Below are 55644 nucleotides of genomic sequence, written 5' to 3'. Positions count from 1 at the left end.
GGGCCTTGCGGCGGTGGGCTGTCGGACGTCGCGTTGTTGAAGGCCGGGCTTTGCGGTGGTGAGTCGTTGATCGCTGCGCCGGGAGCGGCGGGCCTTGCGGCGGTGGGCTGTCGGACGTCGCGTTGTTGAAGGCCGGGCTTTGCGGTGGTGAGTCGTTGATCGCTGCGCCGGGAGCGGCGGGCCTGCAGCGGCGAGCCGGTGGAGGCATCGTCGGGCGGCCAGAGTGTTGTCGAGGGTCGCGTCGTGGAGTGGAGGGGCGTTGAGCGCCGGGTTGCCGGGTGTCGCGTCGTTGAACGTTGCCTCGCCGGACTGTGCTGAGGCGTTCTTTGCCGGTCGGATGGTGCGGTGCGGGGTGTTGCATCACGCTGCGTCGCTCGGTGAGCTGCGGGACGTGCTCACGTCGGCCGAGTGGCCGGAGGGGCCGGTGCACCTGGACCTGATCGGGCATTCGACGCGGGGGCATCGGTTGTTGCGGCTCGGGCGTACGCCGATCGACATGCTCGACCGTGGGGTCGCGCGGTTCTTCGCCGGGCTTGCCGCGGAGGGGGTGCTGGACCGCCACAACGTGGTGGCGGTCCGGCTCCTCGGTTGTCAGACCGCGGTGACGGATCCGGGTCGCCGCACGCTGCGGATGTTGTCGCGGGCGCTGGGGGTCGCCACGTACGGCACCCTCGTTCCCCTCTTGAAGAGCCACTCCGACGCGGCGGGGTTGTCACCCCGGTTCGGGCACGTGCTCGCCTCGGGCTGGACGTCCACCGAGGAGCAGTGGCGGGCAGGGCGGGAGCGGTCAGACGGCGGCGGCCAGGGCCAGGGCGAATCTGCCCTCGCGGTCGGTCCACCAGTGGCGCAGGGCGAAGCCGGCCGATGAGAGCTCCGCGGTCAGGCCGTCCCGGTGGAACTTGGCGGAGACCTCGGTGCGCAGTTCCTCGCCGTCGGTGAAGTCGACCGTCAGGTCCAGGGCGGCGATGTGGACGCGTTGGGCGCCGGTGGCGCGCAGGCGCATCTCGATCCATTCGTTGGCCGGGTCCCAGAGGGCGACGTGGGAGAAGGCGGTGACGTCGAAGTCGGCGTCGAGGGTGCGGTTGAGGACGTGCAGGACGTTGCGGTTGAACTCGGCGGTGACGCCGGCGGTGTCGTCGTACGCGGGGACGAGGACGGAAGGGGACTTCACGAGGTCGGCGCCGAGGAGGAACCATTCGCCGGGGGAGAGGCGGGCGCGCAGCGCGGCGAGGAAGGGGGCGCGTTCGGCGGGGGTGAAGTTGCCGATCGTGCCGCCGAGGAAGGCGACCAGCCGGTCGCCGTTGTCGGGCAGGGCCTCCAGGTGGTTGACGAAGTCGGCGACGATGCCGCGGACGTGCAGGTCCGGGTACTCGTCGCGGAGGGTGGCCACGGCGTCGTGGAGGGCGGACGCGGAGACGTCGAGCGGGGCGAACGAGCCGAGCGTCCCGGCGTCGCGGAGCGCGGACAGCAGCAGGCGGGTCTTCTCCGAGGAGCCGGAGCCGAGCTCGACCAGGGTCTTCGCGCCGGTGACACGGGCGATCTGCGCGGCGCGGTCGGTGAGGATCTCGCGTTCGGCGCGGGTCGGGTAGTACTCGGGCAGGCGGGTGATCTCCTCGAACAGTTCGCTGCCGCGGGCGTCGTAGAAGTACTTCGGCGGGAGGGTCTTCGGGGTGGCGGTGAGTCCCGCCCGGGCGTCGGCGCGCAGGGCGGCGGTGAGGTCGGTGTCGAGCAGGTACACGTCGAGGTCGGGATCCTGCAGGGTCACGAGAAAACACCTTCCGATATGTGCACCGCGGACGGGTCCGCGACGAGCAGCGAATGGTCGGGGACGGACCGCCAGCCCGGGTCGTCGTCGAGCGGCTCGGACGCGACCAGGGCGGCGCCGGCGGCGGCGGACACGGACAGCGCATGGCCGTACGTGGTGGCGGCGATCGACCGGCCGTCGGTGAGCAGCAGGTTGAGCCGCGACCCGGGCGCCGCCGAGGCGACCGACGAGACGACCGAGGACAGCGCGGAGGCCGCGGATCCGCCGGTACGAAGGTGCGCCCGCACCAGCGCCCACAGCAGCGCGCTGTCCGTCGGCGCGTCCAGGGTGATCAGGTCGCGGACCGGCAACCGGGACGCGAGGGCGGTGACCGTATCGGGCCAGCCGGCGATCTTCCCGTTGTGGCTGAACAGCCAGGACCCGTCGGAGAACGGCGCGGCCGCCGACTCGGTGACCGGCATCCCGACCGTCGCGGAGCGCACGGCGGCCAGGACCGCGCCCGACGACACGGCGCCCGCCAGCGAGGGCAGCGCCGGGTCGGTCCACAGTGGACGGGCCGACCGGTACACCACCGGGCCGGGGAACCAGCCGAGCCCGAAGCCGTCCGCGTTGATGGTGCCGCCACCCCGCATGTCGCGCGGCGCCCACGACTGGTGGGACAGGCCGTGCGGCGCGTCGAACAGCAGGCGCGACAGCGGGACCGGCGGGCCGACGTACGCCAGGTGACGGCACACTACGCGGACTCCGGGAACGAGCGGGCGGTGCGGAAGCCGCTGAAGATCTGGCGGCGGATCGGGTGGTCCCAGTTGCGGAACGTGCCCCGGCACGCGGCCCGGTCGGTGCCGAACGAGCCGCCGCGCAGCATCCTGTAGTCGCCGCCGAAGAACACCTCGGAGTACTCGCGGTACGGGAACGCGCTGAAACCCGGGTAGGGCAGGAAGCCGCTGTCGACCCACTCCCACACGTCGCCGATGAGCTGGTGGACGCCGAGCGGCGACGCACCGTCCGGATAGGCGCCGACGGGTGCCGGCGCGAGGTGCCGCTGCCCCAGGTTGGCGTGGCGTGACGTCGGATCCTCGTCGCCCCAGGGGTACCGGCGGGAACGGCCCGACGCGGGATCGTGCCGCGCCGCCTTCTCCCACTCCGCCTCCGTCGGCAGCCGGCGCCCGGCCCATGCGGCGTACGCCTGCGCCTCGTGGAAGCAGACGTGCACGACCGGAGCGTCCGGCACGATCGGCGCGGTCCGGCCGAAGGTGGTGGCGGTGAAGCCGTCACCGTCGCGGGTCCAGTGCAGCGGCGCCGACAGCCCGGCCGTGACGCGGTGCTGCCGGCCCGCCGGCGTCCACCAGCGCTCGTCGTCGTAGCCGCCCGCGCGGATGAACTCGGCGTACTGCGCGTTCGTGACGGGCGCGGCGTCGATCCAGTACGCGGGGAGCTCGACGCGGTGCGTGGGCCGCTCGTTGTCGAGGGCCCACGGCTCGGTCGACGTGCCCATGTCGAACCCACCGGCGGGGACGAGCACCTCACCGCCGACCGCGACCCGCGCGGCGGGCGGCGGGTCGGCGGACAGCACCGGCGGCCCGGCCCGCAGCTGATGGGTGGCCAGCATCGTCTCGTCGTGCTGCTGCTCGTGCTGCACGATCATCCCGAACGCGAAGCCGTCCTGGACGAGCCGCCGGGCACCCGCGGGCGACGCGTCCGGCGCGGCGGCCACCGAGGACGACGGCAGCCGGTCGAGGACGTCGAGCACCTTGTCGCGCACGGTCGCCACGTACGAGCGGGCCTCGGCGGGACCGAGCAGCGGCAGCTGCGGCCGGTCCGCCCGGGGGTGCTTGAACGCGTCGTAGAGGTGGTCGATGTCCTGCCGGACGGGTTCGCGGCCGCCGACGTCACGGACCAGCCACAGCTCCTCCTGGTTGCCGATGTGCGCCAGGTCCCAGACCAGCGGCGACATCAGCGGCGAGTGCTGCCGCACCAGGTCGGTCTCGTCGACGGCGTCGGTGAGGACCTCCGAACGGCGGCGGGTCCGCTCCAGCTCCGCGGCCACCTGCTCTCTAAGACCCATTTCGGGTGCTCCCTTCGATGACGTCCCGCAGGAGTGCGGCGGGCAGGTCGAGCCGCGACAGCGCCAGGTCCCGGACCTCGGTCGCGGCCCGGGCGAGCGCCGGGTCGGTCATGCCGAGGCGGGCCGCGAGGGCCCACTGGCCGGCGACGGGCTCGCACAGCTCCCGCACCCGGTCGATGGTCGGCTCGTCGGCGAGCAGCGCGGTGAGGATCGCCGCCGGCGCGAACCAGTCGGGGCCCGCGACGGTGTCGAGGTAGCGCACCTCGAGGTAGCCGCGGGGCCGTACCGGCGGAAACAGGGTGCTCAGGTGATAGTCGAGGTCGGCGTAGGTCGGCGGGCCGTCCACGGCACCCGCGACCCAGTCCGCGAACGTGACCCCGGCCGGCACGGTCCACGGCCCGTCCGGGCGGCGGATGCAGAGCAGCTGCGCGTCGAGGGCGTACCGGGCCCACCGCGAGGCGGGGTCGGGGCCGGGCGGCACCTGCCGGGTCCGGGACGGGTCCATCGCCAGCCAGGTGCGCATCCGCGCGGACGCCCATCCGGTGTCGTGCCCCGCGTGCCGCCGCGAGTTGGCGAACAGGGCGATCAGCGGCGGCCCCAGGTCGTGCACCGCGGCCCAGCGCGACGGCGGGCCCGCATCCAGGCAGACCTGCAGGCCGGCGGTGCTGCACATCATGGTCCGGCCGGCGTCGTTGCGCCGGGCGAAGGCGGCCGCCATCGCGTCGTACCGGGGAGTGGAGAGCATCCGCCGCGGTGGGCGGTGCGGGTCGATGCCGGTGCCGCCGAGCTCGAGCCCGACGTGGGCGAGTCGCCCGGTGAGCTCCGCCAGGTCCGCGCCGACGGCCTCGTGGAGGTCCGTCAGGGACCGTTGCGGGAGGGTGGAAAGCTCCACCTGGCCACCCGGCTCGAGGGTGACGGCCGACCCTCGCCGCAGCGGCAGATGTGCCGAGCCGGCGCGCAGGGTGGGTGGTGCGTGGTCGCCGAGCGCTTGACACAGCCGATCGTGATCGACATAGGTCGCTGGATTCGCGCTGGCATGGACGGTGTATTCGAGCTCGACGCCGACCGTCTCCGGTGGTCCGGTTTTGAAGCAGATCGATGCAATGTAGCCCTCGGCCTGCTCAATCGCACAGATCACCGCATCGGGGTCGGCGGCCGTGCGGTCGATACGCAAGGTCGCCATGCGAGCCGACGCTACCCGAGGATCCGGCCGTCGGCGAATGTTCACGTTGAACAAACAGTTACCGATCCATTACGAACGCCCGTTCGAACTGGGCGTACACCTGGTGGGTCACGGACCTTCGAAATACCCGCACGAGTGAACGTCCACACCTGCGATCTCGGTGCGGCGTCAGCTCAGCGCAGCAGCCGGTACAGGCTGAGCGCCTCCCGCACGACGGGCTGGAACACCCGGAAGCGGGACATCCCGACGAGCCGGTCGATCAGCGGCGTGGACCGCTCGACCAGCAGCCGCGTCTTCGTCTGACCGGGTGAGGTGTCGTGCACCCAGTACAGCGTGATCCCCATCTGCGCGAGCCACAGCAGCTCCGGCAGCTCCGCCCGCAGCTCCGGGTCGATCTTCGTGGTGGCGCCGTCGACCACGGACCGGAACATCCGCACCGACCGCTCCCGGGTCGGCGCGGAGTCGGCGCTGAACGGGCTCACCGGCGAGCCCGGCTCGGCGGCCGTCTTGAAGAACGACCCGGCGAACCCGTGATAGGGGGCCATCGCCTCCACGCCGGTGAGCAGCGCGGCGCGCAGCCGGTCGACGAACGGCCCCGGTGTCGCGAGCGCGTGCCGGCACGCCTCGTCGTGGGCGTCCTGCACCGTGGTGTAGAACGCCTGGACCAGGTGGTTCTTCGACGGGAAGTAGTAGTAGGCGTTGCCGACCGACACGCCGGCGGCCGCGGCGATCGCGCGCATCGTGGTCTTGTCGTAGCCCTGCTCACCGAAGAGCCTGACCGCCGTGTCCACGATCAGCCGCCGGGTCTGCTCACCCTTCGCGGTGGACTCGCCGGGCTCAGAGGTCGCAGGTGCCGCCACAGTCCGAACCATATCCCCGTCCGCCGCCGACCCCGCGCACCGCCGCCGCGGCCTGCACCATCCGCCGCGCCACGGGGCGCAGGTCCGGGCGGGACAGGCGCGCCGCCAGCCCCCGATAGCCGTCCAGCGCCCACAGGCAGATGATCCACGCGCCGTCGCCGGTGTAGACGCCGCCGTCGTCGGCGACCACCGTGATGTCGGCGAGGGTCTCGGCCGGATCGAGCGCCGGATACCGGCGGCGCGCCTCGTCTGAACCCGCCGGCACGAACTCCAGCGGCACCAGCTGCGCCCGCGACGCGAGCCACGCCCGTGCCGTCCGGCACAGCCCGCAGCCCGCGTCGTAGAGCACGGTGAGTCTCGTGATCACTGCGGCGGTTCGGGTTTCGGGGGCGTTTGGGTGTACCCCTGTGGCGCGGCCGGCCGCGGCGGCATCGGGTAGGGCGGCATCGGATAGCCGGCCGGGATCATCCGGTTCGGCGGCACCGGCGGCGGCAGCTGCTCCAGGGCCCGCCGCCGGCGGAACCGGCTCAGGATGAACAGGTTGAAGAAGTGCAGCCCGCCGAGGACGAGCAGCACCAGGCCGAGCTTCAGCGCCAGCGCCTCCAGTGCCGTGCTGCCGTCGGGCAGCGCCTGCCCGATCTTCAGCGCCACCGCGACGTAGCCGAGGTTGAGCAGGTAGAAGCCGACGACCAGCAGGTGGTTGACGGACCTGGCCAGGCGCTCGTCGGCGAACGCGTCGTCGAGGAACACCTGGCCGTTCTTGAGCAGCGTCCGCGCCACCCAGACGGTGAGGACGATGCTCACCGCCAGGTAGATCAGGTACGTGCCGAACTTGATGTCCATGACCCGGCCCTTCTTGAACGTGTTCAACTACGCTCACGGTAGACCCGTTCTTGAACGCGTTCAATTGTGTGCCCGCTCTCACGTGTAGAGGACCCACGGACCGTCGGTCGTGCCCACCGCGACCGGGTGGTCGAGGTCGCCCGGGTAGTGCATGAGCACCTTCCCGTCGGGCAGCCGCGTGAGGACCGGCGCGCCGCTCATCGGCGGCGAGGGCGGTGCGGCCACGGCTCAGCCAGGAGCGGACCGTGCCCTCGGCGACGCCCTCCTGTTCGGCGATCTCGACCGCGGTCAGCTGGCCCAGGTGCCGCAGGACGAGGGCGCGGCGCTGGGCGGCCGGGAGCTTGGCGAGGGCGTCGAGCAGGACCAGGCGGTCCGGGGACGGGCCCTGCACCGGCTCCGGGGTGCGCTGGCGCTGCAGGAAGCGCAGCGCGCTCTGCAGGCGGCGCAGCCGGCTGGTCGCGAGGTTCCACGCCACGTGGCGCACCCAGGCGGCCGGGTCGGCGTAGCCGGAGATCGCCGGCCATCGTTCCAGGGCGCGGCAGAACGCCTCCTGGGCCAGGTCCTGCGCTTCGGTATGGTCGCCGAGGTACGCGTAGAGCTGCACCGCGACCCTGGTGAACTGGGCGCGGTACAGCTCCGCGAAGTCGTCCGGTGGGGCTGGCATGCCGGTATCACGCCCGGACCCCCCGGAGTGTTGCACCGGACCTACAGGCCGGCGATGAGCAGGGCCGCGACCAGCAGCGACGCCTGGTGGAGGGCCTGGTCGGCGACGTACATGCCGCAGACGGGGCTCGTCGTGTCGGCGAACTGGGGGGAGCCCGTCGCGCGCAGCACCGCGCGGACCGGCCAGCGGCGGTCGAGCAGGCCGTGCGTCACGGCGGAGAACGCGATCCCGGCGGTGACGCCCGTCGCGGACAGCGGCAGCCGCAGCGCCGCGCAGGTCAGCAGCAGCGCGGCGGTGACCATCAGGTGGTAGGTGAGCAGGTGCCCGGCGAGGGCGCGCCAGCCGGCGCCGCCGGGCGCCGACTTGTGCGCCGCCTGCCGGTCGGTCTGCGCCACGTGATCGCCGAGGGAGTGCCCGACGAGCAGGGCCGCGAGGGCCACGACGAAAACGACGGACCGGGTCAGCGTGTCATAGGACATGATGGAGGGGCTCCTCACGGGGAGCAGCGGGACGGTTCGGTCTTGGAGGATGGGACCGTCCCGCCGCATCGACATTGACGGAGCCGCCATCATGCGCACGGTTCCGCGCCGACTTCTACGTCGAACGTTGCAGAACACATGTGTCGTGGGTCGCGTGCCGCGGCTGATGCGTTCGGGGCCGCCGATGGGTAAGAACGACGCATGGTGGACGCGCAGGTCGGTAGCACCCTGGAGTTCGAGGTCCGCGAGGCGGCCGAGGTCCAGTTGATGATCGCGGTCTGCCCACGCCCGGGCGTGACCGTCGAGGAGACCCTCGACGTGCGGCTCGACGGCGACCCGGTCGCGGTCAGAGTGGTGGCCGGTGGGCACTACCTGACGGTGGCGCCGGGGCTGCTGCACGTCGACTACACCGCCGACGTCACGGTGCGACGGGGTGGGCCGGAGCGGCTCGACCTGGGCCAGCGCATCGCCGCGACGAGACCCAGCCGGTACTGCCCGTCGGACCGGCTCGCCGGGTTCGCGGCACGGGAGTTCCAGCGCTTCGCGCCGTCGCACGCGGACACCGTCGCCGGGATCGTCGACTACGTGCACCGGCACACCCGCTACGAGGCGGGCACCTCCACCGGCACCACCGACGCGACCGAGACGCTGCTGTCCGGCGCCGGGGTCTGCCGCGACTTCGCGCACCTGGTCGCGGCCCTCGCCAGGTCCGTCAACATCCCGGCCCGCACCGCCGCGGTCTACGCGCCGGGCCTGTCCCCGATGGACTTCCACGCGGTCGTCGAGGTCGCCGTCGACGACGAGTGGCGGGTCGTGGACGCGACCGGTCTCGCGCCGCGGCAGAGCCTGATCCGCATCGCGACCGGCGCCGACGCCGCCGAGACCGCGTTCGCCAGTGTCCTCACCGGCGCCGCGGACCTCACGTTCCTGCAGGTGCGTGCCGTGACCGCCGGCGACCTCCCGACCGACGACGGCCACGGCATCGTGCACCTGCCCTGATGCCCGTGGCGGGCTAGAAGCCGAGCTTGCCGGCGCCGGCGCGAGCGGTGACCAGGGCCGGGACCGCCGTGGCCGGGTCAGGGGCGGCGGCGCGCAGGGTGGGCACCCACGTCGAGGCGGGCAGGTCCGGGTCGTGCGTGGCGTTGTACTCCGCGACCAGGTTCACCTGCGACACCGGTCCCGTCCCGACCCTGGTCGCCGTGCCGAGCTCGGTGATGGCGCCCGGGGCGGTGCCGCGCCAGTCGTAGACGACCGAGGACAGCGGCAGGTCCGCGCTGCGCAGCAGGAAGTTGTTCTCCGCGTACACGGACGCGTAGACGCCGACGCCCCACGAGTAGGTGTAGGTGTCCTCGTCGGTGGCGTAGAAGTAGTTGGAGTAGACGTCGACCTGACCGAAGCGGACCCGCGGCACCCGCTGGCCCACGTTGGCGAAGCGGTTGTGGTGGATGGTGACGCGCAGCTTGCCGACGTCGGCGCCGACGGTGTTCGACGAGCCGATGAGCATCGTCTTGTCGTGGTCGAAGAAGGTGTTCCAGGAGATGGTGACGAGGTCCGCCGCGCGGATCACGTCGAGGGCGCCGTCGTGCACCTGGTACGGGCGGCCGAAGTACAGCGGCTGGGTGTCGTCGGTGTTGTTGCCGTCGCTGAAGTTGTTGTGGTCCGCCCACACGTGGGTGGCGCCGGTGACGGTCACCGTGTCGTAGAGGGAGTTCCAGTTGCCGAGCGCGCCGTCGGTCGGGTCCCAGGAGGGGAAGCAGTCGTAGGCGTCCTCGAAGCGCAGGTTGCGCAGGATGACGTTGTCGACCTTGTCGATGAGCAGGTTGGCGCCGCTGATCTTCGAGCCGCCGAGGCCGATGATCGTGGTGTTGCCGCCGACCTTGATGTTGACCAGCGCGCCCTGGTTCTTCGCCGAGCGGACCCGGGCGTCCTCCAGGGGGCCCGACGGCTTGGTGGCGCGGCCCCAGACCGCCGGGTCGTAGGCGGCCAGGAACGCGTCGAGGCTGTACGCCGGGTCGGCGTAGTCGGCGCAGGTGCGGCCGGCGTTCGCGTCGATCCCGCCGGCCACGAACACGATCTTCGGGGTGTCGCCGGCGACGGCGGCGGCGAGCTCGTCGCGGGTGCGGACGGTGAAGACGTGGTCGGCGGTGGCGGCGGAGCCGCCGGTGGTGCCGGTCGTGTCGGACGCCCAGCCGTCCCCGGCGGGCAGCGGCTGGCGGGCCAGGGCGAGGGCGGCGGACGGTAACGAGCCGGCGGACGCGTTGACGGCCACGCCCGCCAGCAGGGCCGCGCCGGCGAGGGCGGCGGCCACGACGGTGGTCTTGCGCATGCGGGACTCCCGAGAAAGGCAGAGGAAAGCGCATTCCTAGGGCGCCAACGTCCCACCTGGCGCGGAGCGGAGTCAATGCCCTGCGTTTGCAGGAAAGTTGCAGAGATCAGGACGGCTGGATGACCCAGTCAGGGTGCGCCTCGGCGAACGCGTCGAGCCGGTCCGCGCGCGCCGCCTCGAACAGCGCCGTCGAAACGGGGTCGAGCTGCTCGTACGCCGTGCCGTTGCGGTTCGCGGCGTTGAACTTCCCGCCGTTGGTCCGCAGCATCGTCACCGCGTCCGGCCGCAGCCCGCGCAGCAGGAGCAGCCAGTCGCCGACGGACCGGCCGTTGCCGTCGAACGTCAGCGACTCGCCGACCGCCGTCAGCGTCCGGTTCAGCGCCAAGGGACTGGTCAGCACGCCGGCCGACGTGACCCGGTGCGCCAGAGCCGTGATCAGCTGCTGCTGGTGCCGCTGCCGGCCGTAGTCGCCGTCCGGGAGGAGCTCCCGCTGCCGCACATAGTCCAGGGCCTCCCATCCGGCGAAGTGCCGGCAGCCCACCTCGTACACCTGCGGCCTGGCACCGGCGATGCGCTCCGGCCGGAACGTCGGGGGGATCAGCCGGAACGGCGCGGTCTGCCTGCCGGCGGCGTCCCACCCGATGTGCACGGACACGGTCTGCGTGTCGACGCACAGGTCGACGCCGCCGACCGCGTCGACGATCCGGCGCAGCCCGGCGAAGTCGATGATCGCGCCCGCGTCGAACGCGAGGCCGGTGAGGCGCCGCACGGTCGTGGCGAGCAGCGCGAACCCGCCGGCCCGCCCGCCCTCCCGCGACCCTTCGGCGAACGCGGCGTTGAGCTTGCCGGTGCCGTGCCCGGGGATCTCCACCCGCGTGTCCCGCGGCAGCGACACCAGCCAGGCCCGGTCGCCGCCCGCCGACACGTGCACCACGATGATCGAGTCGGCCCGCGCGCCGGCCTGGTCCTCGCCGGGTCGCGCGTCGATGCCGACCAGCAGGATGTTGCGCCCCGGCTGGTCCGACGCGGGGAAGGGCGACGGACGCCCGGAGCCGCCGACCCGGGGCGCCGACTCGATGGTGATCTCCCGCGGCGGCGGCCGGTCTCTCGCCGCGTCGCCGAGCAGCTCCATCTGGTCGACGGTGCCCTCGTAGTGCCGCCACGCGACGGTACCGCCGCCGCCGAGCACGACCAGGGTGGCGGCCGTGACCAGAAGCCCACGCCACGTCACGACGTCCCCATCGGCCGCGCGGCGGCGCAGATGAGGAGTCCTCAGGTGTCCTCAGGAGTCGCGGTAGCCGTACCGGTGCCGCAGCGGCACCGTGACGGCCCCGGTGAGCCGCCGGTGGCGCGGCGCCATCCCGGTCGTCCACTCGTCGTCCAGGCGCAGCCGCACCGGCCCCGACCGGAACCGGACCGGGTTGCCGGACACCTGGTGGGTGCGGTGCGCGAACAGCTCACCGCGGTCGCCGACGGGCACCGCGGCCGCCGGGACGCCGCTGAGCCGGGTGACCGCGCGCAGCGTCGCGTCCGGTGCGGCGATCAGGTCCTCGTAGCGGAACCGCAGGTACGGCAGGGCCGCCCGGCGGGCGATCCGCTCGGTCGCGAGGTTCCACGCCGACCAGTACAACGCCGTGCACGCCGGGTGCATCCGGGGCATCAGCTCGCCGTTCGGGGCGTCCGGGTCCTCCTTGTGCCGCTGCCACGAGTACGCGACGGCACGCGGGTCCCGCACGATGTGCGCCACCCGCACGTCCAGGCCGGGCGCCTGCAGCAGCGCCGTCAGGTAGGACGGGAACTTCGAGGAGTCCACGACGACGTCGGCGCCGCTGACCTTCGCCACGGCACGGTACAGGTCGGCCAGGACCGTGTAGTACCAGCGCAGCTCCCCGGCGTCGGGCGGATGCGTGGGACGCAGCAGCAGCCCCGGCAGGTGCCGGGTGCGGAAGCGGCGGGACGCCTCGTCGAGCTCGCGCAGCTCGTCGTCGTCGGGGACGCGGCCGAACGCCTCGTGCAGCACCTCGACCCAGAACTCGCAGGAGCGCAGCGGCGTGCCGCAGCTGCACCGCCGGTTCTGCAGCAGGCCGCGTTCCCACAGGAACTTGATCTCACCGACGCCGACGAGGCCCGGCACCTGGTCGAGCATCCCCTCGGCGAGGGTGCTGCCGCTGCGCCCCCACCCGGCGAGGTACAGCACGCGGGTGGGTGGCGGCGAGTCGGTGTGCACCTTCGTCCAACGTTTGGCCGCCATCGCGGGTTACGACCGGCTTCGCCCGTTTTGCCGGAACAGTGGCCGCCCGACCACGTGGTGGGACGCATCCCTGGATCCTGGAAACCGTCGCCCGTGCCGTGCTGAGGCGCGGCAGCCGGCGGGTAGCCTGGTCCGACGCGCGCTTCGAACCGTGATCACGGGGTAGTGACCACCGGTCGGCGCGAGATCGTCTTTTGACTTGAGAGGTTCAGATGTCCGACCTTGCTCAGATCGGCGTGACCGGTCTCGCGGTGATGGGACGTAACCTGGCCCGGAACCTGGCCCGCAACGGATACGCCGTCGCCGTGCACAACCGTTCCTACGAGCGCACCCGCAAGCTCGTCGACGAGTTCGGGCACGAGGGCACGTTCGTGCCGAGCGAGTCGATGGCCGACTTCGTCGCGTCCCTGGCCCGGCCCCGCGCCGTCATCATCATGGTGAAGGCCGGCGGCCCCACCGACGCCGTCATCGACGAGCTGGTCCCGCTCCTGGAGCCCGGCGACATGATCGTCGACGCGGGCAACGCCCACTTCGCCGACACCCGCCGCCGCGAGCAGGCGCTGCGCTCGCACGACCTGCACTTCGTGGGCACCGGCGTCTCCGGCGGCGAGGAGGGCGCCCTCCTCGGCCCGTCGATCATGCCGGGTGGCTCGCCGGAGTCGTACCAGACGCTCGGCCCGATGTTCGAGAAGATCGCCGCCGTCGTGGACGGGACGCCGTGCTGCGTGCACATCGGCCCCGACGGCGCCGGGCACTTCGTGAAGATGGTCCACAACGGCATCGAGTACGCCGACATGCAGCTCATCGCCGAGGCGTACGACCTGCTGCGAGCCGGCATCGGCGCCACCCCGGCGGAGATCGCCGACATCTTCCGCACCTGGAACACCGGCGACCTCGAGTCCTTCCTCATCGAGATCACCGCCGACGTCCTCGGCCACGTCGACGCCGACACCGGCAAGGCCTTCGTCGACATCGTCCTGGACCAGGCGGAGCAGAAGGGCACGGGCCGCTGGACCGTGCAGAGCGCCCTGGACCTGGGCGTGCCGATCACCGGCATCGCCGAGGCCACCTTCGCCCGGTCCCTGTCCGGCCACGCCGACCAGCGCGCCGCCGCCCGGTCGGCTTTCCCGTCCACCACCGAGAGCCTGACGGTCACCGACCGGGACCAGTTCATCGAGGACGTGCGGCTCGCCCTCTACGCGTCGAAGATCGTCGCGTACGCGCAGGGCTTCGACCACATCGAGGCCGGCAGCGCCGAGTTCGGCTGGGACATCGACCGCGGCGCGGTCTCCACGATCTGGCGCGGCGGCTGCATCATCCGCGCCCGCTTCCTCAACCGCATCCGCGAGGCCTACGACGAGAACCCGTCGCTGAAGAGCCTCATGGTCGCCCCGTACTTCGCCGACGCCGTCAACTCCGGCGTCCCCTCCTGGCGCCGGGTCGTGGTCGCCGCCGCCCAGGCGGGCATCCCGACCCCCGCGTTCTCCTCGTCCCTGGCGTACTTCGACGGCCTGCGCGCCGAACGCCTGCCCGCCGCCCTCATCCAGGGCCTGCGGGACAACTTCGGCGCCCACACGTACCGCCGGACCGACCGCGACGGCACCTTCCACACCCAGTGGGCCGGCGACAAGAAGGAACACACCGCCTGACGCCGTTCCCCGTGATCCGGAAGACTTATTGCCGCTGGAGCGACAACATCTCTTCCGGATCACGGGAGCGGCCGGCGGCGGCCACCACCGCGCCGGCCAGGGCGGCCGCCGCCGTCATCGCGAACGCGGTCGCGAACGACCCGCCGCCGCTCAGGACCAGCGTCAGCACCGCCACGGTCACGGCCCCGGCGAGGTACTGCGACGTGGTCAGCACCGACCCGGCCGCCGACTGGTGCTCGGCCGGGACGTCGCGCCCACCCAGGACGAACATCGCGGTGTAGATCATGCCGTGGGCGAAGCCGCTGAGCAGCAGCCCCGGCAGCAGCCCGGCGGCGTAGGAGCCGTCCGTGGCCAGGGCCAGCCAGCCCAGCCCGAGCGCCGCCAGGGCGAAGCCGGCCGAGAGGACCGTGGGGGAGCCCAGCCGGCGCACCGCCCGGCCGGTGACCGCGCTGCCCACCGTCACCAGGGCGGCGAGGGGCAGGAACGCCAGACCCGCGAGGAGCGGGGAGTAGCCGCGCGACGACTGCAGCAGCAGGGTCACCACGTAGAACTCGGAGCCGACGCTGGCCATGTACAGCGCCGTCGCCGCCGCGCCCACCCGCAGGCTCCCGATCCGGCGCAGCGACGGCTCGACGAGCGGCGTCCGGGACCGGCGCTCGTGCACCGCGAACCCCACCCCGAGCAGGACCGTGAGCACGACGGCCGAGACGGTGACGGGAGCGGTCCAGCCGCTGGTGCCGGCGAGGGTGAGGCCGAGGACCGCGCCCAGCGCCGCGCCGGTGCCGAGCAGCGCGCCCGGCAGGGGGATCCGGGCGCCGCCGCGCAGCGAGGACCGCAGCCAGATCGCGCCACCCACGGCGCACAGCACGGTCACCGGCACGTTGACGTAGAACGTCCAGCGCCACGACGTGCGGGTGAGGACGCCGCCCAGGACGACACCCGCGGCCAGACCTGAGGCGCCGACCGCACCCCAGACCGACAGCGCCCTCGACCGCACCGCGAACAGGGTGCCCAGCAGGCCCAGGATCGCCGGCTGCAGCAGCGCCGCCGCCGCGCCCTGCGCGAACCGGGCCGCGAGCAGCACCCCACCCGACGAGGCGAGCCCACCGGCGACCGAGGCCACCCCGAACGCGACCGTCGCCGCCACGTAGAGCCGGCCCGCGCCGACCCGGTCGGCGATCCGCCCGCCGAGGAGCAGGAACCCGGCGAACGGCACCGCGTAGGCGCTCACCACCCACTGCGCTGCCGCGAGCGAAAGGCCCAGGTCGGCCGCGATCCCCGGCAGTGCCACGTAGACGATCGAGTAGTCCAGCGCGAGGAGGAACTGGGCTGCGGACATCAAGGACAGCAGGAGCAGCGGCATGACCGGATCATCGGAGGTTCACACTGGTGTGAAGGTCAAGGAGGAGTGAGCATGCGCATAGGTGAGTTGTCCCGCCGGACGGGTACACCTGCCCGTCTGCTGCGCTACTACGAGGAGCAGGGCCTGCTCACTCCGGCGCGGCGGGACAACGGCTACCGCGACTACGCCGAGCACCTCGTCGACCGGGTGCAGCAGATCCGCGGGCTGCTGGACGCCGGGCTGCCGACCCGGGTGATCCGGGAGGTGCTGCCGTGCACCGACAACCCGTGCACGATCACGGTCTCCGACGCCAGCGAGGAGCTCATCGCCCTGCTCGCGGCCGAGCGGGACCGGATGGACGCGCGGATCGCGTGCCTGGCGCGCAACCGCGACGCCGTCGCCGCGTATCTGCGGAAGGTACAGGACAACCTTTCTCCGGACCGGCGTCGTTGACCGCCCGGGAGGGCACCTGGTGGAGGACTTCGAGACGTACGTGAGCGCGGCCTGGCCCCGGCTGCTGCGCTCGGCGTGGCTGCTGACACACGACTGGCACCGCGCGGAGGACCTCGTGCAGACGGTCCTCGCCCGGGCCTACGGGCGCTGGCCGCGGATCCGGGACGGCGCGCCGGACGCGTACCTGCGCGCGATGCTCGCCAGCACGTACCTGAGCTGGTGGCGCCGCAAGTGGCGGGGTGAACTGCCGACGGGGGACCTGCCGGAGCGCCCGTCGGGCGGGGGTGAGCTCGAGGGGGTCGAGCTGCGCCACCTGCTCGCCGGTGCCCTCGCCCGCCTACCGAGACAACAGCGGGCGGTGCTGATGCTGCGCTTCCACGGCGACTTCACCGAGGCCGACACCGCGCGGGCCCTCGGCCTGAAGCTCGGCACCGTCAAGTCGCACACGGCACGCGCCCTCGCGGCGCTGCGCCACGACCCGCAGCTGCGGGCACTACTGGTGGAGGGGGTGGTCCGATGAGCGATGACACGAAGGTGATCGATCTCCTGGAGCGGGCGGTCGCGGAGGTGCCGCCGACGCTGCTGCGGCCGCCGCACGCCGCGATCCGCCGCCTGATCCGCCGGCGCCGCGCCACCCGCCTGGGCGCCGTGGCGGTGACCGCCCTCGCCGCCCTGGCCGGGTTCGCGGCGGTGCGCCCCGGCGGGACGCCGCCGCGACCGGTGCCGGCGGCGCCGGCCGCCCTGCCGACGGTGCCGGGCGTGCCGTGGCACACCGCGCGGATCGACCGCACCGGCACGAGGATCACCGTGTACGCCATGCCGCTGCCCGGCAAGTGCGTCGAGCTGAACCCGGCCGGTGACCGCGCCGACCGGTCCGGCCGCGCCGTGTCGGTGTTCCTCGCCGGCGTCTACACCGGCTGCGCCGACGACAGCGCCGTCGCCGCGCGGACCTTCGAGCTGCCCCAGACGGTCGGCGACCGGGCCGTCCTGGACGCGCGGGACCCTGCCGGGCAGCGGGTCGTGTTCCGCGACGCGGAGCTGCCGGACCTGGCGGGCGGCTGGGCCGAGCAGCCGCCGGTCTGGCAGAGCCCGGGCGGCGCCCTGCTCGCCCTGCGCTACACCCGGCAGGGCGGGCCGGAGGTGCGGATCTACGCGTTCCACTGCGGGTGCGAGGCCCGCGACCGGCTGCCGCCCGACCGCACCCTGAGCGTCGACGGGCACACCGTGGACCTCTACGACCGCCCGGGGAGCCCCGCCGCCGGCTGGTGGTCGGAGCGCGGGCAGGTCCGCTTCCAGCTGGTGGTCGCCGGCCGGGCCGTCGAAAATTCCGAGTTCGAGCAGATCGTGCGTGGTATGACCTGGTCGTGACCACACCCCTCACCCAGCCCGCCGCCGAGCCCGTCGTCGAGGTGGCGACCCCCGCGCACCGTGCCGCGGTGGTCGCCACCGTCGTCGCGGCGTTCGCCGCCGATCCCGCGTTCCGGTTCTTCTGCCCTGACGACGCCACCTACCCCGACGAGGCGGCCGCGATCGCCGGTGGGCTGTTCGACGCCCGGGTCGGTCTCGGCACCGTCTGGGTCGCCGACGGCGGCGCGGCCGTCGCCATGTGGGACGGGCCGGACGCGCCGCCGTCGGGTCACGCGCCGACCGGGCGGTTCGCGGTGTACGAGCACGCCGTCGCCGCCGCGATGCCGAAGTATCCGCGCTGGTACCTCGGCGTTCTGGCGTCGCACCCGGAGCACCGCGGCCGGCGCCTGGCCCGCGCCGCGATGGCACCCGCGCTGGAGCGTGCCGCCGCCGACGGGTTGCCCGCGCTGCTGGAGACCTCCAATCCCGGCAACGTCGAGGTGTACCGCGGTGCCGGGTTCGACGTCGTCGAGCGCCTGACGGTCGACGACCACCTGCCGGTGTGGATCATGCGTCGCGCGTAACGCGGCGCTGACCTGGGGAGAGCGCTCCCCGTCCACGGAATATCAGGCTTTGTCACTGCTCCACGCAGCGTCGAACGCCCGTGAGCTGCTGGTAGTCGATGTTTGGAGAGCGCTCTCCCATTCCGGCGGAGGCATTGACACGATTCGAGCAAGGGTTCACAGTGACCGGATGAGAGAGCGCTCTCTCATCCCTCCGCAACACACTGGTCACCCGAGCGACATGAATGGAGCTCCCTATGCCTTGGTCGGCACCCGCCCCCGGCCATCGACGTCTCTCACGATTTACGACCGGCCGGCGCACCCTGCGCGCCGGCGCCATCGCCACCGCGGTGGCCGCGATGCTGTGCACCTACATCGTCGTGGTCGTGACCCGGGCCGACGCCGCTGAGACCCTGCTGTCGCAGGGCAAGCCCACCACCGCGTCGTCCGTGGAGAACGCCGGCACCCCCGCCACCAGCGCCACCGACGGTAACGGTGGCACCCGCTGGTCCAGCGCCGCCAGCGACCCGCAGTGGATCCAGGTAGACCTCGGCGCCACGCAGACCCTCACCCGCGTCGCCCTCAACTGGGAAGCGGCGTACGCGACGGCGTACCAGATCCAGACCTCCGCCAACGGGTCGACCTGGACGAACGTCTACAGCACCACCACCTCCACCGGCGGTAACCAGAGCCTGACCGTCAGCGGCACCGCCCGGTACGTGCGGGTCTACACCACCGCCCGCGCCACGCAGTACGGCGTCTCGCTGTGGGAGTTCCAGGTCTTCGGCGGGTCCACCACGCCCGGCCAGTGCAGCACCGCCAACGCCGCCCTCGGCAAGGCCGCCAGCGCCTCGTCGACGGAGAACGCCGGCACCCCCGCGGCGTCCGCCTTCGACGGCAACCTCGGCACCCGCTGGTCCAGCGCGGCAGGCGACCCGCAGTGGGTCCAGGTCGACCTCGGCTCCACGCAGGCCGTCTGCGGCGTCACGCTCAACTGGGAGGCGGCGTACGCGACCGCGTACACCATCCAGCTGTCCACGAACGGCACCACCTGGACGACGGTGCACACCGCGACCGGCTCGACCGGTGGCGTGCAGACGATCCCGGTCAGCGGCAGCGGCCGCTACGTGCGGATGAACGGCACCGCCCGGGCCACCCAGTGGGGCTACTCGCTGTGGGAGTTCCAGGTCCGCGTCAACGGTGTGCCGTCGACGTCCAACGACGTGCCCGGCAGCCCGAGCAACAGCCCGAGCCAGCCGAGCAGCAGCCCGAGCCAGCCGAACGGCAACAACGTCCTGCTGTCGTACAAGAAGCCGGCGTTCGCGTCGACCTCGCAGAACGACACGAACTGCAACCCGTGCACGCCGGACAAGGCGTTCGACAACGACCCGGCGAGCCGCTGGGCGACCAACCCGACGGGCGGCTGGGTCGACCCGGGCTGGATCTACGTCGACCTCGGCGCGACCGCGCAGATCAAGCAGGTCGTGCTGCAGTGGGACCCGGCGTACGCCGTGTCGTACCAGATCCAGACCTCGGCGGACGCGACCAACTGGACGCCGATCTACACCACCACGACCGGCAAGGGCTACCGCGAGACGCTGACGGTCAACGGCTCCGGCCGCTACGTGCGCATGTACGGCACGCAGCGCTCCAACGGCTACGGCTACTCGCTGTGGGAGTTCAAGGTCTTCGGCACCGGCGGCCAGCCGGTCCAGCCGCCGGCGAACCCGGCCGACCCGATCTTCCCGGCGACGAACCTGGTGTGGTCCGACGAGTTCAACACCGGCACCAACGTCGACACGTCCAAGTGGACGATCGACCCGGGCACCGGCCAGAACGGTGAGATCCAGTACTACACGAACCTGGAGAACACCTCCATCCAGGGCGGCTCGCTGGTCATCGAGGCCCGCAAGCAGACCCTCGGCGGCCGCGACTACACCTCGGGCCGGATCAACACCAGCAACAAGTTCTCCACCCAGTACGGCCGCGTCGAGGCCCGGATCAAGGTCCCGAAGGGCAACGGCCTCTGGCCCGCGTTCTGGATGATGGGCACCGACTTCCTGACCGGCCGCCCCTGGCCGTACAACGGCGAGATCGACATCATGGAGATCCTCGGCCGCAACACCAACGAGATCTACTCGACGCTGCACGCGCCGGCCTACAACGGCGGTGGCGGCTACGGCCAGAAGATCACCACGGTCGACCTGTCGCTGGACTACCACGTCTACTCGACCGAGTGGGACAGCACGAAGATGACGTTCCGCGTCGACAACCAGGTCATCCTGGTCGCCAACAAGGACACCGTCGAGACGACCCGTGGCCCGTGGGTCTACGACCACCAGTTCTACCTGATCCTCAACCTCGCGGTCGGCGGTGACTTCCCGGGCCCGATCGACGCGACCACGCCGTTCCCGTCCCGGATGTACGTCGACTACGTGCGGGTCTACAAGTGAGCGGCCAGCGGAGCGGTTGGGCCGCTCACCATGGGTGCAGTATTGGCTCAGGCCGGCGCTGGAGCGCAGCGGAGGCGACGGCATGAGCGCCCGGGTCCTGGGGAGGGGCCTGACCAGGAAGCTGCTGGTCGGGTTGGCGCTCACCGCACTGGTCGGCACGTACGCGGCCACCCGTGGCGTCGCCGACGCCGCGGAGGTCCCGATCTCGCAGGGGAAGCCGGTCACGGCCTCCTCGGCCGAGAACGGGGGGTCGTCGGCGGCCAACGCCGTCGACGGCAACCCCGGCACCCGGTGGTCGAGCGCGTTCAGCGACCCGCAGTGGCTGCAGGTCGACCTGGGCGCGCCCGCCACGATCACCCAGGTGGTCATCAACTGGGAGGCCGCGTACGCCCGCGACTTCACGATCCAGACGTCGGCCAACGGCACCTCGTGGACGACGATCAACACCACCGTCAACGGCACCGGTGGGGTGCAGACGCTCAACGTGTCCGGAACCGGGCGGTACGTGAAGCTCAACACCACCCGCCGGGCCACCCAGTACGGCGTGTCGCTGTGGGAGTTCCAGGTGTTCGGGACGGGTGGGAGCACGCCGCCCACCAGTAACCCGACCACCATCCCGCCGGGTGCGGTCCGGGTGGCGGAGTTCCTCGCCGACTGCCCGTTCAGCCACCGGCTGCCGGACGACCCGATCGTCTTCCCCGGCCTGCCCGGCGCGTCGCACATGCACAGCTTCTTCGGCAGCACCGTCACCAACGGCAACTCGACGGTCGACGACCTCGCCAACGGCCCCAGCAACTGCAACCCGGCCGTCGACAAGTCCTCGTACTGGGTGCCGACCCTGTACTGGGACAACAACCCGGTCGAGCCGGTGATCACCACGTTCTACTACCTCGGTGAAGGGGTCAGCGACGCCGTGCGCGAGCAGACCCAGTCGCTGCCCTTCGGGCTGCGGATCGTCGCCGGCAACGCCAAGGCGACCGCTCCCGACGCGACCACCATCTCCCGCTGGTCCTGCCTGCACCACAACGAGGCCGGCGCGGGGAAGGACTTCATCAACTGTCCGGCCGGCTCGATGCTGGAGTCGTACCTGGACTTCCCGCAGTGCTGGAACGGGCGCGACCTGGACTCGGCCGACCACAAGAGCCACATGGCCTACCCCGTCAACGGCGGCTGCCCGTCCACCCACCCGGTGCCGGTGCCCAAGTTGCGGCAGGTCCTGCGGTACCCGGTGAACGGTGACCCGGCGCGTATCCGGCTCAGCTCGGGCCGCGGGTTCACCATGCACGGCGACTTCTTCAACGCCTGGCCGCAGGCCGAGATGGACCGCCGCGTGTCGTACTGCATCCGCCTGAAGGTCAAGTGCGGCGCCGACGGGCGCGCGTAAGTATCTAGGAACCGGCCGTGGATGGACGTGCCTGTGCCGCCGTCCATCCACGGCTCCCTTTTCTCACCGCGCGGGGGCACGATCTACCGTGAGACTCATGACGGGCAGCGAGACGCGACCACCGACCCTCGAGCAGGTCGCCAACTATGCCGGGGTGTCCCGCGCCACGGTCTCCCGCGTGATCAACGGGGTGCAGACCGTCGACCCCGAGCTGCGGCGCACCGTCGAGCGGGCGATCGCCGCGACGGGCTACGTGCCGAACCTCGCGGCCCGCTCCCTCGTGACCCGCCGCACCGACTCCATCGCCCTCGTGGTGTCCGAGCCGGAGAACCGCGGCTACGAGACGCCGTTCCTCACGCGGACCTTCACCGACCCGTACCTGGGCCGGGTCACCGCGGGCGCGCAGGAGGTCCTCCGCCCGCTCGGCATCCACCTGGTCATCTTCCTGGCCGACCCGCCGGCCCGGGAGCACGTCATGCGGTATCTGCGCCAGGGCCACGTCGACGGCGCCCTGCTCATCTCCAGCCACGTCGACGACCCGCTCCCGGGTCAGCTCGTCGACCTCGGCGTCCCCTGCGTCCTGTCCTGCCGCCCGGGCCGGCCCGTGCACACCAGCTACGTCGACGTCGACCAGCGCGCCGGCGTCCGCATGGCCGTCGACCGCCTCGCCGCACTCGGCCGCCGCTGCATCGCCACCATCACCGGCCCGCTCGACATGCCCGCCGCCCAGGACCGCCTCGCCGGCTTCCGCGCGGCGGTCGCCGCCAACGGCCAGGCCGAGGCCCCCTACGTCGAGGGCGACTTCACCCGGGGCGGCGGCGAACGCGCGGCCCGCGCCCTGCTCGCCTCGCACCCCGAGGTGGACGGCGTCTTCGTCGCCAACGACCTGATGGCCGACGGTGCGCTGCGCGTCATCCAGGAGGCGGGCCGCACCGTCCCGGGCGACGTGGCCGTGATCGGCTTCGACGACAGCACCGCCGCCCTGGAGTGCCACCCCCAGCTGAGCACCGTCCGCCAGCCGGTCGAGGAGATGGCCGGCGAGATGGCCCAGCTCCTGCTCACCCGCATCCGCGAACCCGGCCGCTCCCCGCGCTCCGTCATCTTCAACCCGGAACTCATCCTCCGCGCCTCCGCCTGACCGCCGTCGACAGGCTGCCCGGGATGAGCTCCCCTGTCCCGGGGCTGCCGCGTGCGGGTGCACCGCGCCGGCTGCGCGCCGGCTGGGGCCGGATCGTAGCGTGGTGCGGGTCACATCGCGGGCATCCGCGCCGTGCGATAGTTCACCGGCGGAATGTTTGACTCGGCAGCTATGTTCCAGTGCCTGTCAGACCCAGGAAGCTTGGAGCGTGTGCCATGCAGTTCGGAGTGTTCACCGTCGGTGACGTCACCCAGGACCCGACGACCGGCCGGGTGCCGACGGACGCGGAGCGGGTCAAGGCGATGGTGACGATCGCGCTGAAGGCCGAGGAGGTCGGGCTGGACGTGTTCGCGCTCGGCGAGCACCACAACCCGCCGTTCGTGCCGTCGTCGCCGACCACCATGCTCGGCTGGATCGCGGCCAGGACCAGCAAACTGCAGCTGTCGACCGCGACCACGCTCATCACCACCAACGACCCGGTGAAGATCGCCGAGGACTACGCGATGCTGCAGCACCTGGCCGACGGCCGGGTGGACCTCGTGATGGGGCGCGGCAACACCGGGCCGGTGTACCCGTGGTTCGGCCAGGACATCCGCAACGGCATCGCCCTGGCTGTGGAGAACTACGCGTTGCTGCGCCGGCTGTGGCGCGAGGACGTGGTGGACTGGGAGGGCAACTTCCGCACGCCGCTGCAGGGCTTCACCGCCACCCCGCGCCCGCTGGACGGCGTGCCGCCGTTCGTGTGGCACGGGTCGATCCGCAGCCCGGAGATCGCCGAGCAGGCCGCCTTCTACGGCGACGGCTTCCTGGCCAACCACATCTTCTGGCCGAAGGAGCACACCCAGCGCATGGTCGGCCTGTACCGGCAGCGTTTCGAGCACTACGGGCACGGCTCCGCCGACCAGGCGATCGTCGGGCTCGGCGGGCAGGTGTTCATGCGCAGGAACTCGCAGGACGCCAAGCGGGAGTTCCGGCCGTACTTCGACAACGCCCCCGTCTACGGGCACGGCCCGTCGATGGAGGACTTCACCGCGCAGACCCCGCTGACCGTCGGCAGCCCGCAGGAGGTCATCGACAGGACGCTGTCCTTCCGGGAGTACGTCGGCGACTATCAGCGGCAGCTGTTCCTCCTCGACCACGCGGGCCTGCCGCTGAAGACGGTCCTGGAGCAGCTCGACATCCTCGGCGAGGAGGTCGTGCCCGTGCTGCGCAAGGAGTTCGCCGTCGGCCGCCCCGCCCATGTGCCGGACGCCCCCACGCACGCGTCCCTGAAGGCTTCTCTCGTGGAGGTTGACGCATGAAGCGCCTCGTGGTGATCACCGGCGGGATCGGTAGGCCGTCGTCGACCCGGCTCCTCGCCGACCGGCTCGCCGCCGCGACCGTCCGGGAGCTCGGCGTCGACACCGACGTGCGGGTGGTGGAGCTGCGCGACCACGCGCACGCGATCACCGACCACGTGCTGACCGGCTTCCCCGCGCCCGCGCTCAAGGACGTCATCGACGCGGTCGCGGCCGCCGACGCGGTGATCGCCGTGTCGCCGATCTTCAACGCCTCGTACAGCGGGCTGTTCAAGTCCTTCTTCGACGTCCTCGGCGACGACGTGCTCACCGACAAGCCGGTGCTGCTCGGCGCGACCGGCGGCACCGCCCGGCACTCCCTCGCGCTGGAGCACGCGCTGCGGCCGCTGTTCACGTACCTGCACGCGGTGGTGGCCCCGACCTCGGTGTTCGCCGCGACGGAGGACTGGGCCGCCGGCGGCGACGCGACCCTGCACCGGCGCATCGACCGCGCCGGGCGGGAGCTCGCGGACCTCGCCGGCCGCCGGGAGTCGCCGGTGGTGGCGGACCCGTTCGCGCTGACCACCTCGTTCGACGCGCTCCTGTCGGGCCAGGGGCGCGCGGTCACCGGCGACCTGCGCCTCTGACGCGCTCCGCACCTGGAGACCGGGACGACGGTTGATCGTCCCGGTCCGGGGAAGTCCGCCGCGAACGACCAGCCGACGGACAGGAACCAGCAGCGGATGGACACGGACGACCGGCGGACCGGCACGGCGATCGAGGAACACTGGCGCGCGTCGGAGGCGGGCGACCTCGAGGCGGAGCACGCGATCTACGCCGACGACGCGATCCTCGACTACCCCCAGTCGGGTGAACGCTTCCGCGGCCGCGCCACGATCGCCGCCCAGCGCGGCGCCCACCCCGCCGACCGGCACTTCACCGTCCTGCGCGTCAGCGGCGGCGGCGCCCTCTGGGTGAGCGAGGTCGTCATCACCTACGACGGCGCCCCGGCCCACTCGGTGAGCATCATGGAGTTCGCCGGCGGGCGGGTCACCCACGAGACCCAGTACTTCGCGTCCCCGTTCCCGGCCCCGCCGTCCCGCGCGGCGCTCGCGGAACGCATCCCGGCCTGAGCGCTAGCGCCGGCGGGCCGTGCGGCGCCGGGCGGCGGACCTGGCCTTCGCCTTCGAGGCCTTGGCCTTGCGGCGCGGGACGGTCGCCCGCCAGCGGCGCTGCCGGAGGATCTTCTCGAACCGTTCGACGAGCCGCTCCCGCTCCTTCTTCGTGCAGCCGAGGTCCTCGGGCTCCAGGTGGGCGATGCGGTCGGCGATGACGGCGGCGGTCGCGTACCGCGCCCAGGTCGGCTTCTGCCGGGCCAGGTGCCGGGCGTACGCGGCGAGGACGTAGCGGGCCGGCGGGTAGTCCGCGAGCGTCGTGCCCTGCGCCGAGCCGTCGGCCATCGCCCGCAGCAGCGCCCCCGTGTGGTCGACGAGCTCGTCGTCGGCCTCGTCGGCGATGATCGCGGCGTGCAGGTGGGCGGCGGTCGCGACCGCGCCCGCGATGACCGCGTCGAGGTCGTCGCCGGCGCACGCGTGGCGCAGCAGCCAGTCGCGGACCTCGGGCAGGACGGCGACGGTGCACAGCGCCTCGACGGCGTGGACGCGGCCCCAGCCGGTGGTGCGCGCGGCGAGCCACAGCAGCGCCTCGACGCCCGCGTCGCCACGCTGGCGCAGCGACTCGACGGCCAGGGCGCCGAACTCCGCGGACAGCAGCCCGATCGTGCGGATCAGCTCGATGTCCTTGTCGGAGACGGTCGCCTCGGTGCCGAGCAGGGCCAGGCCGACGGCCACCTCGCGCCGGTCCACGCCGAAGCGCACCAGCCAGCGGCCGGTCCGGCGGACCCGTTTGCGCCCGGCGCGCAGCGCGGCGGCGGCCACGTGCTCGTTGTCGGTCGCCGGCACGTACACCTTGTCGAACGCCCCGATGAGCGCTCTGGGCGCCGCGGCCGGCGAGGCGAAGTGCGCGTCGAGGATGGCGGCGACGTCCGCGCCGACCCGCCGCGCGTCGCGGCCGATCGGGGTGCGGGGGCGCTGGTCGTCGGGGAACGGCTCGCCACCTGCGGGCAGCGGGTCGTCCTTGCCCTGGCGGTGCAGCAGCACCGCGTGGTCGTGCAGCCGTTCACGGATCATGCCCGCAGATGGTGTCACACCGCAGGTCACATGACGAGACGCAGTTTTCTTGCGGCGACGCCGATCGTGACCCGCTGCCCCCACGACAGGTCGAGGCGGTCGGCTTCGAGGCCGTCGGCGAACACGACGAGGCCCTCGCCCTCGCTCGTCAGCTCCAGGGTGCCGGTGCCGTCGAGCCGGCCGCTGGTGAGCGTGACGCCGGTCGCCGGGGACGGCCACGCCTCACGGACGAACCAGGTCAGCGCGGACTCGCCGGGCGCCGGCGGCACCGGCGCGTCCGATCGTTGCCGGGCGATGGAGGAGCACCATCCGGTGGCGCCGGTGCCCGTGCCGGCGACGACCCCGGACGAGGAGTGGCGCTCCCTCGAGCCGTCCGATGTGGACAGTGTGTAGCGCGCCGACTGGTGCGTGACGTGCCCGAAGTAGACCTCGTTGAGGCCGAGGAGCTCCTGGCCGTCGTCGAGCGTCGCGGACACCATCGTCCTGTCCTGGACCGGGAGGCCGGGCAGGTCGCGCAGCAGCTCCCGCAGGGCTCGCGGCGGGTGGCGCACGAGCACGCCAGGGTTCCTGTCGGGTGCGGGGTCGACCCCGATGACGGGCTGACCGTCCAGGTACTTCGCCACGTTCGCGACGAGACCGTCCTGGCCGACGGCGACGATGACGTCCTCGGGTGCGAACAGGAAGCGCGACAGGTCGCCGCGGTCGAGGTGTCCGCGGCGCCAGTCGGCGGGCACGGCCGCGCCGGCGGTGGTGAGCGCCGCCTGCTGCGCGGCGTGCCGGGCGGCGACGTCGTCGAGGTCGCGGCCGCGCTGGCGCAGGAAGTACGCGGCGGCGGCGCGGGTGCCGTGCCGGGCGAGGAGCTCGTCGAGCTCACTGCGCCGCGACACCAGCACCACGCGAGGAGCGAGGGTGCTCACGACGGTCCTGCCCATGCGCTCATGACATGCGTCCTTTCCGATGTGTTGTCCGTGCTCCGGAGGACCTCGTGCGGCTGTTGGTGCACAAGGTCCTCCGGATCACGGGTTCGGTCAGCCCGGCCGGCGGCGGACGGTGCGGCGGTGGCGGGCGCGCAGGGTCCGGTGCGGCAGGGACCAGCGGCGGGCCATCACGGACCGGCTCGAGACGGCGATCATGCCGGCCCGCCGAGCGCGCGGCCGCCGAGCCGGTCGACGAGACCGGTCAGCACGTCCGGGGTGACCGTGAGCTGGCCGATCTCGGGCAGGTTCCCGGCGAGCTCGCGCAGCGCGAGGGCCTGCAGGACGGCGGGCGCCAGGTCCCGGTACGCCGCCAGCCGCGCGGCCTCCGCCTCGGCCTCGGCGAGCCCGACGGCCCGGACCCCCTCGGCCCGTGCCTCGGTGCGGGCCCGGTCGGCGTCCGCCTCGGCGGCGGCGGTGAGCCGGGCCCGCTCGGCGTCGGCGACGGCCGTGACCTTCGAGCGCTCGGCGGCGGCGGTCGCCGCGACCTGCTCCCGCTCCGCCACGGCCTGCGCCGCGACCAGGGCCGCCGCGGCGTCGACCTCGGCCTTGCGGCGGGCGTTGGCGCCGTGCTGCTCGACCAGCTGCTGCTCGCGGCGGGCCAGCTCGATCCTGCTCTGCAGCTCGTTCTCAGCGATCGCGCGCTCCTGCTCGACGGCGCGGGCCCGGCGGGCGTACGTGGCCCGGTCCGCGTCCTGCTGCACCGCCTCCCGGGTCGGGGTCTGCAGCGCCCGCTCCAGGTCGGGCTCGGGGCGGATCGCGACGACGCGGGCGCTGACGACGCTGACGCCGGTGTCCGTGAGGCGCGGGTCGCCGCTCAGCGCCTCCGCGACCGCCTCCCGGACCGGGGCGATCCCCGCGGTCAGCGCGTCGGTGAGCGACAGCCGCGCCAGCAGGTCGATGGCGGGCTGCTGGGCGAGCTCGGCGAGGAGGGTGGCGACCTGGTCGAGGGGCTGCGCGCGCCACGTGCCGGCCCTCGGGTCGACGGAGAAGTCGAGGCGGGAGGCCGCCACGTCGGGGGCGCTGATCCGATACGTCACCGTCGCCTGCACCGTGACGTCGGCGAAGTCGGCGGTCCGCGCGTGGAACAGCAGCGGCAGCTCGCGGTCGTCGACGGGCACCTCGGACAGCACGGCGGTCAGCTGCCGGTAGTAGAACGACTGGCCGACGCCCTCGTGCCGCACCTTGCCCTTGACGTGGTGGCGGACCCACGAGGTCGGCGCGCCGCGCAGGTGGCGCAGGAAGAAGCGGGTGGTCACGTCTGCCATGTCGGCCCCCTGGATGAGTTATCGTCTCATTGACGATATACGTCGTCACACTTTCTCGTCAATGTGGTGATAAATACATGACGTTCGCCGTGACCGTCGACCTGGTGATGCTGACGATCCGCGACGGCGCGCTCAGCGTGCTGCTGATCCGCCGGGCGATCCCGCCGTACGAGGGCGGCCGTGCGCTGCCCGGAGGCTTCGTGCTGCCGGAGGAGGACCTCGCCGACGCCGCCGGACGCGAGCTCGCCGAGGAGACCGGGCTGCCCGCGGAGGCGGCGGCCGCGGGCCACCTGGAGCAGCTCGGCAGCTACGGCGCGCCGGACCGGGACCCGCGCGGGCGGGTCGTCACCGTCGCCTACCTCGCCCTGGTGCCGGACGCGCCGTCACCGCGGGCGGGCAGCGACGCCGCCGCCGCGGACTGGGTGCCGGTCGAGGGGCTGCCACCGCTCGCGTTCGACCACGAGCGCATCCTCGCCGACGGGGTCGAGCGGGCCAGGGCGAAGCTCGAATACACGCCCCTCGCGGCGGCGTTCTGCCCGCCGGAGTTCACGATCGCCGAGCTGCGGCAGGTGTACGAGGCCGTGTGGGCCACGAAACTCGACCCCCGCAACTTCCACCGGAAGGTGACGTCCACCGACGGGTTCGTCGAGGCGACGGGCCGGTCCACCGCCGGCGAGCGGGGCCGCCCCGCGCAGCTGTTCACGCGTGGGGCGGCCCCCGTGCTGCACCCGCCGCTGCTGCGCCCGGACCAGAGCCGTCAGTTGCCGGCGCTCTCGTAGCGGCGCAGTCCCCGCGAGAAGACGAACCATGCGACGGCGGCGCAGTAGACGGCGACGAGCGGGGTCAGCAGCCCCACCCACGCCGAGCCGCCGCCGAGCACGAGCGTGACGGGGAAGAAGCTGACGAACGCGAACGGCAGCGCGAAGCCCAGCGCCGCCTTGAGCGCCAGGGGGTAGATCGACAGCGGGAAGCGGGCCAGGTCGCCGACCTGGTGCACGGCGAACGCGAACAGCGGGCTCGGGCTCTGCATCCAGAAGGACACCGAGTTCGTCGCGAGGTTGATGGCGACCTTGATGGCGATCGCGGACACCAGGACCACCACGGCGAGCGCGATCCGGCCCGCGGACCAGGCGATGGGCAGGTGGGTCAGGGCACCGCCGAGCATCAGCCCGCCGGTCACGATGTTCGACAGGCCGTTGATCCCGATCTGCATGCTGCTGACCTGCAGGAGCACCGGATACGGGCGGACCATCATGTAGTCGAGGTCGCCCTGGTTGATCTGCCAGGCCAGGTTCCACATCCCCTCGAAGAACAGCGACCCGACGCCCTCGGCGATCGCCACCATCGCGAACATCGCCACGACCGCCCAGAACGACCAGCCGTTGATGTGCGGGACCTTCGCGAAGATCGCCGCGAGGAAGGCGACGTTGACGACCTGCATGACGACCGTGCCGACCATCATGATCCAGAAGTCGCTCTCGTACTCCAGCAGCGAGCGCAGATGGGCGCCGAGCAGCCGGACGTAGAGACGGATCGTGCGCATCGCTCAGCCCCCGTTCACGGTCAGCCGGCGCAGCCCCCGCCGGAACAGCAGCCGGGCGCCGGACCACATCGCGAGGACCCAGCCGAGCTGGGTGGCGACGAGCAGGACCGCGTGCGTCCCGGACGCCTGCCCGATGAAGATCAGCGCCGGGGTGGAGGTGAGCCCGGCGAACGGCGACCACTGCGCCGCGGTGGACAGCCAGCCCGGGAAGAACACCAGCGGCACCAGCGCACCGGACAGCAGCCCGGTCAGGGCCTGCCGGGCCCACAGCACCCCGACGAAGTTCTCCGTCCAGAAGCAGGCCAGGGTGCTCAGGTACGACACGGCGAACTTCAACGGCACGATCAGGACCATGCTGCCGGCGAACAGCGCCAGCATCGGCCCCGGCGGCATGGCGAGGGCCCCGCCGACCGCGACGGTGACGCCGACGACGGCCACGACGGCCACGGCCTCGATCCACACCCCGCCGACCGTCTCGGCGAACCGGGCCCGCTGGTAGTCGACGGGTTTCACCAGGTCGAGCGCGACGAGCCCGGACCGGATCCGGTGCGACATGCGGAAGTCGACGAACGTGCCGACGAGGGTGCCGGAGGCGAACGCGACGACCAGGTACGCGCGCATCTGCGGCCACGCGAACCCCCCGACCGGGCCGTCCTTGAGCAGCACACCCCAGACGGCGAGCAGCGCGATGAGCTGGAACGCGACGCCGCCGAGGGACAGCAGGAAGTTGCCGCGGTACGCGAGGGCGCTCAACGCCGCCGCCCTCGAGTGCGCGAGGTAGGGCTTCATCGCTGCAGCACCAGCTCCCCGCTGTACACCCGCCGGATGACGTCCTCGATGGACGGCTCGTCGACGCTGAAGTCGACCAGGCCGGCCAGGGGCGCGAGGGCCGCGACGACGTGCCCGGCGGTCATCGTGAACCGGTCGAAGCGCACCCCGAACTGCAGCGGCGTCTCCCCGGCCTCGATCGCCGCCCCGGGCAGCGCGGCGCGGACGTCGTCGAGCGGCACGGCGGTCTCGGTCTGCACGTTGAGGATCCGCTCGCGGGCGAACGCGTCCTTCACCGCCTCCAGGTCGCCGTCGAAGATGATCCGGCCCTCGTCGATGATGACGAGCCGCCGGCAGAAGCCCTCGATGTCGCCGAGGTCGTGGCTGGTCAGCATGACGGTGGTGCCCTCGTCGCGCACGGTGCGGAAGAACTCCCGCACCCGGTCCTTCACGGCGAGGTCGAGCCCGATCGTCGGCTCGTCGAGGTAGACGACCGGCGGGTCGTGCAGCAGCGCCGCGGCGAGGTCGGCCCGCATCCGCTGCCCGAGCGACAGCTTCCGGCCGAGGACCGGCAGCACCTCCCCGAGCTCGAGGACGTCCTCGAACCTGGCCATGCGCTTGCGGAACGTGCCGTGGTCGATGCCGTAGACGTCGCGCAGCACCGCGAGCGACTCGGACACCGGCAGGTCCCACCAGAGCTGGGTCCGCTGCCCGAACAGCACCCCGATCCTGTGCGACATCGCGATGCGGTCCTTCTGCGGCGACAGCCCGTCGATGCGGACCTCACCGGACGTCGGCACCAGGATGCCGCTGAGCAGTTTCACCGTCGTGGACTTGCCCGCGCCGTTGGGTCCCACGTACGCGACGGCCTCACCGGCCTCGATCGTCAGGTCGACGTGGTCGACGGCGGTCTTGTCCACGAACCGCCGCACGAAGAGATGTTTGACGGCCCCCCGCAGCCCCGGATCCTTGTCCGGCCTGCGGAAGACCTTGGTCAGTTGCCGAGCCTCCACAAGTGCCATCGATGGAGCCTAGTATTTCTTCGGGACGTGTATTAACCCGTTTTCCGCTCCTTGCCCGCGCTTGCGTGTGCGCCGCCTCACGTGGTGGATCGTGCCGGCGCCCGGCAGCGGTCCGCGGCACGGACCGCCGGCCGTGGGTGGTCCCGGCTAGGGCGCCTCGGCGGTCAGCGAACCGGACGGGGTCGTGGACGCGCCGGACAGGAACTTGGGGTGCTTGCTGCGCATGGTCGAGATGACCAGGTCGTAGGGCACGTCGTCGAAGTCGCCGTAGAACTTGAGGAACTCCATGTGCCGGCTGCCGTCGCCGTCGAACGGGTGGTGGAGGCTGTCGGCGCGGCCGTCGAACTCCAGCGGTGCCATGCCGTACAGCTTGCACAGCAGCTTGTTGAACACCGGCGTGGCCCTGACCCACCGCCCGTCCAGGTGCACCGTGGTCAGGCTGTGGAAGAACACGTCGCCGCCGACGAGGTCGCGCAGCCGGGGCGAGGCGAGGTGGTTGCGCACGTCGCCGTAGGTGATGCGGCTGGGGATGCCGGCCGCGCGCACCGCGGCCGCGTACACGATGGACTTGTGCATGCAGAAGCCGCGGCCGCGGCTGATGACGGCGCTGGCGGTCAGGCCGGCGCGGCTCAGGTCGGCGTGGTAGACGTCGTAGTGGATGCCGTCGCGGACGGCGTAGTAGAGCCGGACCGCCTTGTCGATGCCGGTGGCGCCCTCACCCAGGCCTGCCAGGGCCTTGCCGACGAAACCGGCCACGACGGGGTGGTCGTGGTCCAGGAACTCGGTGGGCTCGGTGAGCGCCGTCAGGTCCGCCGTCACGGCACGAGACTCCTCTCCGGACGCGGCGCCGCGTCCAGTGGCCGGTGCAGGCCCATCAGGGCGGCGAGCCGTTCCCGTTGGATCTCCGACGTGCCGGAGTAGATCGTGCCGGACACCGAGTTGCGCAGTTCCTGCTCCAGCCCGTACTCCGTCGTGTAGCCGTAGCCGCCGAAGATCTGCACGGCGGCGAGGGCGGAGCGCACGTTGCTCTCGCTGACGATCAGTTTGGTGCGGGCGACGTCGGCGGTCACGGTGCGGCCCGCGGCCAGCTTGCGGGCGGTCGTGTAGAGCCACATGCGAGCGGTTTCCACGTCGGTGCCCATGTCGACGATCCGGTGCGAGATCGCCTGGTAGCGGCCGATGTGCTCGCCGAACTGCCGCCGGGTGCGGGCGTAGGCGACGCAGCGGTCGAGCCGGTGCTGCATCTCGCCGAGGTTGACGACGAAGCCGCAGAGGATCTCCCACTGCATCACCGCGTCGAGGATGAGCAGGCCGGCGCCCTGCGAGCCGACCATGTCCGCGCGGGGCACCCGGACGTCGTCGAGGAACAGTTCGGCCAGCGGCGAGGTACGCAGCCCCATCTTGCCCACCGGCTGCCCGACGCTGAGGCCTGGCGTGCCGCGCGGCACCAGGAAGGTGCTGATCGCGGCCGGGTTGCCGAGCTTGCCGGTGCGGGCGTAGACGAGGATGACGTCGGCGATCGGCCCGTTGCTGACGAACGCCTTGCTGCCGTTGAGGACGAAGTCGTCGCCGTCGGGCACCGCCGTGGTCCGCATGGGGGTGATGTCCGAGCCGCCGGCCGGCTCGGTGACGGCGTGCGCCCCGATGATGCTGCCGGCGCAGACGTCCGGCAGGTACCGCTGCTTGAGCCGCGCCGACCCGAACCGGTGCAGGGCCACCCCGGTGCTGACCAGGTGGGTCACCGCGGAGAAGTTCAGGCCCCCGTCGCGGCACGCCGTGCCGAGGGCTTCGAGGGCGTACATCGTGGTCGGCAGGTCCTGGGCCAGTCCGCCGTACTGCTCGCCGAACGGCAGCCCGAACAGGCCGAGCTCGGCGAGCCGCTTCCAGCCCTCGGTGTCGAACGTGCCCGCCGCGTCGCGGTCGACGTGGTCCGAGCCCAGTGTCGCGGCGACCGCGAGCACGCCGTCGTGCAGCTCCTGTTGTTCCTGGGACCAGAGCATCTCAGTACTGGGAGAACTCGTCGGCGTCCAGCGAGTGCCGCTCGTCGCCGATCAGCGGCGGGTTGAACACGCTGATCAGTTCGAGCTCGCTGTCCGGGTCGGCGATGAGGAAGTGCGCGTCGTGCTCGTCGAGGGCGTAGAGGACACCGGGGGTGAGCTCGTACTCCTGGCCGTCCGCGGTGACCACCCGTCCCGTACCGCGGATGCACAGGCAGGCCTCCAGGTGCCGGCGGTACTGCAGCCGCGACTTGGTGCCCGGGCGCACCGTGGTGTGACAGACGGTGAAGCCCATCTTGTCGGCCTCGAGCAGGTAACGGCGGCTCAGGCCGTTGCCCCAGTCGACCGTCTTGGCCTGGCTCTGGTCCCGGACGATCATGGTCTCACTCCTTCACTGCCGCGACGGTGTCGCTGCCCTGGGTGTTGCGGGTGATGAAGCTGTCGACCGCCGTCACCGAACGGAAGTCGTCCGGGTTCAGGTCGATCTGGTCGAGGGCGACGGCGTACCGCTCGCTGACCCAGCCGACCAGCTCCAGCAGGCTGAGGCTGTCGATGACACCGTTGTCGAGCAGGTCGTAGTCGGCGGGCAGCTCGTCCGCCGGGGTTCCGGGCAGGTACCGCGTGACGAGGTACTCGCTGATCTCCTGTGTCTGGCTCATGCGGTCAGTTCCTTCGTGAGGCGGGCGCGGTCGACCTTGCCGGTGACGCCGACCGGCAGCGGGGCGCTGCGCAGGTCGAAGACCGCGGGGATGGCGGCGCGGGTGAGGTGCTGCGCGCACCAGGTGCGCACCTGCAGGCTGGTCAGCCCGGACGAGCGGGGCCGCAGGACGGCGGAGATCCTGGCCCCGGCCGCGGCGTCGGGCAACGCGACCACGGCGGCCTCGGCGACGTCGGGGTGGGCGAGCAGGACCTGCTCGACCTCCTCCAGGCTGACCCGCACGCCGCGGATCTTGACCTGGAAGTCGGTGCGCCCGACCAGCACGAGCCGGCCGCGGTCGTCGCGGGTGACCAGGTCACCGGTGCGGTACCAGGCGCGGCCGGCCCGGACCGGGAACCGGTCGCCGGCCAGGTACCCGACGGCCTGGAACGGCGTGGACACCACCAGCTCGCCGGTGCCGGGTCCGTCGAAGGGCTCCCCGTCGTCGCCGGCCAGGTGGGCGTGCACGCCGGGCAGCGGTGTCCCGAGCGGCAGCGGCGCTCCGTCGCGGGCCTCGTCCGCGCCGAACGAGTGGATGAAGCTGTCGTTGGTCTCGGTGCAGCCGTACACGTTGTGCAGGACCGCGCCGGGGAACAGCTCCGGCAGGGCGGCGCGCAGCGTGGGCGGCGTGTGCTCACCGGTCAGCACGACGTGCCGCACCTCCGGCACGGTGTGCCCGCCGTCGGCGGCGGACACGAGCAGCCGGTAGAACATCGGCACGGCCTGCACCACGTGCGGCCGGGTGGTGCTCACGAGGTCCAGCAGGTACGCGGGGTTGGCCGCCCGGTCGGGGTCGACGAGGACGACGGTGCCGCCGTGCGCCAGGGTGGCCCACACGTCGAGCAGGCTCAGGTCGAAGTTCAGCGGTGCGTGGCTGAGCACCCGGGTGCCGGCGCCCAGCGCGAACGTGTCGGCGGCCCAGCCGGTGAAGCGCCCCAGCGCCGCGCCGGTCAGCGGGACGATCTTCGGTACGCCGGTCGAGCCGGACGTGGTCAGCATCAGGCAGGTGTCCGGCGGCAGGTCCGGCGGGCCTGCCGGGACCGGCGCGGGGACCCAGTCGAAGGCACCGTCGCCGGTCGCGGCGGCGACGCCGGCGCACCCGGCCCGCTGGACCAGGTTGCCGGCCACCTGTGCGCCGAGGTCGACGGAGAGCAGCAGCACCGGCCGGGCGGCGGCGAAGCAGGCGAGGATCAGGGCGACGGTCTGCGGCGACTTCGCCGCGCGGACCGCGATCGGCTGCCCGGCCGGCAGGCCGAGCGCGTCGAGGGCCGTCCGGGCGGTCCCGCTCGCGGCGATGAGCTCGGCGAAGCTGGTCCCGCCGCCGCGGTGCACCACGGCGACGCGCTCGGGCGCGAGCCGGGCCGCGGCGTGCACGGCGCCGGCCGGCGACAGACCGGCGGGTGCGGCATCGGCCGGCGACAGACCGGCGTGCACCGCGTCGGCCGGCGACGGACCGGCGGGTGCGGCATCGGCCGCCGGCTGCCCGGCCTCCACCGCGTCGGCCGGCGGCAGGCTGGTCACGACTCCTCCCGGACCATCGGTGCGGCCGCCGCGACGGGCCGCTGCGGGGTGCGCCGCGGCTCCACGTCGTCGGAGGGCTCCGTGTCGTCGGAAGGCTCCGCCGCACCGGACGGTCGCCGCCACGCGCCGGGCCGCAGCTGGTCCTCGCCGAGCAGGATGCTCGCCACGATCACCACGCCGCCGGCGAGGACGTTCCAGGTGATCGCCTCGCCGAGGAACATCGCGCTGAGGATCAGGCTGATGAAGGGGACGAGGTAGTTCACCGCGGAGGCGCCGGTCGCGCCGATGTCGGCGATCAGCCGGTTGTAGAGGACGTACGCGAGGCCGGTGCCGAACACGCCGAGCGACACGATGCTCAGCACCACCTGCCAGGTGACCGACGACGGGGTGTCCCAGCCGAGGAACGGCTGCAGCGCGGCCAGCAGCACCGTCGCGACGAGGGTCTGGGCCGTCGCCGACGAGACCGGCGGGATGCCCCGGTCGGAGAGGAACTTGCGGACGAACACGGCGTGCGCGGCGTAGATCCCGGCGACGGCCAGGCAGGCCAGCTGGCCGCCGATCGTGCCGCCCAGCTCGGACCACGGCGCCATCACCAGCACGATCCCGGCGAATCCGAGGACCACCCCGGCCGTGCGCCGCGCGGTCGCCCGTTCGCTGCGCAGCTGCACGGTGGCCAGGGCCAGGGTCAGCAGCGGGGTGGCCGCGGTGAGCACCCCGGCCATCGAGGCGCTGGTGTGCTGCTCGCCCCAGGCCAGCAGCAGGAACGGGGCGACCATGCCGAGCACGGTGGTCACGGTGATGTGCACCCACACGAACCCGAACCGTGGCAGCCGGGACCCGGTGACGGCGGCCACGACCACCAGCACCGCCGATCCGAGGACCAGGCGGCCCAGCACCTGCTGGCCCGGGCTCAGCCCTTCGCCGGCGAGCTTGATCAGGGGGTAGCTGGAGCCCCAGATGATCCCCAGGGCGAGGAACTGCAGCGCGCTGACCTTCTTCACGACGACGCTCCCGCCAGCACCGGGATGCTGTCGCGCCCGATCTCCAGGGCCCGCGGGTCGATGCTGTCGTCGGCGAGCGCACCGCCGAGGTACCGCTCGTACGCGCTGAGGTCGAAGTTGCCGTGCCCCGAGAGCCCGAACAGGATCGTCCTGGCCACGCCCTCCTCGCGGGCCCGGAGTGCCTCGTCGACCGCGGCGCGGATCGCGTGGGTCGACTCGGGGGCGGGCACGATGCCCTCGGTCCGGGTGAACAGCACCCCCGCCTCGAAGCAGTCCCGCTGCCGCAACGCGACCGCCTCCATCAGGCCCTCCTCCACGACCCGGCTGACCAGCGGGGCGATGTTGTGCGCCCGCAGCCCACCGGCGTGCACGGGCGGCGGCACGAACTTGTGCCCCAGCGTGTGCGTCCGGGTCAGCGAGGTGAGCCCGGCGGTGTCGGAGAAGTCGTAGGCGATCCGTCCCTGCGTCAGCGACGGGCACGCGGCCGGCTCCGCGGCGACCAGCCGCACCTTCGGCCCGCCGTGCAGCTGCGCCCGCAGGAACGGGAACGCCAGGCCGGCCAGGTTGCTGCCGCCGCCCGCGCACGCCACCACGACGTCCGGGTATTCGCCGGCCTTCTCCATCTGCACGATGGCTTCCTGACCGATGACCGTCTGGTGCGCGCACACATGGTTCAGCGCGCTGCCGCGCGTGTAGCCCCACCGCGGGTCGGAGAAGGCGACCTGCAACGCCTCGGACTTCGCGACGCTCAGGCTGCCCGGGAAGTCCGGGTCCTCCTTGAGCACCGCGCGCCCGGCCTCGGTCTCCGTGCTCGGGCTCGGCGTGCAGCTCGCCCCGAACATCTGCATCAGCGAGCGATGGTGCGGCTTCTGCTGGAAGCTCACCCGCACCATGAAGACCTTGGCGTCCATGCCGAACAGCGACGCCGCGAACGAGATCGCGCTGCCCCACTGCCCGGCCCCGGTCTCGGCGATCAGACCCGACTTGCCGGCCCGCTTGTTGTAGTACGCCTGCGGGATCGCCGAGTTCGGCTTGAAGCTGCCGGTCGGGCCGACACCCTCGTACTTGAAGTAGATCCGCGCCGGCGTGTCCAGTGCCTTCTCCAGGTTGCGGGCCCGGATCAGCGGCGTGGGCCGCCACTGCGCGTAGAACTGCCGCACCTCACCCGGGATCTCGAACTCCGGCTCCCGGCTGAGCTCCTGGTCGACCAGCGCCTCCGGCATCGTGCGCAGCATGTCGTCGCGGGTCACCGGCCCGCCCGTCGCCGGGCTCAGCGCCGGCGCCACGTAGTCGAGGTCGGCGGCCATGTTGTACCAGGTCTCGGGTAACTCCGAGGGGCTGAGATCGAACCGTACCGCCTCCATCGAGGCCGCCTCTCTGCGCAATGGACCGGAGGGTCGCGGCGGCCACGCCCCGAGATGGACGCCGAACGAGATTCATGTTCGGCACCAAACCCCGTGCGGGGGTAGGAGTTCCGGCCGATGCTAGGAGAAGCCCCAGTGCCCATGTGCCACCGTGAATGCTCCGACCCCCCGCGACGGACCCGTCCCGGGCGACCGAGCGCAGGGACGACCGCCATGATCCGTGAAGTCACCACCGACGACCTCGGCCTGCTCCACTCGCTGGTGCACGGCATGGCCGCCAGTGAGCAGGCGACCGACCAGATCAGCACCGACGAGACCGAGCTCGGCCGCGCCCTGTTCGGACCCGCCCCCGTCGCCTGGGCCCACCTCGCGATCGACGACACGACCGGCGACGCCGTCGGGTACACCCTGTGGGCGCTGGTCTACAGCACCTGGCGCGGCACCGCGATCCACGTCGACGACATCTACATCCGCGAGGACGCCCTCGGCACCGGTGTCGACACCGCCCTGCTGAGCACCCTCGCCGCGGTCTGCGCCGAGCGCGGCTACCGCCACATGCAGTGGTGGGGGCGGCCCACCAACGAGCCGACCGCCGCGTACTACCGCTCGATCGGCGCCGAGATCCCCTCCGTGCTCGGCGAGGACATCGCCGTCTACCGGCTCTGCGGCGCGCCGCTCGCCGACCTCGCCGCGCAGGCCTGCGGGGTATGACAAGAACCGGTGCGTGAAGCGTCCCGGGACGGCTTGATGTTCTGGTTCAGGTGGAAGACGTTGTCCGGGTCGTAGCGGTCCTTGAGCGCGGTCAGGCGGGCCAGCTTCGCGGGCGGGTAGGCGCGGCGCACCCCCGCGGCGCCCTCGTCACCCAGGGAGTTGACGTAGACGCCGCCGGAGAACGGCTCGAGCAGGGCCGCCGCGGCCCGTGCCACCGCCCGGCGGTCGTCGTCCTGGGCGGGGTCGGTCCACGAGGTGCCGGCGCCGAACTCGAACATGGTGTCGCGGTGGCCGAACGCGGTCGCGTCCTGCGGCACGTCGGCGATCGCGCCGCCGTACCCCTGCAGGCCCGCGCCGCAGTGCTCGCCGGCGGCGATGAAGGCGTCGACGGCCGCGTCGGGCATCGACTTGAGGTAGTGCGAGCGACCGTACCGGCGCAGGGCGTGCCGGCCCGAGGTGTCGTCGCGGCGCTGCAGCCGCAGGTACGACATGGGCTGCCGGGTCACGGCGCCACCCTGGACGAACGCCGGCGAGAAGGAGCCGGGCCCCGTCCAGACGTAGCCGAGGGTGAGGGTGCCGGGGCCGCTGGACGCGGTGAACGTCGCCTGCCGCGGCGCGGTGAGGTGCTCGTCGCGCCAGCGGCGCATCGCCGCGTGCCGGGCGTCGCCGGTGAACACGGCCTCCACGACGAGCGCCGACGTGCCGGTGTCGTGCAGCGCGAACTCGAACCCGGTGACGATCCCGAAGTTGCCGCCGCCGCCCTTCAGCCCCCAGAACAGGTCCCCGTCGCTCACCCGCAGCACCTCCCCGTCGGCGGTGACGAGGTCGTAGGACAGCACGTTGTCGCAGGCGAGGCCGTGCTGCCGGGCGAGCCAGCCCATCCCGCCGCCAAGGGTGAGGCCGCCGACCCCGGTGTGCGAGACGTTGCCCGCGGTGGTCGCCAGGCCGTAGCGCTGGACGGCGTCGTCGAGGGCGCCCAGCAGCGCGCCGCCCTGCACGTACGCGCGACGCCGCACCGGATCGACGCTCACCCGCCCCATCGGGGTCAGATCGATCATCATGCCGCCGTCGGTGACCCCGAAGCCGGCGGCGCTGTGACCGCCGCACCGCACCGACACCTCAAGGCCGCGCTCCCGGGCGGAGCGGACGGCGGCGGCCACGTCCTGGGCGGACCCGCACCGCACGATCATCGCCGGCCGCCGGTCGAACATCGCGTTCCACACCTGCCGGGCGTCGTCGTAGCCGCGGTCGCCGGGCCGGAGCACCTCTGCTGTCCCTGTCGTCGTCATGCACTCAGCTTCACGCGGATTGGACCCTGCGGTAAGGTCCGTTTTCGTGGCCCGCGAGAGGACCAATCCGGAGCTGCTCGTCGCGCTCGACCCGGCCGGCGGACCGCTGCACCGCCAGCTGGAAGCGGCGATCAGGGCGGGCATCCGCGGCGGCCGGCTCGTCGTGGGCAGCGCGCTGCCGTCCAGCCGGGCACTCGCCGCGTCGCTGGGCGTCTCCCGTGGCGTGGTCGTCACGGCGTACGAACAGCTGACCGCCGAGGGCTACCTGACCGGCCGGTCCGGCGGGTACACCACGATCGCCACCGGACCGGTCCCCACGGCCGCGCCGCCGCCCACGGCCCCGCCGCCGGCCCGGATCAGCTTCGGCTACGGGCGCACCGACGTGTCGCGCTTCCCCCGCGCCGCGTGGCTGCGCTCCATCCGGCGGGTGCTGACGACGGCGCCCTTCGACCGGTTCGGCTACACCAGCGGCCAGGGCACCCCCGAGCTGCGCGCCGCTCTCGCCGAATACCTCAACCGGGTCCGCGGCACCGACGCCCGCCCCGAGACGATCGTCGTCTGCGCCGGCTACGCCCAGGCCGCGAACCTGCTGATCCAGGTGCTCCGCGCGGCCGGCGCCACCCGCCTCGCCGTCGAGGACCCCTCCGGCGACGACGACGCCCGCCCCCTGGCCCACGCCTGCGGCATGACCGTGACCGGCGTCCCCGTCGGCCCCGACGGCATCGACGTCACGGCCCTCACCGGCGTGGCCGCCGACGCGCTCGTGCTCACCCCGTCGCACCAGTGGCCGACCGGCGGCGTCCTGCCCGCGGGCGCCCGCACCGCCGTCATCCGCTGGGCGGCCGATCACGACGCGCTGGTCGTCGAGGACGACTACGACGCCGAGTACCGCTACGACCGGGCCGCCGTCGGCGCCATGCAGGGCCTCGCCCCGGACCGGGTCGCATACGTCGGCTCCGCCAGCAAGACCCTCGCGCCCGGCCTGCGGCTCGGCTGGATGGTCCTGCCGCCCCGGCTCGTCGCTCCGGTCGTCGCGGCGAAGGTCCTCGCCGACCGCGGCTCCCCGGCCCTCGATCAGCTGACCTTCGCCGACTTCCTGACCAACGGCGAGTTCGACCGCCACCTGCGCCGGATGCGGCCGCTGTACCGCCGGCGCCGCGACACCCTCCTGGCCGCCCTCGCCCGGCACACGCCGCAGCTGCGGCCGGTCGGGATCGCGGCGGGCCAGCACCTCGTCGCCTGGCTCCCGCCCGACCTGTCCGAGCCCGCGGTGGAGGCGGCCGCGCTGGCGAGGGGACTCGCGGTGTCCGGCGTCGGGCGCTTCCGCCTGGCCCCCGGCCCGCCGGGCCTGCTCTTCGGCTACGGCCACCTCTCCACCGACACCATCGAGGAGGCCGTGACCCTCCTCGCGTCCGCCCTGCACGACCTGACCTGACGGCCGGAACGCTCTCGGACACCAGCGCGAACCAACCGGCCGACGAAAAGCAACCCGTCGACAATCGGCCTGCTCCACGCCAGGCGCTGACGTCGAGACCGACAGCAGGGCCGCATGTCGGTGCTCCGCCATACGAATGGCGCCACCGACCGGCCGTCCGTCAGCACCGAGAAGCCGCGCGGTTCTCAGGGATGCCGCCGGCCGGAGCCAGCGCGAACCGATAGGTCTCCCGGATCACCCGCCTGGCACCCCGCCAGACCCTGGCGCTGCCCGAGGCGGCCCAGTTCTTCCTCGGCAAGATTCAGGACCGGGCCGACTCAATCGTGATCTGGGAACGTGGTCATCTGCCGGCGAACGAGCACGGCGGCTGGGCGACCGCCCAGTACGGCGACCGTACATGGGCGGACTTCATCAAGCTCCTGGACGAATCCGGCGCCGCTGAACTGGTCCCACAGAACGCCGGCGGCCAGTCCAAGCTGCGGGTCAAGTTCATCTCTTCCCTGACGGCCCTGCGGGGCAGGGACCTTACCGACGAGACGGCCGCCCGGTTCTGGGAGATGGCCGAGGCACGCAGGTGATCAGCGGCGACCTGGGCCCGTCGACCTGCCGCACCGCGGCGGAGCCGTCAGCCGAGCAGGCGGGCGGCGTCCTGCCGTGAGGTGATCCGGATGAAGGTGAGGTCCCCGCGCTCGGCCGAGGCCGTCGTGTAGCGCTCGTGGTAGACACGGTGGCGGGTCCAGGCCCAGCGCAGCAGGGACTTCTGCGGGTCGAGGCGGAACAGGCTGCCGAGCGTCTCGTGGTTGCCGTTCCACAGCGGCTCGCGGGTGACGCCGCGGCGGATCGTGCGCCACAGCAGTTGCCGGATCACGGTGCGCCGGGGGAGGTCGAACCAGACGACGGTGTCCGCCCGTGCCCAGATCAGGTCGCGGACGGCGCTGTAGTTGCCGTCGATCACCCAGCCGTCGCCGTCGGCGAGCTCGCCGACGGTCCTGCGGAACTCGGTGGCTTCGATCGGCTCCCAGTCCGCGAGGTGGTGGATCGCGTCGAGCTCCACGAACGGCACGCCGAGGCGCGCCGCGAGGGCGCGGCCGAGGGTCGACTTGCCCGAACCCGAGTTGCCCACCACCGACACCCGACGCATCGCTCGAAAATACGCCGGGTGCACCGGTCCGCTCGGACGGTGGGCGGGCCGGGTGAACGGCTGAGGAGACGTTCACCGCCGGCGCGGTACTTTGATCGCTCACGACGGGTGCGAGTTGTGGAGGGCCGGTGCAGGTCACGCCGCTCTCCGGCAGGCTGTGGGTCAGCGTGCTCGGGGACATGACCGCGACGGTCGACGGGGCGCTCGTCGACCTCGGCGGGCGGCGCCAGCGGGCCGTGCTCGCGGTGCTGGTGGTCAACCGGGGCGACATCGTGCCCACCGACCGGCTCATCGACCACATCTGGGGCGACCGGCCACCCGCGAACGCGGCCGGGGCGCTGCAGGCGTACGTCTCGCACCTGCGGCGCCGCCTGGAGCCCGGCGCGACGGCGCGGGCGCGCGGCAACGTGATCGTGTCCAGGCCGCCCGGCTACGCGCTGACCCTGGACGCCGGGGGCGTCGACGCGTGGCGCTTCGACCGGGGGGTCACCGCGGCGCTCGGCACCGCCGACCCCGCCGCGCAGCGGGACCTGCTCGACGCGGCGCTGCGGCTGTGGCACGGTCCCGCGTACGCCGAGTACGCGGACGAGCCCTGGGCGCAGGCGGAGGCGGCGCGCCTCGGCGAGCTGCGCGAGGTCGCCCGGGAGCAGCTCCTGGCGGCGCGGCTCGCGCTCGGCGACAGCGCGCTGCTGGTCCCGGAGCTCGAGACGCTCGTGGCGGAGGCGCCGTTGCGGGAGCAGCGCTGGCGGCTGCTGGTGCTGGCGTTGTACCGCGCGCACCGGCAGGGCGACGCGCTGGGGGCGCTGCGCAAGGCCCGGCAGACGCTGTCGGAGCAGCTCGGCGTCGACCCGGGACCGGCCCTGCGCGCCCTGGAGGCGGAGGTCCTCGCCCAGTCCGAGTCCCTGGACGCACCGCCACGACCGGCGCCGACCGTGCCGGGCGCAGCAGCGATTCCGGGCGTGGCAGCGGTGCCGGGCGTGCCGGCGGTGCCGGGCGTGCCGGACGGGAGTGATCCGGAGGCAGCGGAACGGACGTCCGGGACGCACGCTTCGCCGGTGGCGGCGGCAGGTCCGGCCACGGGAGCGCCGCAGGCGCCTGGGGAGCCGACGACGGTACATCCGCGGAAACCGGCGGATGAGCACCTTGTCGATCGCGATGGAGAGGTCGCGGAGCTGCGGCTCGCGGCGGCCGACGCGTTCGGAGGGCTGCCGCGGCTGGCGATGATCGAGGGACCTGCCGGGATCGGCAAGAGCCGGTTGCTGACGGAGGCACGCAGGATCGCGGACGGTCACGGGGCGCTCACGCTGACCGCGCGAGGGAGCCAGCTGGAGAAGGAGTTCGGCTTCGGCGTCGTGCGGCAGCTGTTCGAGGCGCTGCTCACCGACCCGGCCGGGCGCGCAGGGCTCCTCGCGGGCGCCGCCGCGTCCGCCGCGTCCGTGTTCGACCTCAGCGAGACCGCCGGGGGCGGCAGCGAGCGCGGCGACCACACGTTCGCGGCGCTGCACGGCCTCTACTGGCTGACCGCCAACGTCGCCGCGACCAGGCCCGTCACCATCGTCGTCGACGACCTGCAGTGGTGCGACACCGGTTCGCTGCGGTTCCTGGCGTACCTGGTGCGCCGGCTCGACGGCCTGCCGGTGCTGCTCGTGGCCACCCTGCGGACGGGGGAGCAGTACGAGGACGAGGCGCTGCTCGCGGAGCTGCAGCTCGACCCCGCGGCCACGCCGGTGCGGCCCGGGCCGCTGAGCGCCGCCGGGGTCGCCGACCTCGTCCGGCGGCGGCTCGGCGACGGCGCCGAACCCCGGTTCGTCGCCGCCTGCCACCGCACCACGTCCGGCAACCCGCTGCTGCTGCGGCAGCTGCTGCGCGCCCTGGAGAGCAACGGCGTGCTGCCCACCGACGCGCACGCCGGCACCGTCACCGCCATCGGCTCCCGGGCCGTGTCCAGCATGGTCCTCATCCGGCTGCGGCGGATGCCGGCGGCCGGCACCGCCGTCGCGCGGGCGATCGCGGTCCTCGGCGACGGCGCCGGGCTGCCGACCATCGCGGCCCTCGCCGGCGTCGACGAGCCCGCCGCGGCGGCCGCCGTCGCCGCGCTCGCCCGGGCCGAGGTGGTCCGGCACGAGTACCCGGTCGGGTTCGTGCACCCGCTCGTCCGCGACGCCGTCTACCAGGACCTGCCGCCCGGCGAGCGGCAGCTGCACCACGAGCGGGCCGCCAGGGTCCTCAGCGGGCTGTCGGCGGCGCCGGAGCAGGTCGCCGCACACCTGCTGCAGATCCCCGAACGCGCCGACCAGTGGGTCGTCGACGTGCTGCGGGTCGCGGCCGGCACCGCCCTGCACCGCGGCGCACCCGAGGGCGCCGCCGCGTACCTGCGCCGGGCCCTCGCCGAGCCGCCCGCGCCCGCTCAGCGGCCCGCGGTGCTGCTGCAGCTCGGGCAGGTCGAGACGCTCAACGACGGGCCGGCCGCGATCGCGCACCTGCGGGCCGCCTACGACGACCCGATCACCGACCCCGCGACGTTCGCCGCGGTGTCCCGGATGCTCATCCACACGCTGATCTTCACCGGGCCGGAAGGCAACGCGCCGGAGTTCGCGCGGCGGGCGTCGGCGCGCCTCGCGGCGGAGTTCGTGGACGAACGGCAGGGACTGCAGGCCCTCGAACGCATCGCCGGCTACATGTACAGCGGCGACCCCGGCTCGTTCCCCGCCGAGCGGCCGGTGATCACCGGCGACGGGCTCGGTGCGCGGATGCTGGCCGCCTGCCACGGCTGGGAGCTCCTCGCCAAAGGGATCCGCCGCGCCGAGTCGGCGGAGCTGGCCCGCTTCGCGCTCGCCGACGGTGTCCTCATGCGCGGCGACCCCGGGCTCTTCTGGGTCATCGCCGGGGTCGTCCTGGAAGCCGCGGACGAGGACGCCGGGACGCTGTGGGTCGACGCGCTGAAGCTCGGGCACACCCGCGGCTCGATGTTCACCGTCCTCGCCGCGCAGCTGTGGGGCGGCTGGCGGGAGTGGCAGCGCGGCGACCTGCCCGAGGCGTGCATCTCCCTCGTCGCGGCCAACGAGCAGAGTCTGCGCTGGGGCGGCGTCCCCGCGATCGGCATCTCCTACGGCGAGGCGTACCTGGTGCGGGCCCTCGTCGACCGCGGCGAGCTGGGGGAGGCGCGGGCGTTCGTCGACGAGCACCGCGACCGGCCGCGGGTCGGCGACGGGATCCGGCTGTTCACCCAGGCGGAGGCGGCGCTGCTCATGGCGGAGGGGCACTTCGCGGCGGCCCTGGCGCTGCTGCGCACGTGGCACGACGGCAACCCGATGTGGTTCGAGGAGCGTTCCCTGCGCGCCGCGGCACTGGTCGCGCTCGGAGAGACCGAAGAAGCGCTTTCTCTCGCTCTATCGGAGCTGTCGGACATGCGGCGGTGGGGGGCGCCGCGGGCCGTCGGGCGGGCGCTGCGGATCGTGGGGGAGCTGCGGCGGGACCGGGACGACCTGGCGGCGGCCGTCGAGCTCCTCGCCGGCACCCGCGCCCGGCTGGAGCACGCGCGGGCGCTGTTCGCCCTCGCGGCCCTCGACGGTGACCCGGCGATGCTGTTCGACGCGCTGCGCCTCGCCGAGGAGTGCGGCGCCGGGCCGTTGCGGGCCGCGGTCGCCGCCGCGCTCACCGGCCTCGGCGAGACCGTGCCCGCGGAGCCGTCGGTGTCGCTGACCACCGGCGAACGCCGCATCGCGTCCCTCGCCGTCGGCGGCGCCGACGACCGCGACATCGCCCAGGCGCTGTTCCTCACCCCGCACACCGTCAGCGACACCCTCGCCGCGATCCGCCGCAAGCTGGGCGTCACCACCCTCGCGGAGCTGCGCGCGCACGTCTGACTCAGGTGCTTCTCAAGTTCGCTCCAAGACCGCCGCCGCAGCGTGGACGGCATGACCACTGTTGCGAACTCACTGCGCGGCCTCTGCGGCGGCGCGCTCCACCTTCCCGGCGACCCCGGCTACGACACCGCGCGCATGCCGTGGAACGTCACCGTCGACCAGCGGCCCGCCGCCGTCGCGTACCCGGCCGACGCCGCCGAGGTCGCCGCGGTCGTCCGCGCCGCCGCCGTCGCCGGGCTGCGGGTCGCGGCGCAGGGCACCGGCCACAGCGCCGGCCCGCTCGGCCCCCTCGACGACGTCGTCCTGCTCCGCACGTCCGCGATGACCGGCGTCACGGTCACCGGCCGGACCGCCCGCGCCGAGGCCGGCGCGCTGTGGGTCGACGTCGTCGAGCAGGCCGCGCCGCACGGGCTCGCCGCGCTGCACGGCTCCTCACCCGACGTCGGGGTCGTCGGCTACACCCTGGGCGGCGGCATCGGCTGGTACGCCCGCGCCCACGGCCTGCAGTGCAACGCCGTCACGGCCGTCGAGCTCGTCACCGCCGACGGCACCCTCCTGCGCGTCGACGCGGCGTCCGAGCCCGACCTGTTCTGGGCGTTGCGCGGTGGCGGTGGCAACTTCGGCGTCGTCACCGCCGTCGAGTTCGACCTGATCCCGGTTTCGCGGGTGTACGCCGGGATGCTCGCCTGGGACTGGCGGGAGGCCGGGCGGGTGCTGCCCGCGTGGCTCGACTGGGCCGCGACCGCGCCCGCCGAGGTGACCACGGCGCTGCGGCTGCTGCAGGTGCCGGCGATTCCGCAGCTGCCGGCGGTCCTGCACGACCGGCAGGTCGTCGCGATCGACGGCGCCGTCCTCGGGCCGGCCGGACCGGACCTGCTCGCGCCGCTACGGGCTTTGAAGCCGTTCCTGGACACCTTCGACGACGCGCCCGCCGCGTCGCTGATCCGGCTGCACCTCGACCCGGAGGGCCCGACCCCGTCGGTGTCGCGGTCGGCGCTGCTCGGCGACCTGCCCGCGGCCGCCGTCGACGCGCTCCTCGCCGTCGCCGGACCGGGCTCCGGGTCGTCGCTGCTCGTCCCGGCGGAGCTGCGCCAGCTCGGCGGCGCCCTCGGCCGTCCCGCGCCGGGCGGTGGGGCGCTGTCCGCGCTCAACGGGTCGTTCGCGCTGTTCTCCGCCGGGATCGCGGCCACCCCGGCGATGGGGGAGGCGGCGGTCGCCGACGCCGCCCGGGTCGCGGCGGCGATGGCGCCGTGGACGACCGGCGCCTACCTGAACTTCGCCGAGGAACGCGTCGAGGCATCCGCCGCGTTCGGAGCGTCCGCGTTGCGGCGGCTGCGGTCGATCCGCGCCGCCGTGGACCCGTCCGGGTTGTTCGTCGCCAACCATTCCATCTGAACGTCGCCGACCGGCATCCTCTTCGCGGGGTGCCGGTCATCGCGGCGTCCTAACCTGCGGGGCGTGGCACTCCCGATGCTCGCCGCGCAGCGGCCCCTGCCCGCCCAGGTGGCGGTGTACGCGTTCGTGATCGTGCCGTTCCTGGCGCTCGTCACCGCGGTCCCGTTCGCCTGGGGCTGGGGCCTCACCTGGCTCGACGTCGCCCTCGCGGCGGCCTTCTACACGGTGACGTGCCTCGGTGCGACCGTCGGGTTCCACCGGTACTTCACCCACGGCGCGTTCAAGGCCCGCCGCTGGCTGCGGATCGCCCTCGCCGTCACCGGCAGCATGGCCGTGCAGGGACCGATCCTGCACTGGGTCGCCGACCACCGCCGGCACCACGCGTTCGCCGACAAGGAAGGTGACCCGCACTCGCCGTGGCTGTTCGGCACCGGCCCGGCGGCGCTCGTGCGCGGCTTCTGGCACGCGCACCTCGGCTGGGTCCTCGACCGCGACCTCACCAACCAGCAGCGGTTCATCCCCGACCTGCTCGCCGACCGCGACATCCGGCTCGTGCACCGGCTCTTCGGCCCGCTGACCGTCGTCACCCTCGCGCTGCCGGCCGTCATCGGCGGGCTCGTCACCTGGAGCCTGTGGGGCGCGGTGACCGCGTTCTTCTGGGCGGGCCTGGTGCGGGTCACCGCCCTGCACCACGTCACCTGGTCGGTGAACAGCGTCTGCCACATGATCGGCGAGCGGCCGTTCGCGGCGCGGGACCGCTCGGCGAACTTCTGGCCCCTCGCGATCCTCAGCATGGGCGAGTCGTGGCACAATCTGCACCACGCCGATCCGACCAGCGCCCGGCACGGCGTCCTGCGCGGGCAGATCGACATCTCGGCCGCGCTGATCCGGCTCTTCGAGAAGGCCGGCTGGGCCTGGGACGTCCGCTGGCCCACGCCGTCGCGCTTGGCGCGCCTACAGCGCGCCTAAAGGTAGACGTCCACCCTGCCGCTGAACATGCCGTTGGTCTGTGACAGCCGCTGCGCGGACAGCGCGTCGGTGGACCGGTCGAACTGCAGGCGGGCCTCGTCCGCCCGCTGCCGCAGCTGATCCTCCAGGCGCTGCTGGTCCTGGATCCGCTGCTGGTCGTCCATGCGCCGCTGCTCCTGCACCCGCTGCTGCTCGACGCGGTACTGGTCGTCGCGGACCTGCTGCAGGTCGTCGGAGCGACGCTGGTCCTGCCGGGTCAGGTCCTGCCGGACCGACTGCTGGTCATCGACCCGGCGCTGGTCCTCCAGGCGCTGGTCCTGCACCCGCTGCTGGTCCAGGCGGTCCTGCTGGGACCGCTGGTCGTCGAGGCGCTGCTGGTCCACCAGGTCCGTCGCGCGCTGCTGCGACACCTGTGTGGCGGTGAGGCCGGTGGTGGTCGCTGCTACCGGTGTGATCGACATCGCGCATCCCCGTCCTGCGACGTGACTACTCTCTGAGTGCTCCTGATGACTCAACGTTACCCGCTGTGGCCGCCCGCAACCGCCCGACCGCCTACCTGGTGCCTGCTGTTACCCATGTGTTCGATGAGCCCCGGGAATCCCGCGAGCCGGGACGCCGCAGTTCGCTGCAACCGCTTTCCGGACCGTAGGGTGGGACGCGCGAGACGCCGGTCACGTTCTGGAATCGTTGCTGTGTGCGGCGGTTGACTCGTAGTGTCACGGCGGCAGTCCGAGGAGAGGCGCGCATCCATGCCCAGCGACAACGGCACGTTCGGCGAGCACGTCACGATCCCGCAGGAGTCCGACGACCGGCTCGCCCCACCGGCGACCGTCGTCATCTTCGGCGCCTCGGGCGACCTGACCCGGCGCAAGCTGATCCCCGCGATCGAGAGCCTCGCCAGGCACAACCGGCTCACCGGGCAGTTCGCCGTCGTCGGCGTCGCGCGGACCCCGATGGACGACGACCAGTTCGTGCACGCCGTGCTCGGCGACCGCGGCCTGTCCGGCATGCCGCAGCTGGCCGGCGCCGTGCGGTACATCGCCGGTGGCTACGACGACCCGGAGACCTACAAGCGCCTCGCCACCGTCCTCGACGAGCTCGACCGCGACCGTGGCACCGCCGGCAACCGGATCTTCTACCTGTCGACCCCCGCCGAGGCGTTCCCGCTCGTCATCAACGGCCTTGCCGGCGCCGGCCTGCACCAGGCCCGCGAGGACGCCTTCGCCCGTCTCGTCATCGAGAAGCCGTACGGGCACGACGAGGGCAGCGCCAAGCAGCTCGACGCCACCGTGCACGCCGCGTTCGACGAGTCGCAGGTCTTCCGCATCGACCACTACCTGGGCAAGGACACCGTCCAGAACGTGCTCGCGCTGCGCTTCGCCAACGCCATCTTCCAGCCCATCTGGGACCGCACCTGGGTCGACCACGTGCAGATCACCGTCGCGGAGACCCTCGGTGTCGGCACCCGCGGCAGCTTCTACGAGCACGCCGGCGCGATGCGCGACATCGTGCAGAACCATGTGCTGCAGGTCCTCGCCCTCGCCCTCATGGAGCCGCCGGCCTCCTTCAGCGCCGAGGCCGTCCGCAACGAGAAGGTCAAGCTCCTGCAGGCCATCCGTCTGCCGAGCGGCCGGGCCATCGACGACATCGCGGTGCGGGGGCAGTACACCCGCGGCGGCTCCCGGTCCGAGCTGATGGCCGGCTACCGCGAGGAGCCCGGTGTGGACCCCCTGTCCCGCACGGAAACCTACGCGGCGCTGCGCCTCGACGTCGACAACTGGCGCTGGGCCGGCGTGCCCTTCTACGTGCGCACCGGCAAGCGGCTGCCGAGCCGGGTGACCGAGGTCGCCCTGCAGTTCCAGCGCCCGCCGCACCTGCCGATCCCCAACCGCCAGCTCACCGAGCTGCAGCCCGACGCCCTCATCCTGCGCATCCAGCCCGACGAGGGCATCGCCCTGCGCTTCGGCGCGAAGGTCCCGGGCCACTCCTTCCGCGTCCGCTCCGCCAGCATGGACTTCTCCTACGACAAGACCTTCCGCGAGGAGTCGCCGGAGGCCTACGAGCGCCTCCTGCTGGACGCCCTGATCGGCGACACGACCCTGTTCATCCGCTCCGACGAGGTCGAGCAGTGCTGGCGGATCGTCGACCCCATCCTGGAGCGCTGGGCCGAGGACACCGGCCCGATCCCCACCTACGAGGCCGCGTCCTGGGGTCCGACCGAGGCCAACCGCCTCATCGAGCGCAGCGGCCGCGCCTGGCGTAACACGGTTTCCCGCGCGTAGCTCCGCTACAGCTCACCGCCCCACGCTTCGCGCGGGTCCCGCCGGGGGCTGCTCACCCCGGACCCCCGATGCGCCGCGAGCGGCGCACAGTCCGCGCGTGCCGCGCTGGCTGGGATCCGCTCACGCGGCATCATCGGTGACGGGCCGCCGTCGGTCAGTTCCTCTGCGCGACGTCAGCTGTCTTCGTGGCTGGAGTGCGGGTCGGCCGGTGCGTAGGGGCGCTCGGGTGGCAGGAGGGTCCTGGCCTCGTCGAGGGAGCCGGACCGGACCAGGGCGTGGATGGTGCGGGCCAGCGGGGTGACGTCGTCGATGGCGGTGGTCCAGGTGTCGACGTAGTCGTGGACGGCCGGGCCGCTCAGGCCGAGCTGCAGGCTGCGGTGGTCCAGGGGGCGCAGGTGCAGGTCGCGTTCCGGGTCCCACTGGACGCGGACCGGGCTGGTGCGCAGCTGGGCGGACCAGGCGGCCCGGCCGGCGTGGACGGCCGGGGAGTAGTGGCTGAGGCAGGCGCCGGCGACCGCCGCGTCGAAGCCGGTGCGCTGCAGGCGGATGGCGAGGACGTGTTCCTGGCCCTCCTTGGTGGCCCAGCCGCTGCGGTACATCATCCAGAGGAACGACGGCTTGATCCAGGTCATGCGGTCGCGCTTGAACGGGGGCGCGAAGCGTTGCGCCCGCAGGGCCGGCAGGGCGATGGCGGGGCCGTAGGCCTGGTAGACGGTGATCGTGGTGTCGTCGTGGAGGGCGCGGATCTCGTGCACCCGCCGACCGTAGAAGGTTAGGGTGCGGTGTGTCATTCGCATTGAACGATCTGCCCGCCGTGGCCGGGGACGTCGCCGCGCACCTGGAGGCGGCAGGGTTCACGGAGTCCGCACAGTTGCGGCAGACCCTGGCGCTGGCCGAGGAGGTCGGGGAGTTCGTCGGGGCGGTGCGGCGGCACGCGGGGATGGCCCGGCGGTCGGGGCCGTTCAGCGACGTGGAGGCCGAGCTCGCCGATGTGGTGCTGACCGCGTTCGTCACGGCGCACACGATGGGCATCGACCTGCGGCAGGCCCTGGAGGACAAGCTCGCGGTCGTCTACTCGCGGGGCTGGAAGGAGTAGAGCGGGCCAGGATCCAGGCCCATCGCCGCGAAGTTGCCCTCGATCTCGAGGCTGACCAGGCCGTGGACCCGGCTCCACAGCTCGACCGCCCGTAGCGCCACCGCGGGGTCGACGTCGGGGATGCCCCGGCGGGCGGCCCAGGCGGACAGTGCGGCGGACAGCGCGGGCGGCGGGGCGGGGCCGGGCGACAGCGTGGGGATGAGCAGGTTCATCAGCTCCTGCGCGGCGGCGACGAGCCGGTCGGCGTGCGCGTCGTAGCCCGGTAGCGGGGCGGCGAACAGCAGCCGGTAGCGGTGCGGCTGGGCGAGGGCCCACGCCCGGTAGGCGTCGACGAAGGAGCCGGCGCCGGAGAGGGCCGCGCGCAGGTCCTGGTACGCGTCGAGGATCAGCTCGGTGAGCAGCTCGTCGCGGCCGGCGAAGTAGCGGTACAGCGCGGGGCCGGAGACACCGAGCTCCTTGGCGATCGCGTTGATCGACAGCGCCTGGGCGCCGCCGGCCGCGAGCTGGCGCAGCGCGGCGGACTTCACCTCGTCGCGGATCTGGGTGCGGAAGCGGCCGCGCATGTCACTCATGTCCGTCATCGTCCTGTGTTGCCTTTCCGGTGCGGTGTCTGGCATGCTCGTGTTAGAGCTTCTAACGTAAGTTACACCATCTAAGGAGAATGCCGTGCGAGCAACGGAGATCGTCCTGCCGGGCGTCGGCGAGCCGGAGACGCTGCAGGTCAGGAGCCGCGAGCTGGAGACGCCCGGGGCCGGCCGGGTCGTGGTGCGGGTCGAGGCGAGCGGCGTCTCGTTCGCCGAGCAGCAGATGCGCCGCGGCAAGTACTACGACATGCCCCCGTTTCCGTTCGTGCCCGGCTACGACCTGGTCGGCGTGGTGGAAGGCACCGGCCGGCGGGTCGCCGCGCTCACCAAGACCGGCGGCTGGGCCGACCGGGTCGTGCTCGACGAGGCCGACCTGGTCCCCGTGCCCGACGGCGTCAGCGCCGCCGAGGCGGAGACCGTCGTCGTCAACGGCGTCACCGCCTGGCGGATGCTGCACCGCGCCGCGAAGGTCCGCGAGGGCCAGACGATCGTGGTGCTCGGCGCCAACAGCGGGGTCGGCACGATCCTCGTCCAGCTCGCCCGGCACGCCGGGATCCGGGTCATCGGCACCGCCTCGCCGAAGCACCACGACGCGCTGCGCGCCCTCGGTGTCGAGCCCGTCGACTACCGCGCGGACGACGTCCCGGCCCAGGTCCGGCGGCTGGCGCCGCAGGGGGTCGCGGCGGTGTTCGACCACGTCGGCGGGCCCGGGATCGCCGGCTCGTGGCGGATGCTCGCCAAGGGCGGCACCCTCGTCGGCTACGGCAGCGCCTCCACCCGCGACCACCCCGGCGACCCGCGGCTGCCGGTGCTCAAGCTCGTCGCGAAGCTGCTGTGGTGGAACGCGCTGCCCAACGGGAAGCACGCCACGTTCTTCGACCTGTGGAAGGGCCGGCGCGACGTGGAGCGGTTCCGCCGGCAGCTGCGCGAGGACCTGACCGCCGTGCTCGACCTCGTCGCCGCCGGGAAGGTCGCCGCCCGGGTCGCGAAGGAGTTCCCGCTGCGCGAGGCCGCCGCCGCCCTGCGCTACGCCGAGACCGCGGGCGTCGCCGGCAAGGTGATCCTGACCCCGTAAGGCGGACGGCACCGCGCGGGCAGGCGGCCGGACGGCCCGGAAATATCATTAGCTGGGCTAACGAGCTATATTGGCCTGGTGGAAGCAGTCGCCGTGCGCATCGAGGGGTTGCGGCACAGGTTCAAGGAGACCGTCGCGGTCGACGGCCTGGACCTGGTCGTCGACGAGGCCGAGATCTTCGGCCTGCTCGGCCCCAACGGCGCCGGCAAGACCACCACCATCCGGGTGCTCACCACGCTGCTGCCCCCGCAGGAGGGCGCGGTCGAGGTGTTCGGCCTCGACGTCCGCCGGCGCAGGATGGCCGTGCGCCGGCTGATCGGCTACGTGCCGCAGGCGCTGTCCGCGGACGCCGCGCTCAGCGGCCGGGAGAACGTGACGCTGTTCGCCCGCCTGTTCGACGTCCCGCGGGCGCAGCGCCGCGACCGCACCGCCGAGGTCATCGACGCGATGGGGCTCACCGACGCCGCCGACCGCCCCGCCGGCACCTACTCCGGCGGCATGATCCGCCGCCTCGAGCTCGCGCAGGCCCTGGTCAGCTCGCCGCGGCTGCTGGTCCTCGACGAGCCGACGATCGGCCTCGACCCGGTCGCCCGGGCCGGCGTCTGGGACCGCATCCACGAGACCCGCGCCCGCACCGGCATGACCGTCCTGGTCACCACCCACTACATGGAGGAGGCCGCCGCGCACTGCGACCGGGTCGCCCTCATGCACCGCGGCCGGATCCGCGCCCTCGACACGCCGGAGGCGCTCGTGCGGTCCCTCGACGAGGAGGACGCGAACCTCGACGACGTCTTCCGTGAGTACACCGGCGGCGATCTCGAAGGAGGAGGGCTGAAGGATGTCCGTGTCGCTCGCCGCGCCCGTTGAGCCGATCCGCCTCCTGGCGTCGCGCACCTCCGCGCTGTGCCTGGTGGAGCTGCAGAAGCTGCGCCGGGACCGGACCGAGGCGGTCACCAGGGCCGTCCAGCCGGCGCTGTGGCTCATCATCTTCGGCCAGACCTTCACCCGGCTGCGGGTCGTGCCCACCGGCGACGTGCCCTACCTGGACTTCCTGGCCCCGGGCATCCTGGCGCAGTCCGCGCTGTTCGTGTCGATCTTCTACGGCATCCACATCATCTGGGAGCGCGACGCGGGAGTGCTCGCGAAGCTCATGGTGACGCCGACCCCGCGTGCCGCGCTGGTGACCGGGAAGGCGTTCGCGGCGGGTGTGCGGGCCCTGTTCCAGGCGATCGTCGTCGTGGCCCTGTCGACGCTGCTCGGCGTGCACCTGCGGCTCGGCCCGCTGCACCTGCTGGGTGTCGCCGCGGTCGTCGTGCTCGGCTCGGCGTTCTTCTGCTGCCTGTCCATCACGCTCGCCGGTCTGGTGCTGAAGCGGGACCGGATGATGGGCATCGGGCAGGCGATCATCATGCCGC

56 protein-coding genes and 1 pseudogene (1 of these 57 cut by a window edge) are annotated in these 55644 nt (G+C 72.9%); 25 read left to right on the top strand and 32 right to left on the bottom strand.

Features of this window, described 5'->3' with window-relative positions; genetic code table 11:
* Nucleotides 1-352: 352 nt before the first annotated feature.
* Entirely contained in the window at nucleotides 353-868 is a 516-nt protein-coding gene (locus ABZS58_RS11265; protein ID WP_354780094.1) for a hypothetical protein, read from the top strand.
* On the opposite strand, the gene egtD is transcribed toward ABZS58_RS11265, so the two are convergent.
* The 10 genes and pseudogenes from egtD to ABZS58_RS11215 all read right to left on the bottom strand — a co-directional run bounded on the left by egtD (nucleotide 788) and on the right by ABZS58_RS11215 (nucleotide 7859).
* On the bottom strand, nucleotides 788-1759 hold the full coding sequence (egtD, locus tag ABZS58_RS11260; protein ID WP_354780161.1) for an L-histidine N(alpha)-methyltransferase: 972 nt from the start codon (nucleotides 1757-1759) through the stop codon (nucleotides 788-790). The two genes, ABZS58_RS11265 and egtD, sit on opposite strands and share 81 nt — an antisense overlap.
* A 2-nt stretch (nucleotides 1760-1761) precedes the next feature.
* On the bottom strand, nucleotides 1762-2499 hold the full coding sequence (gene egtC / locus ABZS58_RS11255; RefSeq protein ID WP_354780092.1) for an ergothioneine biosynthesis protein EgtC: 738 nt from the start codon (nucleotides 2497-2499) through the stop codon (nucleotides 1762-1764).
* Nucleotides 2499-3830 carry an ergothioneine biosynthesis protein EgtB gene (gene egtB / locus ABZS58_RS11250; RefSeq protein ID WP_354780091.1) on the bottom strand — a complete coding sequence of 444 codons (1332 nt, stop codon included), beginning with the start codon at nucleotides 3828-3830 and terminating at the stop codon, nucleotides 2499-2501. Before egtB ends, egtC begins: the two co-directional genes overlap by 1 nt.
* Complete coding sequence (locus ABZS58_RS11245; RefSeq protein WP_354780089.1) at nucleotides 3820-5013, bottom strand: glutamate-cysteine ligase family protein; 1194 nt, start codon at nucleotides 5011-5013, stop codon at nucleotides 3820-3822. The genes egtB and ABZS58_RS11245 overlap by 11 nt, the downstream gene beginning before the upstream one ends.
* A 173-nt stretch (nucleotides 5014-5186) precedes the next feature.
* The gene (locus ABZS58_RS11240) at nucleotides 5187-5873 is read right to left on the bottom strand and encodes a TetR family transcriptional regulator (RefSeq protein ID WP_354780087.1); all 687 of its coding nucleotides are present in this window, start codon (nucleotides 5871-5873) and stop codon (nucleotides 5187-5189) included.
* Nucleotides 5851-6240, bottom strand: coding sequence for a DUF393 domain-containing protein (locus ABZS58_RS11235; RefSeq protein WP_354780159.1), 390 nt, complete (start codon nucleotides 6238-6240; stop codon nucleotides 5851-5853). The genes ABZS58_RS11240 and ABZS58_RS11235 overlap by 23 nt, the downstream gene beginning before the upstream one ends.
* A complete protein-coding gene (locus ABZS58_RS11230; protein WP_354780085.1) occupies nucleotides 6237-6743 on the bottom strand; it encodes a hypothetical protein in 507 nt (168 codons plus the stop codon). Before ABZS58_RS11230 ends, ABZS58_RS11235 begins: the two co-directional genes overlap by 4 nt.
* A gap of 51 nt (nucleotides 6744-6794) precedes the next feature.
* Nucleotides 6795-6941, bottom strand: coding sequence for a hypothetical protein (locus tag ABZS58_RS11225; RefSeq protein ID WP_354780083.1), 147 nt, complete (start codon nucleotides 6939-6941; stop codon nucleotides 6795-6797).
* Between the two features lie 43 nt (nucleotides 6942-6984).
* Nucleotides 6985-7380: pseudogene (locus ABZS58_RS11220) on the bottom strand (sigma-70 family RNA polymerase sigma factor); the annotation flags it as partial.
* A 41-nt stretch (nucleotides 7381-7421) separates the two neighbouring features.
* Complete coding sequence (locus ABZS58_RS11215) at nucleotides 7422-7859, bottom strand: DUF3307 domain-containing protein (protein WP_354780081.1); 438 nt, start codon at nucleotides 7857-7859, stop codon at nucleotides 7422-7424.
* Between the two features lie 201 nt (nucleotides 7860-8060).
* Here ABZS58_RS11215 and ABZS58_RS11210 point away from each other — a divergent pair, with 201 nt between their 5' ends.
* A complete protein-coding gene (locus ABZS58_RS11210) occupies nucleotides 8061-8858 on the top strand; it encodes a transglutaminase-like domain-containing protein (protein ID WP_354780079.1) in 798 nt (265 codons plus the stop codon).
* Between the two features lie 13 nt (nucleotides 8859-8871).
* On the opposite strand, the gene ABZS58_RS11205 is transcribed toward ABZS58_RS11210, so the two are convergent.
* The 3 genes from ABZS58_RS11205 to ABZS58_RS11195 form a co-directional block, all read right to left on the bottom strand.
* Entirely contained in the window at nucleotides 8872-10185 is a 1314-nt protein-coding gene (locus tag ABZS58_RS11205; RefSeq protein ID WP_354780077.1) for a pectate lyase, read from the bottom strand.
* A gap of 106 nt (nucleotides 10186-10291) precedes the next feature.
* Nucleotides 10292-11416: an LCP family protein gene (locus ABZS58_RS11200; RefSeq protein ID WP_354780075.1), complete on the bottom strand. Its 1125-nt coding sequence runs from the start codon at nucleotides 11414-11416 to the stop codon at nucleotides 10292-10294.
* 51 nt (nucleotides 11417-11467) lie between these two features.
* Entirely contained in the window at nucleotides 11468-12436 is a 969-nt protein-coding gene (locus ABZS58_RS11195) for a sulfotransferase (RefSeq protein WP_354780073.1), read from the bottom strand.
* 212 nt (nucleotides 12437-12648) lie between these two features.
* On the opposite strand from ABZS58_RS11195, the gene gndA reads away from it, so the two are divergent.
* A complete protein-coding gene (gene gndA, locus ABZS58_RS11190; RefSeq protein ID WP_354780071.1) occupies nucleotides 12649-14085 on the top strand; it encodes an NADP-dependent phosphogluconate dehydrogenase in 1437 nt (478 codons plus the stop codon).
* Nucleotides 14086-14110: 25 nt separating this feature from the next.
* On the opposite strand, the gene ABZS58_RS11185 is transcribed toward gndA, so the two are convergent.
* The gene (locus tag ABZS58_RS11185; protein WP_354780069.1) at nucleotides 14111-15448 is read right to left on the bottom strand and encodes an MFS transporter; all 1338 of its coding nucleotides are present in this window, start codon (nucleotides 15446-15448) and stop codon (nucleotides 14111-14113) included.
* Between the two features lie 51 nt (nucleotides 15449-15499).
* On the opposite strand from ABZS58_RS11185, the gene ABZS58_RS11180 reads away from it, so the two are divergent.
* From ABZS58_RS11180 to ABZS58_RS11135, 10 genes are all read left to right on the top strand, one after another.
* Complete coding sequence (locus tag ABZS58_RS11180; protein ID WP_354780067.1) at nucleotides 15500-15880, top strand: MerR family transcriptional regulator; 381 nt, start codon at nucleotides 15500-15502, stop codon at nucleotides 15878-15880.
* A gap of 19 nt (nucleotides 15881-15899) precedes the next feature.
* Nucleotides 15900-16400, top strand: coding sequence for a SigE family RNA polymerase sigma factor (locus ABZS58_RS11175; RefSeq protein WP_354780065.1), 501 nt, complete (start codon nucleotides 15900-15902; stop codon nucleotides 16398-16400).
* The gene (locus ABZS58_RS11170; RefSeq protein WP_354780063.1) at nucleotides 16397-17248 is read left to right on the top strand and encodes a hypothetical protein; all 852 of its coding nucleotides are present in this window, start codon (nucleotides 16397-16399) and stop codon (nucleotides 17246-17248) included. Before ABZS58_RS11175 ends, ABZS58_RS11170 begins: the two co-directional genes overlap by 4 nt.
* The gene (locus tag ABZS58_RS11165) at nucleotides 17245-17811 is read left to right on the top strand and encodes a GNAT family N-acetyltransferase (protein WP_354780061.1); all 567 of its coding nucleotides are present in this window, start codon (nucleotides 17245-17247) and stop codon (nucleotides 17809-17811) included. The genes ABZS58_RS11170 and ABZS58_RS11165 overlap by 4 nt, the downstream gene beginning before the upstream one ends.
* A gap of 236 nt (nucleotides 17812-18047) precedes the next feature.
* On the top strand, nucleotides 18048-20243 hold the full coding sequence (locus tag ABZS58_RS11160) for a discoidin domain-containing protein (RefSeq protein ID WP_354780059.1): 2196 nt from the start codon (nucleotides 18048-18050) through the stop codon (nucleotides 20241-20243).
* 82 nt (nucleotides 20244-20325) lie between these two features.
* Nucleotides 20326-21627 carry a DUF1996 domain-containing protein gene (locus ABZS58_RS11155; protein WP_354780057.1) on the top strand — a complete coding sequence of 434 codons (1302 nt, stop codon included), beginning with the start codon at nucleotides 20326-20328 and terminating at the stop codon, nucleotides 21625-21627.
* 97 nt (nucleotides 21628-21724) lie between these two features.
* Nucleotides 21725-22765, top strand: coding sequence for a LacI family DNA-binding transcriptional regulator (locus ABZS58_RS11150; RefSeq protein WP_354780055.1), 1041 nt, complete (start codon nucleotides 21725-21727; stop codon nucleotides 22763-22765).
* A gap of 215 nt (nucleotides 22766-22980) precedes the next feature.
* Complete coding sequence (locus ABZS58_RS11145) at nucleotides 22981-24066, top strand: LLM class flavin-dependent oxidoreductase (RefSeq protein WP_354780053.1); 1086 nt, start codon at nucleotides 22981-22983, stop codon at nucleotides 24064-24066.
* Nucleotides 24063-24689 (top strand): CE1759 family FMN reductase, encoded by a 627-nt coding sequence (locus tag ABZS58_RS11140; RefSeq protein WP_354780051.1) that lies wholly within the window; start codon nucleotides 24063-24065, stop codon nucleotides 24687-24689. Before ABZS58_RS11145 ends, ABZS58_RS11140 begins: the two co-directional genes overlap by 4 nt.
* A gap of 96 nt (nucleotides 24690-24785) precedes the next feature.
* Complete coding sequence (locus tag ABZS58_RS11135; protein WP_354780049.1) at nucleotides 24786-25175, top strand: nuclear transport factor 2 family protein; 390 nt, start codon at nucleotides 24786-24788, stop codon at nucleotides 25173-25175.
* Between the two features lie 3 nt (nucleotides 25176-25178).
* Here the strand turns inward: ABZS58_RS11135 and ABZS58_RS11130 are convergent, their stop codons facing one another.
* The 3 genes from ABZS58_RS11130 to ABZS58_RS11120 form a co-directional block, all read right to left on the bottom strand.
* Nucleotides 25179-26231, bottom strand: a complete 1053-nt coding sequence (locus ABZS58_RS11130) for a hypothetical protein (protein ID WP_354780047.1) — start codon at nucleotides 26229-26231, stop codon at nucleotides 25179-25181.
* 26 nt (nucleotides 26232-26257) lie between these two features.
* The gene (locus tag ABZS58_RS11125) at nucleotides 26258-27163 is read right to left on the bottom strand and encodes a hypothetical protein (protein WP_354780045.1); all 906 of its coding nucleotides are present in this window, start codon (nucleotides 27161-27163) and stop codon (nucleotides 26258-26260) included.
* A 197-nt stretch (nucleotides 27164-27360) separates the two neighbouring features.
* Complete coding sequence (locus ABZS58_RS11120; RefSeq protein WP_354780043.1) at nucleotides 27361-28473, bottom strand: SPFH domain-containing protein; 1113 nt, start codon at nucleotides 28471-28473, stop codon at nucleotides 27361-27363.
* Nucleotides 28474-28550: 77 nt separating this feature from the next.
* Here ABZS58_RS11120 and ABZS58_RS11115 point away from each other — a divergent pair, with 77 nt between their 5' ends.
* Nucleotides 28551-29252 (top strand): NUDIX domain-containing protein, encoded by a 702-nt coding sequence (locus ABZS58_RS11115; protein ID WP_354780041.1) that lies wholly within the window; start codon nucleotides 28551-28553, stop codon nucleotides 29250-29252.
* On the opposite strand, the gene ABZS58_RS11110 is transcribed toward ABZS58_RS11115, so the two are convergent.
* The 10 genes from ABZS58_RS11110 to ABZS58_RS11065 all read right to left on the bottom strand — a co-directional run bounded on the left by ABZS58_RS11110 (nucleotide 29231) and on the right by ABZS58_RS11065 (nucleotide 38386).
* A complete protein-coding gene (locus ABZS58_RS11110) occupies nucleotides 29231-30016 on the bottom strand; it encodes an ABC-2 family transporter protein (protein ID WP_354780039.1) in 786 nt (261 codons plus the stop codon). The two genes, ABZS58_RS11115 and ABZS58_RS11110, sit on opposite strands and share 22 nt — an antisense overlap.
* 3 nt (nucleotides 30017-30019) lie before the next feature.
* Entirely contained in the window at nucleotides 30020-30805 is a 786-nt protein-coding gene (locus ABZS58_RS11105; protein WP_354780037.1) for an ABC-2 family transporter protein, read from the bottom strand.
* On the bottom strand, nucleotides 30802-31806 hold the full coding sequence (locus ABZS58_RS11100; protein WP_354780035.1) for an ATP-binding cassette domain-containing protein: 1005 nt from the start codon (nucleotides 31804-31806) through the stop codon (nucleotides 30802-30804). Before ABZS58_RS11100 ends, ABZS58_RS11105 begins: the two co-directional genes overlap by 4 nt.
* 147 nt (nucleotides 31807-31953) lie before the next feature.
* Complete coding sequence (locus ABZS58_RS11095; protein ID WP_354780033.1) at nucleotides 31954-32625, bottom strand: transglutaminase family protein; 672 nt, start codon at nucleotides 32623-32625, stop codon at nucleotides 31954-31956.
* Nucleotides 32622-33806 (bottom strand): acyl-CoA dehydrogenase family protein, encoded by a 1185-nt coding sequence (locus ABZS58_RS11090; protein ID WP_354780031.1) that lies wholly within the window; start codon nucleotides 33804-33806, stop codon nucleotides 32622-32624. The genes ABZS58_RS11095 and ABZS58_RS11090 overlap by 4 nt, the downstream gene beginning before the upstream one ends.
* 1 nt (nucleotide 33807) lies before the next feature.
* Nucleotides 33808-34182: an ectoine synthase gene (locus ABZS58_RS11085; RefSeq protein ID WP_354780029.1), complete on the bottom strand. Its 375-nt coding sequence runs from the start codon at nucleotides 34180-34182 to the stop codon at nucleotides 33808-33810.
* Between the two features lie 4 nt (nucleotides 34183-34186).
* The gene (locus ABZS58_RS11080) at nucleotides 34187-34462 is read right to left on the bottom strand and encodes a hypothetical protein (RefSeq protein ID WP_354780027.1); all 276 of its coding nucleotides are present in this window, start codon (nucleotides 34460-34462) and stop codon (nucleotides 34187-34189) included.
* Nucleotides 34459-36021 carry an AMP-binding protein gene (locus tag ABZS58_RS11075; protein ID WP_354780025.1) on the bottom strand — a complete coding sequence of 521 codons (1563 nt, stop codon included), beginning with the start codon at nucleotides 36019-36021 and terminating at the stop codon, nucleotides 34459-34461. The genes ABZS58_RS11080 and ABZS58_RS11075 overlap by 4 nt, the downstream gene beginning before the upstream one ends.
* Nucleotides 36018-37022, bottom strand: coding sequence for a DMT family transporter (locus tag ABZS58_RS11070; protein WP_354780023.1), 1005 nt, complete (start codon nucleotides 37020-37022; stop codon nucleotides 36018-36020). The genes ABZS58_RS11075 and ABZS58_RS11070 overlap by 4 nt, the downstream gene beginning before the upstream one ends.
* Nucleotides 37019-38386 (bottom strand): TrpB-like pyridoxal phosphate-dependent enzyme, encoded by a 1368-nt coding sequence (locus tag ABZS58_RS11065; protein ID WP_354780021.1) that lies wholly within the window; start codon nucleotides 38384-38386, stop codon nucleotides 37019-37021. The genes ABZS58_RS11070 and ABZS58_RS11065 overlap by 4 nt, the downstream gene beginning before the upstream one ends.
* Nucleotides 38387-38599: 213 nt before the next feature.
* On the opposite strand from ABZS58_RS11065, the gene ABZS58_RS11060 reads away from it, so the two are divergent.
* Complete coding sequence (locus ABZS58_RS11060) at nucleotides 38600-39097, top strand: GNAT family N-acetyltransferase (protein WP_354780019.1); 498 nt, start codon at nucleotides 38600-38602, stop codon at nucleotides 39095-39097.
* Here ABZS58_RS11060 and ABZS58_RS11055 read toward each other — a convergent pair.
* Nucleotides 39040-40386, bottom strand: coding sequence for an FAD-binding oxidoreductase (locus tag ABZS58_RS11055; protein WP_354780017.1), 1347 nt, complete (start codon nucleotides 40384-40386; stop codon nucleotides 39040-39042). The two genes, ABZS58_RS11060 and ABZS58_RS11055, sit on opposite strands and share 58 nt — an antisense overlap.
* 46 nt (nucleotides 40387-40432) lie before the next feature.
* On the opposite strand from ABZS58_RS11055, the gene ABZS58_RS11050 reads away from it, so the two are divergent.
* Complete coding sequence (locus ABZS58_RS11050) at nucleotides 40433-41821, top strand: PLP-dependent aminotransferase family protein (protein ID WP_354780015.1); 1389 nt, start codon at nucleotides 40433-40435, stop codon at nucleotides 41819-41821.
* Nucleotides 41822-42144: 323 nt separating this feature from the next.
* On the top strand, nucleotides 42145-42399 hold the full coding sequence (locus ABZS58_RS11045; protein WP_354780013.1) for a hypothetical protein: 255 nt from the start codon (nucleotides 42145-42147) through the stop codon (nucleotides 42397-42399).
* A gap of 47 nt (nucleotides 42400-42446) precedes the next feature.
* On the opposite strand, the gene ABZS58_RS11040 is transcribed toward ABZS58_RS11045, so the two are convergent.
* Entirely contained in the window at nucleotides 42447-42962 is a 516-nt protein-coding gene (locus tag ABZS58_RS11040; protein ID WP_354780011.1) for a shikimate kinase, read from the bottom strand.
* A 128-nt stretch (nucleotides 42963-43090) separates the two neighbouring features.
* Between ABZS58_RS11040 and ABZS58_RS11035 the strand changes: the two genes are divergently transcribed.
* From ABZS58_RS11035 to ABZS58_RS11025, 3 genes are all read left to right on the top strand, one after another.
* On the top strand, nucleotides 43091-46828 hold the full coding sequence (locus ABZS58_RS11035) for a BTAD domain-containing putative transcriptional regulator (protein ID WP_354780009.1): 3738 nt from the start codon (nucleotides 43091-43093) through the stop codon (nucleotides 46826-46828).
* Nucleotides 46829-46879: 51 nt separating this feature from the next.
* Nucleotides 46880-48223 (top strand): FAD-binding protein, encoded by a 1344-nt coding sequence (locus tag ABZS58_RS11030; protein WP_354780007.1) that lies wholly within the window; start codon nucleotides 46880-46882, stop codon nucleotides 48221-48223.
* 75 nt (nucleotides 48224-48298) lie between these two features.
* Nucleotides 48299-49192: an acyl-CoA desaturase gene (locus ABZS58_RS11025; RefSeq protein ID WP_354780157.1), complete on the top strand. Its 894-nt coding sequence runs from the start codon at nucleotides 48299-48301 to the stop codon at nucleotides 49190-49192.
* On the opposite strand, the gene ABZS58_RS11020 is transcribed toward ABZS58_RS11025, so the two are convergent.
* Complete coding sequence (locus ABZS58_RS11020) at nucleotides 49189-49653, bottom strand: hypothetical protein (protein WP_354780005.1); 465 nt, start codon at nucleotides 49651-49653, stop codon at nucleotides 49189-49191. The genes ABZS58_RS11025 and ABZS58_RS11020 overlap by 4 nt on opposite strands.
* A gap of 288 nt (nucleotides 49654-49941) precedes the next feature.
* On the opposite strand from ABZS58_RS11020, the gene zwf reads away from it, so the two are divergent.
* Nucleotides 49942-51474, top strand: coding sequence for a glucose-6-phosphate dehydrogenase (zwf, locus tag ABZS58_RS11015; protein WP_354780003.1), 1533 nt, complete (start codon nucleotides 49942-49944; stop codon nucleotides 51472-51474).
* 173 nt (nucleotides 51475-51647) lie between these two features.
* On the opposite strand, the gene ABZS58_RS11010 is transcribed toward zwf, so the two are convergent.
* Nucleotides 51648-52229 (bottom strand): DUF4291 domain-containing protein, encoded by a 582-nt coding sequence (locus tag ABZS58_RS11010; RefSeq protein WP_354780002.1) that lies wholly within the window; start codon nucleotides 52227-52229, stop codon nucleotides 51648-51650.
* 29 nt (nucleotides 52230-52258) lie between these two features.
* Here ABZS58_RS11010 and ABZS58_RS11005 point away from each other — a divergent pair, with 29 nt between their 5' ends.
* Nucleotides 52259-52570 carry a MazG nucleotide pyrophosphohydrolase domain-containing protein gene (locus ABZS58_RS11005; protein ID WP_354780000.1) on the top strand — a complete coding sequence of 104 codons (312 nt, stop codon included), beginning with the start codon at nucleotides 52259-52261 and terminating at the stop codon, nucleotides 52568-52570.
* Here the strand turns inward: ABZS58_RS11005 and ABZS58_RS11000 are convergent.
* Entirely contained in the window at nucleotides 52546-53142 is a 597-nt protein-coding gene (locus tag ABZS58_RS11000) for a TetR/AcrR family transcriptional regulator (protein ID WP_354779998.1), read from the bottom strand. The genes ABZS58_RS11005 and ABZS58_RS11000 overlap by 25 nt on opposite strands.
* 94 nt (nucleotides 53143-53236) lie before the next feature.
* Here ABZS58_RS11000 and ABZS58_RS10995 point away from each other — a divergent pair, with 94 nt between their 5' ends.
* The 3 genes from ABZS58_RS10995 to ABZS58_RS10985 all read left to right on the top strand — a co-directional run.
* The gene (locus ABZS58_RS10995; protein WP_354779996.1) at nucleotides 53237-54229 is read left to right on the top strand and encodes a medium chain dehydrogenase/reductase family protein; all 993 of its coding nucleotides are present in this window, start codon (nucleotides 53237-53239) and stop codon (nucleotides 54227-54229) included.
* A 78-nt stretch (nucleotides 54230-54307) separates the two neighbouring features.
* Complete coding sequence (locus ABZS58_RS10990; protein WP_354779994.1) at nucleotides 54308-55096, top strand: ATP-binding cassette domain-containing protein; 789 nt, start codon at nucleotides 54308-54310, stop codon at nucleotides 55094-55096.
* Nucleotides 55068-55644, top strand: partial view of an ABC transporter permease gene (locus ABZS58_RS10985; protein ID WP_354779992.1) — the 5' portion only. The gene runs 218 nt beyond the window's last position; only the first 577 of its 795 coding nucleotides appear in the window; its start codon is at nucleotides 55068-55070; the stop codon falls past the right edge of the window. Before ABZS58_RS10990 ends, ABZS58_RS10985 begins: the two co-directional genes overlap by 29 nt.

The sequence above is a fragment of the Dactylosporangium sp. NPDC005555 genome, assembly GCF_040605635.1.
In the GTDB taxonomy this organism is placed as follows: Bacteria; Actinomycetota; Actinomycetes; order Mycobacteriales; family Micromonosporaceae; genus Dactylosporangium.
The sequence above is the reverse complement of the archived record's forward strand: the minus strand, read 5'-3'. Positions and strand labels throughout refer to the sequence as shown.

Coding starts and splice junctions, on each gene's coding strand:
- egtB (WP_354780091.1), bottom strand. CDS start 3,830: ATGGGTCTTAGAGAGCAGGTGGCCGCGGAGCTGGAGCGGACCCGCCGC.
- ABZS58_RS11245 (WP_354780089.1), bottom strand. CDS start 5,013: ATGGCGACCTTGCGTATCGACCGCACGGCCGCCGACCCCGATGCGGTG.
- ABZS58_RS11215 (WP_354780081.1), bottom strand. CDS start 7,859: ATGTCCTATGACACGCTGACCCGGTCCGTCGTTTTCGTCGTGGCCCTC.
- ABZS58_RS11210 (WP_354780079.1), top strand. CDS start 8,061: ATGGTGGACGCGCAGGTCGGTAGCACCCTGGAGTTCGAGGTCCGCGAG.
- ABZS58_RS11205 (WP_354780077.1), bottom strand. CDS start 10,185: ATGCGCAAGACCACCGTCGTGGCCGCCGCCCTCGCCGGCGCGGCCCTG.
- ABZS58_RS11195 (WP_354780073.1), bottom strand. CDS start 12,436: ATGGCGGCCAAACGTTGGACGAAGGTGCACACCGACTCGCCGCCACCC.
- gndA (WP_354780071.1), top strand. CDS start 12,649: ATGTCCGACCTTGCTCAGATCGGCGTGACCGGTCTCGCGGTGATGGGA.
- ABZS58_RS11185 (WP_354780069.1), bottom strand. CDS start 15,448: ATGCCGCTGCTCCTGCTGTCCTTGATGTCCGCAGCCCAGTTCCTCCTC.
- ABZS58_RS11180 (WP_354780067.1), top strand. CDS start 15,500: ATGCGCATAGGTGAGTTGTCCCGCCGGACGGGTACACCTGCCCGTCTG.
- ABZS58_RS11170 (WP_354780063.1), top strand. CDS start 16,397: ATGAGCGATGACACGAAGGTGATCGATCTCCTGGAGCGGGCGGTCGCG.
- ABZS58_RS11160 (WP_354780059.1), top strand. CDS start 18,048: ATGCCTTGGTCGGCACCCGCCCCCGGCCATCGACGTCTCTCACGATTT.
- ABZS58_RS11155 (WP_354780057.1), top strand. CDS start 20,326: ATGAGCGCCCGGGTCCTGGGGAGGGGCCTGACCAGGAAGCTGCTGGTC.
- ABZS58_RS11150 (WP_354780055.1), top strand. CDS start 21,725: ATGACGGGCAGCGAGACGCGACCACCGACCCTCGAGCAGGTCGCCAAC.
- ABZS58_RS11145 (WP_354780053.1), top strand. CDS start 22,981: ATGCAGTTCGGAGTGTTCACCGTCGGTGACGTCACCCAGGACCCGACG.
- ABZS58_RS11140 (WP_354780051.1), top strand. CDS start 24,063: ATGAAGCGCCTCGTGGTGATCACCGGCGGGATCGGTAGGCCGTCGTCG.
- ABZS58_RS11135 (WP_354780049.1), top strand. CDS start 24,786: ATGGACACGGACGACCGGCGGACCGGCACGGCGATCGAGGAACACTGG.
- ABZS58_RS11130 (WP_354780047.1), bottom strand. CDS start 26,231: ATGATCCGTGAACGGCTGCACGACCACGCGGTGCTGCTGCACCGCCAG.
- ABZS58_RS11125 (WP_354780045.1), bottom strand. CDS start 27,163: ATGGGCAGGACCGTCGTGAGCACCCTCGCTCCTCGCGTGGTGCTGGTG.
- ABZS58_RS11120 (WP_354780043.1), bottom strand. CDS start 28,473: ATGGCAGACGTGACCACCCGCTTCTTCCTGCGCCACCTGCGCGGCGCG.
- ABZS58_RS11115 (WP_354780041.1), top strand. CDS start 28,551: ATGACGTTCGCCGTGACCGTCGACCTGGTGATGCTGACGATCCGCGAC.
- ABZS58_RS11110 (WP_354780039.1), bottom strand. CDS start 30,016: ATGCGCACGATCCGTCTCTACGTCCGGCTGCTCGGCGCCCATCTGCGC.
- ABZS58_RS11105 (WP_354780037.1), bottom strand. CDS start 30,805: ATGAAGCCCTACCTCGCGCACTCGAGGGCGGCGGCGTTGAGCGCCCTC.
- ABZS58_RS11100 (WP_354780035.1), bottom strand. CDS start 31,806: ATGGCACTTGTGGAGGCTCGGCAACTGACCAAGGTCTTCCGCAGGCCG.
- ABZS58_RS11090 (WP_354780031.1), bottom strand. CDS start 33,806: ATGCTCTGGTCCCAGGAACAACAGGAGCTGCACGACGGCGTGCTCGCG.
- ABZS58_RS11085 (WP_354780029.1), bottom strand. CDS start 34,182: ATGATCGTCCGGGACCAGAGCCAGGCCAAGACGGTCGACTGGGGCAAC.
- ABZS58_RS11080 (WP_354780027.1), bottom strand. CDS start 34,462: ATGAGCCAGACACAGGAGATCAGCGAGTACCTCGTCACGCGGTACCTG.
- ABZS58_RS11065 (WP_354780021.1), bottom strand. CDS start 38,386: ATGGAGGCGGTACGGTTCGATCTCAGCCCCTCGGAGTTACCCGAGACC.
- ABZS58_RS11060 (WP_354780019.1), top strand. CDS start 38,600: ATGATCCGTGAAGTCACCACCGACGACCTCGGCCTGCTCCACTCGCTG.
- ABZS58_RS11055 (WP_354780017.1), bottom strand. CDS start 40,386: ATGACGACGACAGGGACAGCAGAGGTGCTCCGGCCCGGCGACCGCGGC.
- ABZS58_RS11040 (WP_354780011.1), bottom strand. CDS start 42,962: ATGCGTCGGGTGTCGGTGGTGGGCAACTCGGGTTCGGGCAAGTCGACC.
- ABZS58_RS11030 (WP_354780007.1), top strand. CDS start 46,880: ATGACCACTGTTGCGAACTCACTGCGCGGCCTCTGCGGCGGCGCGCTC.
- ABZS58_RS11025 (WP_354780157.1), top strand. CDS start 48,299: ATGCTCGCCGCGCAGCGGCCCCTGCCCGCCCAGGTGGCGGTGTACGCG.
- ABZS58_RS11020 (WP_354780005.1), bottom strand. CDS start 49,653: ATGTCGATCACACCGGTAGCAGCGACCACCACCGGCCTCACCGCCACA.
- zwf (WP_354780003.1), top strand. CDS start 49,942: ATGCCCAGCGACAACGGCACGTTCGGCGAGCACGTCACGATCCCGCAG.
- ABZS58_RS11000 (WP_354779998.1), bottom strand. CDS start 53,142: ATGAGTGACATGCGCGGCCGCTTCCGCACCCAGATCCGCGACGAGGTG.